50 protein-coding genes (1 of these 50 running past the window's edge) are annotated in these 57,671 nt (G+C 71.6%); 3 read left to right on the forward strand and 47 right to left on the reverse strand.

All coding sequences use genetic code 11. The features are described from left to right. Positions 1-47: 47 nt before the first annotated feature. The 16 genes from tyrS to AC3WRT_RS16245 form a co-directional block, all read right to left on the reverse strand. Positions 48-1,307 (reverse strand): tyrosine--tRNA ligase, encoded by a 1,260-nt coding sequence (tyrS, locus tag AC3WRT_RS16170; RefSeq protein WP_492723717.1) that lies wholly within the window; start codon positions 1,305-1,307, stop codon positions 48-50. Between the two features lie 110 nt (positions 1,308-1,417). After that, the gene (locus tag AC3WRT_RS16175; protein WP_492723719.1) at positions 1,418-2,053 is read right to left on the reverse strand and encodes a DNA-3-methyladenine glycosylase; all 636 of its coding nucleotides are present in this window, start codon (positions 2,051-2,053) and stop codon (positions 1,418-1,420) included. A gap of 22 nt (positions 2,054-2,075) precedes the next feature. After that, complete coding sequence (gene argH, locus AC3WRT_RS16180) at positions 2,076-3,527, reverse strand: argininosuccinate lyase (protein WP_492723721.1); 1,452 nt, start codon at positions 3,525-3,527, stop codon at positions 2,076-2,078. Positions 3,528-3,564: 37 nt separating this feature from the next. After that, complete coding sequence (argR, locus tag AC3WRT_RS16185; RefSeq protein WP_492723723.1) at positions 3,565-4,050, reverse strand: arginine repressor; 486 nt, start codon at positions 4,048-4,050, stop codon at positions 3,565-3,567. Next, a complete protein-coding gene (locus tag AC3WRT_RS16190; RefSeq protein ID WP_492723725.1) occupies positions 4,047-5,234 on the reverse strand; it encodes an acetylornithine transaminase in 1,188 nt (395 codons plus the stop codon). Before AC3WRT_RS16190 ends, argR begins: the two co-directional genes overlap by 4 nt. Continuing rightward, on the reverse strand, positions 5,231-6,238 hold the full coding sequence (argB, locus tag AC3WRT_RS16195; RefSeq protein ID WP_492723727.1) for an acetylglutamate kinase: 1,008 nt from the start codon (positions 6,236-6,238) through the stop codon (positions 5,231-5,233). The genes AC3WRT_RS16190 and argB overlap by 4 nt, the downstream gene beginning before the upstream one ends. Next, complete coding sequence (gene argJ, locus AC3WRT_RS16200) at positions 6,235-7,404, reverse strand: bifunctional glutamate N-acetyltransferase/amino-acid acetyltransferase ArgJ (protein ID WP_492723729.1); 1,170 nt, start codon at positions 7,402-7,404, stop codon at positions 6,235-6,237. Before argJ ends, argB begins: the two co-directional genes overlap by 4 nt. Beyond that, positions 7,401-8,444 carry an N-acetyl-gamma-glutamyl-phosphate reductase gene (gene argC, locus AC3WRT_RS16205; RefSeq protein ID WP_492723731.1) on the reverse strand — a complete coding sequence of 348 codons (1,044 nt, stop codon included), beginning with the start codon at positions 8,442-8,444 and terminating at the stop codon, positions 7,401-7,403. Before argC ends, argJ begins: the two co-directional genes overlap by 4 nt. 43 nt (positions 8,445-8,487) lie before the next feature. Then, complete coding sequence (pheT, locus tag AC3WRT_RS16210) at positions 8,488-11,046, reverse strand: phenylalanine--tRNA ligase subunit beta (RefSeq protein ID WP_492723733.1); 2,559 nt, start codon at positions 11,044-11,046, stop codon at positions 8,488-8,490. A 1-nt stretch (position 11,047) separates the two neighbouring features. Continuing rightward, positions 11,048-12,157 (reverse strand): phenylalanine--tRNA ligase subunit alpha, encoded by a 1,110-nt coding sequence (gene pheS / locus AC3WRT_RS16215; protein WP_492723735.1) that lies wholly within the window; start codon positions 12,155-12,157, stop codon positions 11,048-11,050. A gap of 186 nt (positions 12,158-12,343) precedes the next feature. After that, a complete protein-coding gene (locus tag AC3WRT_RS16220; RefSeq protein ID WP_492723736.1) occupies positions 12,344-13,444 on the reverse strand; it encodes a PAS domain-containing sensor histidine kinase in 1,101 nt (366 codons plus the stop codon). A 60-nt stretch (positions 13,445-13,504) separates the two neighbouring features. Then, positions 13,505-14,308, reverse strand: a complete 804-nt coding sequence (locus AC3WRT_RS16225; protein WP_492723738.1) for a TrmH family RNA methyltransferase — start codon at positions 14,306-14,308, stop codon at positions 13,505-13,507. Between the two features lie 47 nt (positions 14,309-14,355). Further along, positions 14,356-14,748 carry a 50S ribosomal protein L20 gene (gene rplT, locus AC3WRT_RS16230; protein ID WP_492723740.1) on the reverse strand — a complete coding sequence of 131 codons (393 nt, stop codon included), beginning with the start codon at positions 14,746-14,748 and terminating at the stop codon, positions 14,356-14,358. 96 nt (positions 14,749-14,844) lie between these two features. Continuing rightward, positions 14,845-15,039 carry a 50S ribosomal protein L35 gene (gene rpmI / locus AC3WRT_RS16235; protein ID WP_020144695.1) on the reverse strand — a complete coding sequence of 65 codons (195 nt, stop codon included), beginning with the start codon at positions 15,037-15,039 and terminating at the stop codon, positions 14,845-14,847. Positions 15,040-15,132: 93 nt separating this feature from the next. After that, positions 15,133-15,774: a translation initiation factor IF-3 gene (gene infC / locus AC3WRT_RS16240; protein ID WP_492723743.1), complete on the reverse strand. Its 642-nt coding sequence runs from the start codon at positions 15,772-15,774 to the stop codon at positions 15,133-15,135. A 326-nt stretch (positions 15,775-16,100) separates the two neighbouring features. Then, positions 16,101-17,411 carry an MFS transporter gene (locus AC3WRT_RS16245; RefSeq protein WP_492723745.1) on the reverse strand — a complete coding sequence of 437 codons (1,311 nt, stop codon included), beginning with the start codon at positions 17,409-17,411 and terminating at the stop codon, positions 16,101-16,103. Positions 17,412-17,527: 116 nt separating this feature from the next. On the opposite strand from AC3WRT_RS16245, the gene AC3WRT_RS16250 reads away from it, so the two are divergent. Beyond that, a complete protein-coding gene (locus AC3WRT_RS16250; protein WP_492723746.1) occupies positions 17,528-19,594 on the forward strand; it encodes an elongation factor G-like protein EF-G2 in 2,067 nt (688 codons plus the stop codon). Positions 19,595-19,679: 85 nt separating this feature from the next. Here AC3WRT_RS16250 and AC3WRT_RS16255 read toward each other — a convergent pair whose 3' ends face one another. Further along, complete coding sequence (locus tag AC3WRT_RS16255; RefSeq protein ID WP_492723748.1) at positions 19,680-20,681, reverse strand: NADP-dependent oxidoreductase; 1,002 nt, start codon at positions 20,679-20,681, stop codon at positions 19,680-19,682. A 65-nt stretch (positions 20,682-20,746) separates the two neighbouring features. Continuing rightward, on the reverse strand, positions 20,747-21,175 hold the full coding sequence (locus tag AC3WRT_RS16260; protein ID WP_492723750.1) for an organic hydroperoxide resistance protein: 429 nt from the start codon (positions 21,173-21,175) through the stop codon (positions 20,747-20,749). Positions 21,176-21,235: 60 nt separating this feature from the next. Here AC3WRT_RS16260 and AC3WRT_RS16265 point away from each other — a divergent pair, with 60 nt between their 5' ends. Continuing rightward, positions 21,236-21,688, forward strand: a complete 453-nt coding sequence (locus AC3WRT_RS16265) for a MarR family winged helix-turn-helix transcriptional regulator (RefSeq protein ID WP_492723752.1) — start codon at positions 21,236-21,238, stop codon at positions 21,686-21,688. A gap of 86 nt (positions 21,689-21,774) precedes the next feature. On the opposite strand, the gene AC3WRT_RS16270 is transcribed toward AC3WRT_RS16265, so the two are convergent. From AC3WRT_RS16270 to AC3WRT_RS16345, 16 genes are all read right to left on the reverse strand, one after another. After that, positions 21,775-23,175 (reverse strand): DUF445 domain-containing protein, encoded by a 1,401-nt coding sequence (locus AC3WRT_RS16270; RefSeq protein WP_492723753.1) that lies wholly within the window; start codon positions 23,173-23,175, stop codon positions 21,775-21,777. 27 nt (positions 23,176-23,202) lie between these two features. Beyond that, positions 23,203-23,994 carry an SseB family protein gene (locus tag AC3WRT_RS16275; protein WP_492723755.1) on the reverse strand — a complete coding sequence of 264 codons (792 nt, stop codon included), beginning with the start codon at positions 23,992-23,994 and terminating at the stop codon, positions 23,203-23,205. Next, on the reverse strand, positions 23,991-24,734 hold the full coding sequence (priA, locus tag AC3WRT_RS16280) for a bifunctional 1-(5-phosphoribosyl)-5-((5-phosphoribosylamino)methylideneamino)imidazole-4-carboxamide isomerase/phosphoribosylanthranilate isomerase PriA (RefSeq protein WP_492723757.1): 744 nt from the start codon (positions 24,732-24,734) through the stop codon (positions 23,991-23,993). The genes AC3WRT_RS16275 and priA overlap by 4 nt, the downstream gene beginning before the upstream one ends. A 136-nt stretch (positions 24,735-24,870) precedes the next feature. Further along, positions 24,871-25,251 carry a hypothetical protein gene (locus AC3WRT_RS16285; protein WP_492723759.1) on the reverse strand — a complete coding sequence of 127 codons (381 nt, stop codon included), beginning with the start codon at positions 25,249-25,251 and terminating at the stop codon, positions 24,871-24,873. Between the two features lie 58 nt (positions 25,252-25,309). Continuing rightward, positions 25,310-25,948: an imidazole glycerol phosphate synthase subunit HisH gene (gene hisH / locus AC3WRT_RS16290; protein ID WP_492723761.1), complete on the reverse strand. Its 639-nt coding sequence runs from the start codon at positions 25,946-25,948 to the stop codon at positions 25,310-25,312. A gap of 16 nt (positions 25,949-25,964) precedes the next feature. Then, entirely contained in the window at positions 25,965-26,573 is a 609-nt protein-coding gene (gene hisB / locus AC3WRT_RS16295) for an imidazoleglycerol-phosphate dehydratase HisB (protein WP_492723763.1), read from the reverse strand. Further along, positions 26,570-27,751, reverse strand: coding sequence for a histidinol-phosphate transaminase (locus AC3WRT_RS16300; protein ID WP_492723764.1), 1,182 nt, complete (start codon positions 27,749-27,751; stop codon positions 26,570-26,572). Before AC3WRT_RS16300 ends, hisB begins: the two co-directional genes overlap by 4 nt. Next, a complete protein-coding gene (hisD, locus tag AC3WRT_RS16305) occupies positions 27,748-29,115 on the reverse strand; it encodes a histidinol dehydrogenase (RefSeq protein WP_492723766.1) in 1,368 nt (455 codons plus the stop codon). Before hisD ends, AC3WRT_RS16300 begins: the two co-directional genes overlap by 4 nt. Before the next feature lie 566 nt (positions 29,116-29,681). Then, positions 29,682-31,781 carry a S9 family peptidase gene (locus AC3WRT_RS16310; RefSeq protein WP_492723767.1) on the reverse strand — a complete coding sequence of 700 codons (2,100 nt, stop codon included), beginning with the start codon at positions 31,779-31,781 and terminating at the stop codon, positions 29,682-29,684. An 86-nt stretch (positions 31,782-31,867) separates the two neighbouring features. Further along, positions 31,868-35,293: an ExeM/NucH family extracellular endonuclease gene (locus AC3WRT_RS16315; RefSeq protein ID WP_492723769.1), complete on the reverse strand. Its 3,426-nt coding sequence runs from the start codon at positions 35,291-35,293 to the stop codon at positions 31,868-31,870. 135 nt (positions 35,294-35,428) lie between these two features. Next, positions 35,429-36,403 carry a pseudouridine synthase gene (locus AC3WRT_RS16320; RefSeq protein WP_492723771.1) on the reverse strand — a complete coding sequence of 325 codons (975 nt, stop codon included), beginning with the start codon at positions 36,401-36,403 and terminating at the stop codon, positions 35,429-35,431. A 1-nt stretch (position 36,404) separates the two neighbouring features. Then, positions 36,405-37,523, reverse strand: a complete 1,119-nt coding sequence (locus AC3WRT_RS16325; protein WP_492723772.1) for a winged helix DNA-binding domain-containing protein — start codon at positions 37,521-37,523, stop codon at positions 36,405-36,407. Then, the gene (gene dnaE, locus AC3WRT_RS16330) at positions 37,523-41,116 is read right to left on the reverse strand and encodes a DNA polymerase III subunit alpha (RefSeq protein WP_492723774.1); all 3,594 of its coding nucleotides are present in this window, start codon (positions 41,114-41,116) and stop codon (positions 37,523-37,525) included. Before dnaE ends, AC3WRT_RS16325 begins: the two co-directional genes overlap by 1 nt. Before the next feature lie 149 nt (positions 41,117-41,265). Further along, positions 41,266-42,198 (reverse strand): RluA family pseudouridine synthase, encoded by a 933-nt coding sequence (locus tag AC3WRT_RS16335; protein WP_492723776.1) that lies wholly within the window; start codon positions 42,196-42,198, stop codon positions 41,266-41,268. Further along, positions 42,191-42,811 (reverse strand): signal peptidase II, encoded by a 621-nt coding sequence (lspA, locus tag AC3WRT_RS16340; RefSeq protein ID WP_492723778.1) that lies wholly within the window; start codon positions 42,809-42,811, stop codon positions 42,191-42,193. Before lspA ends, AC3WRT_RS16335 begins: the two co-directional genes overlap by 8 nt. Positions 42,812-42,891: 80 nt before the next feature. Further along, positions 42,892-43,386 (reverse strand): TraR/DksA family transcriptional regulator, encoded by a 495-nt coding sequence (locus AC3WRT_RS16345; RefSeq protein WP_492723782.1) that lies wholly within the window; start codon positions 43,384-43,386, stop codon positions 42,892-42,894. Positions 43,387-43,432: 46 nt separating this feature from the next. On the opposite strand from AC3WRT_RS16345, the gene AC3WRT_RS16350 reads away from it, so the two are divergent. After that, positions 43,433-43,903, forward strand: a complete 471-nt coding sequence (locus tag AC3WRT_RS16350; protein WP_492723784.1) for a hypothetical protein — start codon at positions 43,433-43,435, stop codon at positions 43,901-43,903. Positions 43,904-44,052: 149 nt separating this feature from the next. Here the strand turns inward: AC3WRT_RS16350 and AC3WRT_RS16355 are convergent, their stop codons facing one another. The 13 genes from AC3WRT_RS16355 to AC3WRT_RS16415 all read right to left on the reverse strand — a co-directional run. After that, entirely contained in the window at positions 44,053-45,312 is a 1,260-nt protein-coding gene (locus tag AC3WRT_RS16355; RefSeq protein WP_492723786.1) for a DivIVA domain-containing protein, read from the reverse strand. A 128-nt stretch (positions 45,313-45,440) separates the two neighbouring features. Continuing rightward, on the reverse strand, positions 45,441-45,725 hold the full coding sequence (locus AC3WRT_RS16360; protein ID WP_492723787.1) for a YggT family protein: 285 nt from the start codon (positions 45,723-45,725) through the stop codon (positions 45,441-45,443). Positions 45,726-45,826: 101 nt separating this feature from the next. Continuing rightward, positions 45,827-46,309 (reverse strand): cell division protein SepF, encoded by a 483-nt coding sequence (locus AC3WRT_RS16365; protein WP_492723789.1) that lies wholly within the window; start codon positions 46,307-46,309, stop codon positions 45,827-45,829. Positions 46,310-46,349: 40 nt separating this feature from the next. After that, positions 46,350-47,078 (reverse strand): YggS family pyridoxal phosphate-dependent enzyme, encoded by a 729-nt coding sequence (locus AC3WRT_RS16370; protein ID WP_492723791.1) that lies wholly within the window; start codon positions 47,076-47,078, stop codon positions 46,350-46,352. Then, positions 47,075-47,821: a purine nucleoside phosphorylase YfiH/LACC1 family protein gene (locus AC3WRT_RS16375; protein WP_492723793.1), complete on the reverse strand. Its 747-nt coding sequence runs from the start codon at positions 47,819-47,821 to the stop codon at positions 47,075-47,077. Before AC3WRT_RS16375 ends, AC3WRT_RS16370 begins: the two co-directional genes overlap by 4 nt. A 138-nt stretch (positions 47,822-47,959) precedes the next feature. Then, positions 47,960-49,258: a cell division protein FtsZ gene (gene ftsZ / locus AC3WRT_RS16380; RefSeq protein WP_492723794.1), complete on the reverse strand. Its 1,299-nt coding sequence runs from the start codon at positions 49,256-49,258 to the stop codon at positions 47,960-47,962. A gap of 427 nt (positions 49,259-49,685) precedes the next feature. Beyond that, complete coding sequence (locus AC3WRT_RS16385; RefSeq protein ID WP_492723796.1) at positions 49,686-50,462, reverse strand: cell division protein FtsQ/DivIB; 777 nt, start codon at positions 50,460-50,462, stop codon at positions 49,686-49,688. Further along, complete coding sequence (gene murC, locus AC3WRT_RS16390) at positions 50,459-51,934, reverse strand: UDP-N-acetylmuramate--L-alanine ligase (RefSeq protein WP_492723798.1); 1,476 nt, start codon at positions 51,932-51,934, stop codon at positions 50,459-50,461. The genes AC3WRT_RS16385 and murC overlap by 4 nt, the downstream gene beginning before the upstream one ends. After that, entirely contained in the window at positions 51,931-53,043 is a 1,113-nt protein-coding gene (gene murG / locus AC3WRT_RS16395) for an undecaprenyldiphospho-muramoylpentapeptide beta-N-acetylglucosaminyltransferase (protein WP_492723800.1), read from the reverse strand. Before murG ends, murC begins: the two co-directional genes overlap by 4 nt. Further along, a complete protein-coding gene (gene ftsW, locus AC3WRT_RS16400; RefSeq protein ID WP_492723802.1) occupies positions 53,040-54,341 on the reverse strand; it encodes a putative lipid II flippase FtsW in 1,302 nt (433 codons plus the stop codon). The genes murG and ftsW overlap by 4 nt, the downstream gene beginning before the upstream one ends. Then, positions 54,338-55,828, reverse strand: coding sequence for a UDP-N-acetylmuramoyl-L-alanine--D-glutamate ligase (gene murD, locus AC3WRT_RS16405; protein WP_492723804.1), 1,491 nt, complete (start codon positions 55,826-55,828; stop codon positions 54,338-54,340). Before murD ends, ftsW begins: the two co-directional genes overlap by 4 nt. Continuing rightward, positions 55,825-56,910 carry a phospho-N-acetylmuramoyl-pentapeptide-transferase gene (gene mraY / locus AC3WRT_RS16410; protein ID WP_492723806.1) on the reverse strand — a complete coding sequence of 362 codons (1,086 nt, stop codon included), beginning with the start codon at positions 56,908-56,910 and terminating at the stop codon, positions 55,825-55,827. Before mraY ends, murD begins: the two co-directional genes overlap by 4 nt. Next, positions 56,907-57,671 carry the 3' portion of a UDP-N-acetylmuramoyl-tripeptide--D-alanyl-D-alanine ligase gene (locus tag AC3WRT_RS16415; RefSeq protein ID WP_492723808.1) on the reverse strand. The gene runs 657 nt beyond the window's last position, so the window shows 765 of its 1,422 coding nt (coding positions 658-1,422); its start codon lies off the right edge, out of view — the gene reads right to left on this strand; it ends in the stop codon at positions 56,907-56,909. The genes mraY and AC3WRT_RS16415 overlap by 4 nt, the downstream gene beginning before the upstream one ends.

Raw genomic sequence — 57,671 nt, forward strand, 5'->3', positions numbered from 1 at the left:
TTGTCAGGCAACGGATCCGGTCCTTTCGGGTGGTCGCACCTTGCGACTCAGGCGCGCCGCGCCGCTGCCAGGTTGCGTCGCCCGCGCTTCACCACGGCCACCGCCCCGTGCAGGAAGTCGCGCTCCTCGAGCACGCGCTCCGGGTCGGTCAGCTTCACGTTGTTGAGGGACGCCCCACCCTCCCCGATCACGCGCCGCGCGCTGTTGCGGGAGTCGACGAGCCCGACCGCGACGAGCACGTCCACGACGGACGTCCCGACAGCCACCTCGGCGCCGGGCAGCTCCGAGGTCGCATCCCCCAGAGTCCACTGGTCCAGGGCGGCGAGGTCACCCTTGCCGAAGAGCGCCTCGGATGCCGCCTGGACCGCGGCCGTCGCGTGGGCGCCGTGCACCAACGTCGTCACCTCGGCCGCGAGCGTCTTCTGCGCCGTGCGCCGGAACGGCTCCTCGGCCACCTGCTTCTCGTGGTCGGCGATCTGCTCCGGCGCCAGGTCGGTGAACACCTTGAGCAGCTTGACCACCGACGCGTCCTCGACGTTGACCCAGTACTGGTAGAAGGCGTACGGGCTCGTCATGTCGGCGCCGAGCCACACGGCATTCCCCTCGGACTTGCCGAACTTGGTGCCGGCGGCGTCCGTGAGCAGGGGTGTCGTGAAGCAGTGCACCGAGGCGCCCTCGGCCCGGTGCACGAGGTCCACGCCGGCCGTGAGGTTGCCCCACTGGTCGGCGCCCCCGGTCTGCAGCGTGCATCCATGGCTGCGGTAGAGCTCGAGGAAGTCGAGCGCCTGCAGGATCTGGTAGCTGAACTCGGTGTACGAGATGCCTTGGTCGCTCTCGAGGCGGGCGGCGACCGCCTCCTTCCTGACCATCTGGTTGACGCGGAAGTGCTTGCCGATGTCGCGCAGGAAGTCGAGCGCGGAGATCGGCGCCGTCCAGTCCAGGTTGTTCACCAGGATCGCGGGGTTGTCCCCATCGAAGTCGAGGAAGGGGCGCACCTGCTCCTGGATCCGCGAGACCCAGTCGGCCGTCTGCTCCTTGGTCTTCAGCACCCGCTCCGACGTGGGCCGCGGGTCGCCGATGAGCCCCGTCGACCCGCCGACGAGGCAGATCACGCGGTGCCCCGCTCGCTGGAAGTGCCGAAGCACGACGAGCTGCACGAGGTTGCCGAAGTGCAGCGAGGGCGCTGTCGGGTCGAAGCCGCAATACAGCGTGAGGGGTCCCTCGGCGAGTGCCTCACGCAGCGCCGCCTCGTCGGTGGACTGTGCCACCAGGCCGCGCCACTGCAGCTCGTCGAAGATGTCCGTCACGGGTATCGGTGTCCTCTCGCTCCGGCGGGCTACCTGCCCACCGGCACACAGCCTGCCGTATGCCGTCCGGCGCGTGCCAGCGAGTACCCCCCGGTCCCGCATACCGGGCGTCAGCCCCGGCGCCGGACGACGCCCGGACGGTAGGCGGACACGTTGGGGTCGCCGTCGACCCAGAAGCGCCAGGGGTATGCCGTGCCGTCCCCGCCGGGCCCGCTGACGCCGACGCGGGGTCCGACGCGCACCCGGTCGGGTGGCGCCGGCTCCCCCGCCGACACGACGAGGTCGATGGGCTCGCCGACCAGTGGCCGGCAGAAGTCGCGGCCGGTGTGCTCCTTGCCCATCGCGAGAGCCTGGCCGAGGCGCCCCGGTCCCCTGGCCCAGTCGCGCTCCGTGGCCGCTCCGCGCCGGGCGCGGACCAGGTCGTGGCCCGCCACCACCTCTCCGGCGCGCAGCAGCACGGCGGAGGCGGACCCCTGCTCGCCGGCCACGAGGTTGACGCACCAGTGGTTGCCGTAGGTGAAGTAGACGTACGTGAAGCCGGCCGGGCCGAACATGGGCTGCGTGCGTGGCGTCATTCCCCGGTACGCGTGCGACCCCGGGTCGACCTCGCCGGCATACGCCTCGACCTCGGTCAGACGCAGCACCACGCCGCCGAACGACAGGTGGCGGCCGAGCAGGTCCGGCGCCAACTCGACGGACGGGCGGGCGAAGAACTCGCGTGGTAGGCGGGTGTGGTCGGTGCTCACCGACGACACGCTAACCGGCGGGTCAGACCCCGGCGGAGGTCCAGGTGCGGGCCTCGGCCAGGCGGTCCCGAGCGGCCGCGAGCTGCTCGCTGACGCGGGCGGGCGCGGTGCCGCCCACGGCGTCCCGGGAGGCGAGCGACCCCTCGACGGAGAGGACCGAGCGCACCTCCGGGGTCAGGTGCTCGCTGATGCGGGCGAAGTCCTCGTCGGTGAGGTCCCACAGCTCGATGCCGCGGGGCTCGCACTCGCGCACGCAGGCACCGGCGACCTCGTGGGCGACCCGGAAGGGCACACCCTGTCGCACGAGCCACTCGGCGATGTCCGTGGCGAGGGCGAAGCCCTGCGGCGCGAGCGCCTCGAGGCGCTCGGTGTGGAACGTCAACGTGTCGACCATCCCGGAGAAGGCGGGCAGGAGGACCTCGAGGGTGTCGACGGCGTCGAAGACCGGCTCCTTGTCCTCCTGGAGATCGCGGTTGTAGGCCAGCGGCAGCGCCTTGAGCGTCGTCAGCAGTCCGGCCAGGTCGCCCACGAGGCGGCCCGCCTTGCCGCGCGCGAGCTCGGCGACGTCGGGGTTCTTCTTCTGCGGCATGATGCTCGATCCCGTCGAGTAGGAGTCGTGCAGCGTGACGAAGGAGAACTCCTTGGTCGCCCAGAGCACCACCTCCTCGGCGATTCGGGAGATGTCGACGGCCGTCATGGCCGACACGAAGGAGAACTCCGCGACGAAGTCGCGTGACGCCGTGCCGTCGATCGAGTTCTGGACCGCGCGGGCGAAGCCGAGGTCGTGGGCGACGGCCTCCGGGTCGAGGCCGAGCGAGGATCCGGCGAGAGCGCCGGAGCCGTACGGCGAGGCGTTGGCCCGGACGTCCCAGTCGCGCAGCCGGTCGACGTCACGCAGCAGCGCCCACGCATGCGCCAGCAGGTGGTGCGAGAGGAGCACCGGTTGGGCGTGCTGCAGGTGCGTGCGGCCGGGCATCGCGACACCGAGGTGGCGATCAGCCTGTGCCACAAGGGCGTCGACGACGTCGAGCACGAGTCCGCCCACGACGCGGGCGTGCTCGCGCAGGTACATCCGGAAGAGCGTCGCGACCTGGTCGTTGCGCGACCGGCCGGCGCGAAGCCGACCGCCGAGGTCGGTTCCGACGCGCTCGAGGAGGCCGCGCTCGAGCGCAGTGTGCACGTCCTCGTCGTCCTCGGCAGGGGTGAAGGCTCCCGAGAGCACGTCGCCCTCGAGGCGGTCCAGTCCCTCGAGCATCCCGGAGAGGTGCTCCTCGGACAGCAGACCTGCCGAGTGGAGCACCCGGGCGTGGGCACGCGAGCCGGCGATGTCCTGCGGGGCGAGGCGCCAGTCGAAGTGGGTGCTCTTGGACAGGGCGGCGAGCGCCTGGTCGGGACCGCCGGCGAACCGCCCGCCCCACAGGCTGACGCGGCCCTCGGCAGTGCCATCGGTCGCGTGCGTGCCATCGGTCGTCATCGGTTGATCTCCTTGTGGGACATGGATGCTCGAAGTGTCAGTCGCGCGTGCCGGCGAGCGACTGCAGGCGCTCCGCCACCGCGGTGGCCTGGTCGGCGCCGCCGGTGATCAGCAGGATCGTGTCGTCACCGGCGATGGTGCCGACCACCTCGGGATCGCGGGTCTGGTCGATGGCGGACGCGAGATAGTTGGCGGCACCGGGAGGGGTGCGCAGGACGACGAGGTTGACCGCGGCGACGGCCGACACGAGCAGCTCCTCGCACGTCCGTCGCAGGCGGGCGGAGGCTGCGTCACCGATGGAGCCGACGGCGGCCACCTCACCGCCCTCCCCCGGGACGGCATACACCAGCGCGCGTCCGCGCCGGACCTTGACCGCGCCGAGCTCGACGAGGTCGCGCGACAGCGTCGCCTGGGTCACCTCGGTGCCCTCGGCGACGAGCAGGTCGGACAGCTCCCCCTGGCTGTGCACCGCGTGTGCTCCCAGGAGCTCGACGATGCGGCGCTGCCGCTGCGTCCGGCTCATGACTCCCCCGCGGCCCTGGCGGCCGCGAGGATCGCGGGAAGGGCGTCGAGGAAGGCTTGCAGCTCCTCCTCGGAGATCACGAGCGGCGGCGCCAGGCGCAGCGCCGTCGGCGTCACGGCGTTGACGATGAAGCCCGCGTCCCGGGCTGCCGCCATGACGGCGGGAGCAGGTATGCCGTCCAGCTCGATCGCGCGCAGCAGGCCGCGGCCTCGGGTGCCGGCGACGCCGTCGACCTCGACGTGGTCGAGCAGCGCCCCGACCTCGCGCACGTGCTGCAGCAGGTGGTCTCGCTCGATGGTGTCGAGCACGGCGAGCCCGGCCGCGCAGGCGAGCGGGTTGCCGCCGAAGGTCGTGCCGTGCTGCCCGGCCGTCAGCATCGCGGTTGCCTCGGGACCGAAGGTGACGAGGGCGCCGATGGGCACGCCGCCGCCGAGACCCTTGGCGAGCGTCATCGCGTCGGGCCTGATGCCCGAGGCCATGTGCGCGAACCAGTCGCCGGTGCGACCGATGCCGCTCTGGATCTCGTCGACGACGAGCAGCGCACCGTGGGCGGTGGTCACCTGGCGAGCCAGGCGCAGGTAGTCGGCGGGGAGCTCACGCACGCCGGCCTCGCCCTGGACGGGCTCGAGGAAGACGGCGGCGGTGGTGTCGTCGACTGCAGCCGTCAACGCTTGGTCGTCGCCCGGCGGGACGAAGACGACCTCCGGCAGGAGCGGCTCGAAGGGCTCGCGGTAGGCGGCCTTGTGGGTGAGGGCCAAGGCGCCGGTCGTCCGGCCGTGGAAGGAGCCCTCCAGCGCCACGATGCGGGTGCGACCGGTGCGGCGGGACAGCTTGATCGCCGCCTCGTTGGCCTCGGCGCCGGAGTTGGCGAAGAAGACCCCGGAGCCTGCCGGCGCGGCCGCGATGCCGAGGACCCGCTCGGCGAGCGCGATGGCCGGCTCGGACGTGAAGAAGTTGGAGACGTGGATCGCCGACTCCGCCTGCTTGGCGACGGCCTGCACGAGGGCCGGGTGGCCGTGCCCGAGCGTGTTGACGGCGATCCCGGACAGCAGGTCGAGGTAGCGCTTGCCGTCGACGTCGGTGACCCAGCAGCCGTGACCGGACGCGAGGACGAGCTGCGGCGTCCCGAAGACCTGGACCATCGCGCCGGCATAGCGGCCGAGCAGGTCGCTTCCCGTCGTCACGAGGTCTCCTCCTGGCCGCCGGGTTGGGTGGTCGCCGCCGGCCTCGAGCCGGTGATCTCGGGCAGGACCATGGTGCCGATCCCCTCGTCGGTGAAGATCTCGAGCAGGATCGAGTGCGGCGTGCGCCCGTCGACGACGTGCGTCTGGGGCACGCCCCCCTCGACGGCGCGGATGCAGGCCTCGAGCTTGGGCACCATGCCGTGGTCGACCCGTGAGAGCAGCTCACGAGCAGCGCTCACCGTGATCGTCGAGAGCAGCGAGCCGCGGTCCGGCCAGTCGGCGTAGATGCCCTCGACGTCGGTGAGGACGACGAGCTTCTCGGCGCCGAGCGCCACGGCGATCGCGGCCGCGGCGGTGTCGGCGTTGACGTTGAGCACCTGGCCCTCGACGTCGAGGTCGGGTGCGACCGTGGAGACGACCGGCACGCGACCGGCGTCGAGGATGTCGAGGATCGCCGAGGGGTTGACGCTCTCGACGTCGCCGACGAGCCCGAGGTCGACCTCCTCGCCGTCCACGACCGTGCCGCGACGGCGCGCACCGAGCAGTGCCGCGTCCTCGCCCGACAGCCCGACCGCGATGGGTCCGTGCTGGTTGAGCAGGCCGACGAGCTCGCGCCCGACCTGGCCGGTCAGCACCATCCGCACCACGTCCATCACCTCGGGCGTCGTGACCCGCAGACCGCCCTTGAACTCGCTCTCGAGGCCGACCCGCTCGAGCATCGCCTTGATCTGCGGGCCGCCGCCGTGCACGACGACCGGTCGCAACCCGGCATACCGCAGGAACGCGATGTCCTCGGCGAAGGCGGCCTTGAGGTCGTCGTCGACCATGGCGTTGCCGCCGTACTTGACGACGACCAGGGCGCCCCGGAACCGCTCGAGCCAGGGCAGGGCCTCGACGAGGGTCGCCGCCTTCCCCGCGGCGACGCGGACGGCGGCGGCGTCGATGAGGCCGCGCACGTGGGCCGGGGGTTCACGGCGAGAGGTCGCGGGAGTCGTGCTGCTCATGTGCTGTAGGCCGAGTTCTCGTGGACGTAGTCGTGGGTCAGGTCGTTGGTCCAGATCGTGGCCGCGTCGCCGCCGGCGTGCAGGTCGACGAGCACGTGCACCTCGCGCGCGCTGAGGTCGACGAGGGTGCGGTCCTCGCCGACGCCACCGGCCCGGCACACCTGGACGCCGTTCATCGTGACGTCGAGGGTCGCGGGGTCGAAGGGCGCCCGGGTCGTGCCTACGGCGGCGAGTACCCGTCCCCAGTTGGGGTCGTTGCCGAAGATCGCGCACTTGAAGAGGTTGTTGCGGGCGACCGCGCGGGCGACCTCCAACGCGTCGTCGATGCTCGCGGCACCGGTGACCTCGATGGCGATGTCGTGGGCGGCGCCCTCGGCGTCGGCGACGAGCTGTCGGGCCAGGTCGGAGCAGACAGCCGTCAGCGCGTCGGTGAGGGCGGCACCGTCGACGCGCACACCGGAGGCGCCGGAGGCGAGGACGACGACCGTGTCGTTGGTCGACATGCACGCGTCGGAGTCGATGCGGTCGAAGGAGACGGCCGTGGCGGCCCGCAGGGCAGCATCGAGGTCGGCTGCGTCGACGACCGCGTCGGTCGTGACCACGACGAGCATCGTGGCCAGCGCCGGGGCGAGCATGCCTGCACCCTTGGCCATGCCCGACACCGACCAGCCCACCCCAGCACGCGCAGCCACCTTGTGCACCGTGTCGGTGGTCTTGATCGCGACGGCCGCGGCCTCGTGGCCCTCCGGGGAGAGGGCGGCGGCCGCCGCATCGACCCCGGCCGTCACCTTGTCCATCGGCAGCAGCTCGCCGATGAGGCCGGTCGAGCAGACCACGACGTCGCCCGCCGAGACGCCGAGCACCTCGGCAACGTGCTCGGCCGTGCGGTGCGTGTCGAGGAAGCCCTGGAGGCCGGTGCAGGCGTTGGCGCCCCCGGAGTTGAGGACCACGGCATCGACCCGGCCGTCGGCGAGGACCTGCCGCGACCACGTCACCGGGGCCGCCTCGACACGGTTCGTCGTGAAGACCGCTGCCGCGTGGTGGTCAGGGCCGTCGTTGACGACGAGCGCGAGGTCGGTGCCGCCGCTCGCCTTGAGGCCGGCCGTGACCCCGGCCGCGCGGAAGCCCGCGGGAAGGTGCACCGGCGAACCCGAGGGGCCGCTCACGGCGCGACTCCTGCGATCGGGAGGCCGAGGGTCTCTTCGAGACCGAGGGCGAGGTTGGCGCACTGCACTGCCGCACCGGCGGTGCCCTTCGTGAGGTTGTCGATGGCCGACACGACGATGACCCGACCGAGCCGCTCGTCGACGGCGACCTGCAGCTGGACGTGGTTGCTGGCGACGACCGACGCCGTCGCGGGCCATGAGCCCTCGGGCAGCACGTGGACGAACGGCTCGTCGGCGTACGCCTTCTCCCAGGTGACGCGTACGTCCCCCGACTCCACGCCGGCACGCAGACGTGCCGTGCACGTGGCGAGGATGCCGCGGGGCATCGGGGCGAGCGTCGGGGTGAACGAGACCGTCACGGGCTCACCGGCCGCGCGGGAGAGGTTCTGCTCGATCTCGGGCGTGTGGCGGTGGCCGCCGCCGACGCCGTAGGGCGACATCGAGCCCATCACCTCGCTGCCGAGCAGGTGTGGCTTGAGGGACTTGCCGGCCCCCGACGTGCCGGAAGCGGCCACGACGACGACGTCCTGGGCCTCGAGCAGGCCCGCGGCGAAGCCCGGCGCGAGCGCGAGCGAGATGCCTGTCGGGTAGCAGCCGGGGACGGCGATCCGGGTCGCACCGGCCAACCGGTCGCGCTGCACCGAGCCGGCCGGCCCTGGGAGCTCAGGGAGACCGTAGGGCCACGAGCCGGCATACGCCGTGTCGTAGAAGGTGGTCCAGGCCGACTCGGACTCGAGGCGGAAGTCGGCGCCGCAGTCGATGACGACGACCGAGTCGGGCAGCTGGGCCGCTAGCGCCCCCGAGTGCCCGTGGGGCAGCGCGAGGAAGACGACGTCGTGGCCGGACAGCGTCTCGGGGGTGGTCGCCTCGAGCACGCGGTCCGCGAGGGGGATCAGGTGCGGGTGGACGCCCCCGAGCCGCCCACCCGCGCTGCTGGCCGCCGTCACGGCGCCGACCTCGAACTGCGGGTGGGCGAGCAGCAGCCGGAGGATCTCTCCTCCGGCGTAGCCGCTCGCCCCCGCCACTGCTGCCCTGATCACGTTGCATGACTATACACGGCCGTGCATACTCCTGCATCGAGGGTCAGCGCTGAACCGCCCCCGTGGCGTGCGCCGCGTCGGCGACCGCCGCGTCACGGAAGCCGTTGACCTCGTCGGTCGTCAGCGTGCGGTCGGGCGCGCGGAAGGTGAGGCGGTAGGCCAAGGACCGGTGACCCGCCTCGATGCGCGCCCCCTCGTAGACGTCGAAGAGCACCACCGACTCGAGGCACTCCCCCGCGCCCGAGCGCAGGGCGGCCTCGACGTCGGCGGCCGCGACGTCGGACGCCACGAGCAGGGCGATGTCGGTCATCGCCGGCGGGAACGTCGAGAACGCGCGGGCCTGCACCGGCTCGGCGCTCGCCGCGACGAGCACGTCGACGTCGAACTCGGCGGCCACGGTGCGGGCCGGCAGGTCGAGGGCCGCCAGGACCTTGGGGTGCAGCTCGCCGGCGTGCCCGACCAGGGTGCCGTCGGGCAGGGCGATCCGGGCGCAGCGGCCCGGGTGCCACGGGGCATGGCCCGGATCGTTGGCGACGACGACGGGCACGGCCAGGGCTGCGGCCACCGCCTGGACGGCGGCGACCATGTCGCTCCAGTCGGCGGCGCGGCCCGGACCCCACCAGCCCGCCTGCTCCGCGTGCCCCGTCGCCAGCAGGCCGGCGCGGCGCGGTTGGGCGGGGACGGCGGCATACAGCTGCTCGAGCGTCTCGGCGTCGGGACGTGCGGCGACGCCGGGGACGGGCGCCGTGCCGAGCGGACCGCCGGGACGGAAGACGAGGCCCAGCTCGTAGATCGCGACGTCCTTGTGCCCGCGGGCGACGTTGCGTCGCAGGGTGTCCACGAGGCTCGCGAGAATCGACGTGCGCAGCAGCGGCCGCTCCTCCGACAGCGGATTGGCCAGCCGGACGGCGGCGCGACGGTCGTCCTCGGCCGGAAGCATGAGCTGGTCGGCGAGCTCCTCGGAGACGAACGGGTAGCTGAGGACCTCGGTGAGTCCGGCCCCCGCGAGGGCGTCGGCTACCACGCGGCGCGCCTTCTGCGGATGCGTCAGCCCACGCCCCTCGCTGGGCGTCGGCGTGATGGACGGGATGTTGTTGTAGCCGTCGATCCTCGCGACCTCCTCCGCGTAGTCCGGAGCGTCGACGAGGTCCGGACGCCACGACGGCGGAGTCACGAGCACGTGGCTGTCGTCCGTGCCCTCGCCCGACTCGTCGACCCGGCAGCCGAGGTCGCGCACGATGCGCAGGACGCGCTCTCGCGGGTAGTCGACGCCCACGATGCGCGCCGGCTCCGTGACGTCGAGCAGGTATGCCGTGCGGTCCGTCGTGCGGTCGACGTCGGTGACGCCGTCGTCGACCGTGCCGCCGCCGTGCTCGACGAGCAGGTCGACGGCGAGCTGCGCCGCGGCGGCGGTCACCTTCGGGTCGACCCCGCGCTCGAAGCGCTTGGACGCCTCGGTGACGAGGCGGTGGCGTCGCGATGAGCGGGCCACCGTGGTCGGGTCGAAGTGGGCCGCCTCGATGAGGACGTCGGTCGTCGAGTCGGTCACCTCCGAGGACGCACCGCCCATGACGCCGGCGATCGCGAGCGGCTGCTCGCCGCCGTCGGTGATGAGCAGGTCGTCGGGGTGCAGGGTGCGTTCGACGTCGTCGAGGGTCGTCAGCGTCTCGCCGGCACGGGCTCGGCGCACGACGATCGAGCCGGAGAGGCGGTCGACGTCGAAGGCGTGCAGGGGCTGGCCGACCGCCAGCATGACGTAGTTCGTGACGTCCACAGCCAGCGAGATGGGGCGCATGCCCATCTGCGAGAGGCGCTTGCCCATCCACGGCGGCGACGGCCGGGTCGGGTCGATGCCGCGCACGATGCGGGCCACGTAGCGGTCGCAGCCGTCGTTGCCGTCGATGGGCGACTCGTCCTTGAGCTCCACCGGGTAGCCATCGCCGTTGGGCGCCGGCGTGGGGACGTCGGCCGGGTCGCGGTAGCCGCCCTCGGGGCTACCCTGGGCGTGCCAGTACTCGCGGGCCAGCCCGCGCACCGAGAAGCAGTAGCCCCGGTCGGGCGTCACGTTCGTCTCGACGGTCTCCTCGCCCAGGCCGAGCAGGGCGATGGCGTCGTCACCGGGCTGGAGGGTGGCGGCCTTCTCCTCGCCGAGGAGGCGGCTGAGCACGATGATGCCCTCGTGGTCCTCACCGAGCCCGATCTCGTCCTCGGCGCAGATCATGCCGTTGGACACGTGGCCGTACGTCCTGCGAGCGGAGATCGCGAAGCCCCCGGGCAGGACGGCGCCGGGCAGCACGCACACGACGAGGTCGCCGACCTCGAAGTTGTGGGCGCCGCAGACGATCTCCTGGTGCTTGCCCTCGGTCAGCATCTGGCCGTTCTGGCCGACGTCGACGGTGCACCAGCGGATCGTCTTGCCGTTCTTCTGCGGTTCGAGCGCGAAGTCGAGGACGCGGCCGACGACGAGTGGCCCCGTCAGGTCGCCACCGTGGAGGTCCTCCTCCTCGAGGCCCACGCGCACGAGGCTGGCGGCGACGTCGGCGCCCCGGGCCCCGGGCGCGAGGTCGGTGTACTCGGCGAGCCAGCTGAGCGGCATACGCATGTCAGACCCCCATCCCGAACTGCTGCGAGAAGCGGACGTCGCCCTCGACGATCTCGTGCATGCCCTGCACCCCGTGGCGCAGCTGCAGCGCCCGCTCGATGCCGAGCCCGAAGGCGAAGCCGGAGTAGATGTCCGGGTCGATGCCGCAGGTGCGCAGCACCTTGCGGTTGACCATGCCGGAGCCACCGAGCTCGATCCAGCCGGAGCCGCCGCACGTGCGGCACGGCTCGGCGGTGCCCCAGGTCTCCTCGCCGTGGCAGGTGAAGCAGAGGAAGTCGGTCTCCATGCTCGGCTCGGTGAACGGGAAGTAGTTGGCCCGGACGCGGGTGCGGGTCTCGGCGCCGAACATGATGCGGACGAAGGCGTCGAGCGCGCCGCGCAGGTGGGCCATGGTCAGGCCCTTGTCGATGGCGAGGCACTCGATCTGGTGGAAGACCGGCGTGTGCGTGGCGTCGAGGTCGTCGGTGCGGAAGACCTTGCCCGGGGCCACGACGTAGATCGGCGGCTCCTTCTCGAGCATGGTGCGGATCTGGACGGGGGACGTCTGGGTGCGCAGCACGAGTCCGGAGTCGACCGGGTCGAGGAAGAAGGTGTCCTGCATCTGCCGCGCCGGGTGGTCCGGCCCCAGGTTGAGGGCGTCGAAGTTCAGCCACTCGCTCTCGAGCTCGGGCCCCTCCGCAACCTCCCAACCCATCCCGACGAACGCGTCGGCCAGCCGCTGGGCGACGAGCTCGATGGGGTGGCGTGCTCCGAGCTGGCGGCGCAGGGCCGGCACCGTGACGTCGACGCGCTCCTCGACGAGGATGCGCTCGTCTCGCTCCGCCTCGAGCTGCGCCTGCCGGGCCGTGAGGGCCTGGCCGACGCGGCCCCGCGCCTGACCGACGCGCTTGCCGGCCTCGGCCTTGGCGCTCGGCGGGAGCGCACCGATCTCGCGGTTGGCAAGAGCCAGCGGGCTCTTCTCGCCCTGGTGCGCGATGCGCACCGCCTTGAGGTCCTCGAGCGAGCCCGCGGTCGCGATGGCGGACAGGGCCTCCTGCACCGCGGCATCGACGTTCGCGGGGTCGAGCGCAGATACCTCGACGGGGTCGTAGTTCGTGTTCGGTCCGGACATCGGCGTGCGTTCGCTGCTCTCGCTCGGGTTCACGGGGTGGCTCGGGTGGTGCTGGGCGCCGTCGGCGAGGGGACGTGCCTCACGCCGACCGCCCGCTCACGAGGGGCGAGCGGGTGCCCGACCAGTCTAGGGGCGGCGTCGAACGGGTTCTGCTGCCGGCCGCAGCGCCGGTCCGGGGCGCCCTGCTCAGCTGTCGACGACGGCCGGCAGCCCGGCCGGCAGGCAGACGACGAAGCGCGCACCACCCGCCTCGTTGTCGGCAACCGTCACCGAGCCACCGTGGGCCTCCACGAGACCGCGCACGACGTAGAGCCCCAGGCCGGTGCTCGCGTTGGAGGGTCCGTGCCAGAAACGCCCGAAGATCTTCTCGCGGTCGGACAGGGGTATGCCGTCCCCCTCGTCGTCGACGTGGACGACCACCGAGATGGGCCGCCCCCCGACCGGGCCGCCGCGGTCGAGCGTGACGGTCACCGTGCCGGCGCCGTGGCTCAGGGCGTTCTCGATGAGGTTGAAGAAGATCTGCTCGAGGCGGTCGGAGTCGGCCCACATCGGCGGCAGCCCGTGCGTCTCCGCCTCGGGGCCGAGACGCAGCTGCACGACACCGCTGGTGCGGCCCAGCTGGTAGCGCACGACGTGGGTCGTGAGCAGGGCATGGAGGTCGACCGGGCCGAGGCGGAGGTTGAGGCTGTCGGAGTCGAGCCGCGAGATGTCGAGCAGCTCGGTGATGAGGCGGGTCAGCCGCGTCGCGTCGGACTCGATGGTCTCGATCATGAGGCGCTTCTGCTCATCGGTGAAACGGTCCCACCGTCGCAGCAGGCTGCTGGTGAACCCCGTGACGGAGGTGAGCGGCGCACGCAGCTCGTGGGCGACGGTGGACAGGACCGTCGCCTGGTCGCGCTCGGCGCGCTGGCGCGACTCGGCATCACGCAGCCCGAGCAGCACGCGCGCGACCGGACCGCCGTCGCCCGTGCGGACGTAGCGCGCCGTCACGAGCACGTCGTGACCCCTCGGCGACACGAGCAGCTCCTCGCGTTGCTCCGTGCGGGTGCCCGAGTCGTTCCACGGGTCGTTGTGCGCCCACCAGTCGCGGCCGTACTTGTCGGTCAGTGGCAGGCCGTCGCTGAGCGGGCGACCGATCAGGTCCGAGTCGACGCATCCCAGGATGCTCAGCGCCTTGGCGTTGGCGAACTCGACGCGCTGGTGGCGGCCGACGACCACGAGCCCGTCGGGCAGCAGCTCGGCCGCCACCTCGGGAAGCCGGGCACCATCCCCGTCGACGGACGTCATGGCCCCGAGGATAGCCACCGGACGTGTGGAGAGCGGGCGGAGGGCGGCCGGAGGGCCCGGTCAGCGACCCTCGCGGCGCGCGTCCGCCGAGGCGTAGAGGCAGATCGTCGCCGCCATCGCGAGGTTGAGCGACTCGGCGTGGCCGTAGATCGGCACCCGCACGACGTCGTCGCAGCTGTCCCGCACCTCCTGCGGCAGCCCCCACGCCTCGTTGCCCATCACCCAGGCGTGCGCGCCGCCGAGGTCCACCTCGTGCAGCAGGGTGGTGCCCTCGCCATCGGCTGCCAGCAGCGTGACCCCGCGCTCGCGCAACGCGGTGAGGATCTCGGTGACCGAGGCGCCCAGGCTGACCGGCAGGTGCCACAGGGACCCGACGGTCGAGCGGACCACCTTGCTGTTGTAGACGTCGACGCTCGCGTCGCTGACGATCACGGCGTCGGCACCGGCTGCGTCGGCACCGCGGATCACCGTGCCGGCGTTGCCGGGGTCGCGGACGTTCGTCAGCACGCACACGAGCGCGTCGGGCGGCAGGTCCGCGAGGAGCTCGTGCAACGGGACGTCGAGCACCCGGCATACGGCGGCGATCCCCTGCGGCGACTCGGTGTCGCACATCGCGGCGAGCACCTCGGGTGTCACCTCGTGCACCCACAGCTCGGCGACCGCGGCCGCCTCGACGATGGCCGCGTGGCGCTGACCCGCCTCGGGGGTGACGTAGACGTCACGGACCAGGTCGGGCCGGAAGGCCACCGCCTCCCGGACCGCCTGGGGACCCTCGGCGAGGAACTCGCCGGTGCGGGAACGCACCGAACGCCGGGACAGCGCCCGCACTGCCTTCACCCGATCGGATCGGGCGTTGGTCAGCACGGGAGGTCCCGGCGTTCTTGGGTGCGTCGTGTGTCGGTCGACGTCGCTCAGGCGGCGTCGCCGGCGGCCTTCGCCTCTGCCTGCGCAGGGACGTTGGCACGGGAGAGCTCCACGAGCGTGGCGAAGGCCGGCGCGTCGTTGACGGCGAGGTCGGCGAGGATCTTGCGGTCGACCTCGACACCAGCGGCCTTGAGGCCCTGCATGAACCGGTTGTACGTCATGCCGTTGGCGCGGGCCGCGGCGTTGATGCGCTGGATCCAGAGGCGACGGAAGTCACCCTTCTTGGCGCGACGGTCACGGTAGGAATAGACCAGGGAGTGGGTGACCTGCTCCTTGGCCTTGCGGTACAGACGCGACCGCTGCCCGCGGTAACCGCTGGCGCGCTCGAGAACGACGCGACGCTTCTTGTGGGCGTTGACCGCCCGCTTCACGCGTGCCACGTGAATACTCCTTCTCTGCTTGACGCAGTGCTTGCTGCTGCTGGCCTACCGGGGACCCGGCTGCTCAGCGAAGTGCTGATGGGTGGGGGTCCCGGCTCACTTGCCGAGGAGCTTCTTGGCCTTCTTGGCGTCCGGCTTGGCCAGCTCGACGTCGTTCGCGATGGAACGCATCTTCTTGCTGGACTTGTGCTCGAGCAGGTGGCGACCGCCGGCCTGCTCGCGCATGACCTTGCCGGTGCCGGTGAGGCGGAAACGCTTCTTCGCACCGCTGTGCGTCTTCATCTTCGGCATGGGGGCCGATCTCCTTCGTGTTGCGTGCGTCAGTGGACGCACGTGGTGTGTCGTGCCGGAGGCTCGCGCCTCCGGCGGGTCACCGGCTGTCGGTCACTCGACGGCGGCGGTGGCCTGGTCGGTCTGCGGGGCCGGGGCCTGGGGCTGCGCGGCGGCGGGCCGCGGGGCCTGCGGCTGCGCGGCAGCGGGCTGCTCTGCGGCGGGCTGCTCTGCGGCCTGCTGCTCGTGCTCGTGCTGCTCGCGGGAGCGGCGTTGCTCGGCCTTGGCCTCGGCCTTCTTCTTGGTCGGGCCGATCACCATGATCATGTTGCGGCCGTCCTGCTTCGGAGCCGACTCGACGAAGCCGAGCTCGGCGATGTCCTCGGCGAGGCGCTCGAGCAGACGGCGACCGAGCTCGGGCCGCGACTGCTCGCGACCGCGGAACATGATCGTCACCTTGACCTTGTCGCCGGCCTTGAGGAACCGCTCGACGTGGCCCTTCTTGGTGCCGTAGTCGTGCGGGTCGATCTTCGGACGGAGCTTGATCTCCTTGATGACGGTGTTGACCTGGTTCTTGCGCGCTTCCCGTGCCTTCAAGGCGGCTTCGTACTTGAACTTGCCGAAGTCCATGAGCTTGGCGACCGGCGGCTTGGCCATGGGAGCCACCTCGACGAGGTCGAGGTTCGCCTCCTCGGCCAGACGCAGCGCGTCCTCGACGCGGACGATGCCGACCTGCTCGCCGTTGGGGCCAACCAAGCGCACTTCCGGGACCCGGATGCGCTCGTTGATGCGAGGCTCGCTGATGTGGTGCTCCTAAGTTAGAGAAATGGTGTGACCAGACGGGGTGTCTGTCCTGCTGCGACCACAACGAGAAAAGGGCTCCCCGTGTGTGCACGAGGAGCCCAAGGGTCGCGCGTGCCGGACGGTCGCCGTCGCGTCACACGGCTCGACGCGTGCGCCGCAAACGGCATCCGGTCGAGCAGACCTTGACCCGGCGGCCGTGAGGCCGACGCGGGTGGAAGCGAGCTTCTCTTGCACGTCGTCACCGGCTCCCGCCGAGGCGGAGGCGTGGTGACGGCTGGTCAGGTGTCCATGTTAGCAGCCGCGACGCCCTGCTCCGAATCGGTGACGGCCTCCCGCCCCCGCGACCGCCGGCCGGCGCGCGACCCGATCAGGCCCGCCGCAGCGATGAGCACGCCGAGGGCCGAGACCACGACGAAGCCCCACTGCCAGCCGCCCTGGTCGATCGCGAAGCCAGCGACCGGGGCCCCGACCGCCGACCCCGCAGTCATGGCCGAGCCGTGCCAGCCCATCATCTCGCCGCGGAAGCGCTCGGGCACGAGGCGGCTCAGCTGCTCGACGGTGGCGGTTATGGTCGGGGCGCAGAGGAACCCGGACACGGTGATGAGCACGGCGAAGCTCGGCACACCGAGGGCGAGGGCGACCGGGGCCGTGGTTGCCGCCAGCCCGCCGAGAAGCCAGAAGACCGAGAAGGAGCGGTGCCAGGCGCCGTAGAGCAGGCCACCCACGAGCGACCCGGCGCCCCAGAGCGCGAGCACCCACCCGATGGAGCCCGTGGCCTCGAAGGAGCGCAGTGCCGCCACGATCGAGACGTCCGTGCCGCTCAGGACCAGCGTCGAGCAGGCCGCGGCGAGATAGACCGCCGCCACGGGGAAGGTGATGAAGCCCCGGATCGTCCGCTCGGGCAAGGCCTCGTCCGGCACGGCGGGCGCCGCGATGGCCTCGGCCCGCGCCGCCTCGCCCTGCTCGTCGTGGCTGAGACCGTCACCGATGTCCTCGGCCGAGGGGCCCTCCGACCTCAGGGGCGGGTTGACCAGCCAGAGCACGAAGCCGGCTGCGACGGAGGTGAGCTCGCACACCAGCAGCGCCCAGCCGGTGTGCCAGGACGTCGCCAGCCACACGCCGATGGCCGGCCCCGCCATGAAGGACAGCTCGGTCGCGGACGAGTCGAGCGAGAGGGCGGTGCGGCGCTGGTCGCTCGGAACCGACCGGATGATGACCTGGCGCAGGATCGAGAAGGTGGGAACGACGAAGAGGCCCCCGAGGGCCGCGAACGCCACCAGGGGCGCGTAGCCCACCCACGGTGCGATCGACCAGCACGCAGCCTGCACCACGAGCGATGGCCCGACGGTGCGGCGCAGCCCGATGCGGTCGAGCAGCCGTCCGCGCCAGGGCCCCGAGACGGCGACCGCAACCGTCGCGGCGGCGGTGACGAGGCCGGCAGCGCCGTAGCTGCGGCCGAGGGTCGACACGACGTGCAGCGTCAGGATGACGCCGCCGGCCCACATGGGGACACGGATGAGGAAGCCGAGCAGCAGCGCGTGGCGCGTGTCCCGGTTGGCCAGCACCGGCCGGTAGGCCCCCAGATCCATGGCGCCAGCCTGTCATCCCCCACCGACGGCGTGCACGCGGGTTTGCGAGCGCGAGCAGGCGGGCGGCATACGCCCAAAACCTTGTGAGGGGTCGGCGACAGGAGAAGGGTGGGGCCATGGCAAAGACGCCCGGCAGATCAGACCTTCCTGCGGCCCCCAACCCCGCCTCGCCGCAGGACATCCGCAACGTCGTGCTGGTCGGACCCGGCGGGGCCGGGAAGACGGCACTCTTCGAGGCGCTCGTGGCGGCGCGGGTGCCCGGCCAGCGGGCCGGCACCCTCGACCACGTGCGCACGACGACCCTTGTCGCCGCCTCGTTCGACTCCGGACCAGTCGCCCTCAACCTCCTGGACACCCCCGGCTACCCGGACTTCGTGGGCGACCTGCGCGCCGGGCTGCGGGCCGCGGACGCCGCGGTCTTCGTCGTCTCCGGCGCCGACGACATCGACCGACCCGTCTCGCTGCTGTGGCGCGAGTGCGCCGCGGTGGGCATGCCGCGCGCCGTCGTCGTGACCCACCTGGACCAGCCGCGGGCGGACTTCGCCACGACGGTGGCCACCTGCCGCCGGACCTTCGGCGACGCCCAGGCCACCCACTGGCCCGTCTGCGAGGACGGTGCGGTGACCCATGTCGTCGGCCTGCTCACCGGCACGACGTCCGACGAGCACGAGGACGCGCGCTCCGCGCTCATCGAGTCGGTCATCGAGGAGTCCGAGGACGCGACGCTGCTCGACCGCTACCTCGAGGGTGAGGCGCTCGACACCGAGTCGCTGCTCACCGACCTGCGCGCCGCGATCTGCCAGGGCACGTTCTTCCCGATCGTGCCCGTCTCGCCCCAGACCGGCGCCGGCGTCGAGGAGCTGCTGGGCATCATCGAGCGGGCCTTCCCGGACCCAGCCGTCCACCCGATGCCTGCCGTCACCTCCCCCGCCGGCGGTGCCATCACGGGCGTCGCCTGCGACCCCTCTCAGCCGCTCGTCGCCGAGGTCGTGCGCACCACGACCGACCCCTACGTCGGACGGCTCTCGCTCGTGCGGGTCTTCTCCGGCACCCTGCGGGTCGACGAGACGGTCCACGTCTCCGGTCACCTCGGCGACTTCGTCGGCCACGAGGTGGCCGGCCACCCCTCCCACGACGACGACGAGCGGGTCGGGCCCTTGGCATCGCCCTTCATCGAGACGCACCGCCCGCGGGGCACCGCGATCGCCGGCGATGTCGTGCTCGTGTCCAAGCTGATGCGGGCCGAGACGTCTGACACGCTCTCGGCTCCCGACCGTCCCGCCGTCGTCGCGCCGTGGCTGCTGCCCGAGCCGCAGCTGCCGGTGGCGATCCGGGCGGCGTCCAAGTCCGATGAGGACAAGCTCGCCGGCGCGCTGCAGCGGCTCGTCGCCGAGGACGTGACCATGCGCATGGAGCACTCGACCGAGACCGACCAGGTCGTGCTCTGGACGATGGGCCAGGCGCACGTCGACCACCTCATCGGCCAGCTGGCCGAGCGCTACGGCGTCACGGTGACCGCTGAGCCCTACCGCACCTCGCTGCGCGAGACGTTCGTGCGCCGGTGCTCGGTGCAGGGCCGGCACGTCAAGCAGTCCGGCGGCCACGGGCAGTACGCCGTGTGCTCGCTCGAGATCGAGCCGCTCCCCCGGGGCGCCGGCTTCGAGTTCGTCGACAAGGTCGTCGGCGGCTCGGTGCCGCGGCAGTTCATCCCGTCGGTCGAGAAGGGGGCACGCCTCCAGCTCGAGAAGGGACTGCTGACCGGGCACCCCGTGGTCGACGTGCGGGTCACCCTGACGGACGGCAAGGCCCACTCGGTCGACTCCTCGGACGTCGCCTTCCAGACCGCCGCGGCGCAGGCGCTCAAGGAGGCCGCCAACGAGGCCACGATGGCGCTGCTCGAGCCGATCGACCGGGTCGACATCACGATCGCCGACGAGTACCTCGGAGCCGTCATGTCCGACCTGCGCGGCCGCCGGGGTCAGGTGGTCGGCACGGAGCCGGCTGACGGGTTGGGCCCCGAGGGCGGCTGGACCGTCGTGCACGCGGAGGTGCCGCAGGCCGAGCTGTCGCGCTACTCCATCGACCTGCGGTCGGTCTCACACGGCACCGGCTCGTTCGTGCGCGAGCCGCTGCGCCACGACCTGCTGCCCGCCGACAAGGCCAAGGAGCTGCTGGGCAGCTGAGCAGTCGAGAGAGCAGTTCGTCCGTTCGGACGAACTGCTCTCTCGACTGCTCAGCGCCAGGCCTGACGAGGTGATCGTGCGATCGTCAGAGGCGGACGACCATCTTGCCGACGTTCTCTCCGCGCAGGACGCCGAGGAAGGCGTCCACAGCGTGGTCGATCCCGTCGACGAAGGTCTCGCGTGAGGTCAGGGTGCCGTCGGCGATCCAGCCGGCGGCGCGCTGGGCGTACTCCCCCGCGAGGTCCCAGTGGTCACCGACCAGGAAGCCCTGGATCCTGCCGCGCGTCTGGATGAGGCGGGCGAGATTGCGCGGGCCGGGTGCCGGCTCGGTGGCGTTGTAGACCGAGATGGCGCCGCAGATCGCGATGCGCCCGCCGAGACGCAGCGAGCCGATGGCGGCCTCGAGGTGGTCGCCGCCGACGTTGTCGAAGTAGACGTCGATGCCGTCTGGTGCGGCCTCGCGCAGCAGGTCGGAGACGCGCCCTTCCTTGTAGTTGAACGCGGCGTCGAAGCCGAGGTCGTCCAGCAGGTGGTCGACCTTCTCCCGGGAGCCGGCGCTGCCGATGACGCGGCTGGCACCGAGCGCCTTCGCAACCTGGCCGACGACGCTGCCCACGGCGCCCGCGGCGCCCGACACGAAGACGACGTCGCCCTCCTCGAGGCCCGCGACGCGGGTCAGGCCTGCGTATGCCGTGAGGCCGGTCATGCCGAGCACCCCTAGGTAGGCGGAGGCGGGGGCGACGGAGGTGTCGACGACGCGGACGGTCGAGCCGTCGAGGACCGCCTCCTCGCGCCAGCCGAGCCCGTGCAGGACGTGGTCACCGACGGCGATGCCGTCGGCGCGCGACTCGGTGACGACGCCCACGGCGCCGCCCTGCATGACCTCGCCCAGCGCATACGGCTCGGCGTAGGACTTGGCGTCGCTCATGCGGCCGCGCATGTACGGGTCGACCGACATGACCTCGTTGCGGACGCGGACCTGGCCGTCGGCGAGCTCGACCGGTGCGCTCTCGACGAGGGCGAAGTCGTCGTGGGTGGGCCAGCCGACGGGACGGCTCCTGAGCTGGACCTCACGGGGGTTGGTCATCGGTTCTCCTTCGTGCAGAGGGGTTCGGGCAGGTGCTCGTGCTGCTGGACCGTCGTCGACGACGGTCAGTCGATGACGATCTCGACGGGGATGTTGCCGCGCGTCGCGTTGGAGTAGGGGCACACCTGGTGCGCCGTCTCGACGAGCTCGTGGCCGAGCTCGTCGTCGACGCCCTCGGGCAGCTCGACGTGCAGCACGACGCCCAGCCCGAAGCCCGTGCTCGAGGACCCGGACAGGCTCACGTCCGCGGTCACGGCAACGTCGAAGTCCTCGATCCGGCGCTTGCGCCCGACGAGCCCGAGCGCGCTCGCGAAGCACGCGGCATACCCGGCGGCGAAGAGCTGCTCGGGGTTGGTCCCCTCACCGCTGCCACCGAGCTCGCGCGGGGCGGCGAGCGTGACGTCGAGGCGGCCGTCGGAGGTGACGGCGCGACCCTCGCGCCCGGAGGCCGTGGCCGAGGCGACGTACTGGGCGGTCTGCGTGGTGGTGCTCATCGAAGGCTCCTCGTGTTGCTGGCAATTAGATTGTGCGCAATTTGATAGTACGCTGGGGCCATGAGCCCGTCCAATCCGGCCCCGAGCGATCTCAGCCTCGAGCAGCAGATCTGCTACGCCATGCACACGACGGTGCGCGCGTTCGACGCCGTCTACCGCGAGCTGCTCGCCGAGCACGGGCTCTCCTACCCGCAGTACATCGCCCTGATGACCGTCGGCGAGCAGGGGCCGCTCACGGTTGGACACCTGGGCGAGCTCATGCACCTTGACTCCGGCACCCTCTCCCCGCTGCTCAAGCGGATGGAGGCCGCCGGTCTCGTGCGCCGGGCACGCGACCCCCAGGACGAGCGTCGCGTCCTCGTGTCCGTCACCACGGCCGGCAGCGAGCGGCTCGGGGCGCTCGCCGACGTGCCGCACCAGGTCGCGGTTCGCAGCGGCCTGTCGCGGCAGGAGCTGCTCGACCTGCACCGGACCCTGCGCCAGGTCACCGAGCGCCTCGACTCCGGTCCCTGACCCCGCCCCCCTCCTCCCGTCGAAAGGCCATGAGCCGGGCACAGTTCATGGCCTTTCGACGGTTTGGGAGACGGGCGGAGGGGCGGTCAGCCAGGCAGGACGATCGAGACGGCGTGGATGAGCATGCCGATGAGGCCGCCGACGAGGGTGCCGTTGATCCGGATGAACTGCAGGTCCCGGCCGACCTGCAGCTCGACCCGCTCGGCCGTCTCCTTGCCGTCCCACCGGTCGACGGTGTCACTGATGATGCGGGTCAGCTCGGTGCCGTAGCGGTCGATCGCGTAGATGGTGGCGTCGCAGATGCGGAGGTCGATGCGCTCGCGCAGTGAGGCGTCCGCGAGCAGCCGCTCGGCGAGCGCCGTCACCTCGGCGACGGCGCGTGTGCGCACCGGGCCGCCCTCGTCCTCCAGCGCCGCGACGACGACGGCGCGCAGGGACCCCCACAGCGACATCGCGGTGTCGGCCACCTGCGGGTGCGACAGGACCCGCTCCTTGAGGCGCTCGGCCTTGGCCTGGGTCACCGGGTCGTGCTGCAGGTCGTCGGCGAGGTCGATGAGCAGCTTGTCGAGTGCGAGGCGGACGTCGTGCTGGGGGTCGTTGCGGATGTCGGCGAGCCACTTGAGGGCCTCGACGTGCACCTTGCGCGCCACGATGTCGTTGATCGCGGTCGGCACCCACGCGGGGGCACGCTGGGTGATCAGCGACTCGAAGACGTCCTCGTTGTCGACGAGCCAGACCCGGATCTCGTCGAGCGCGAGATCGACGAGCCCGACGTGGGCCTCGTCGCGCACGACCTGGTCGAGCAGGCCACCGGCCAGCGAGCTGACGGGCTCCTTGGCCAGCCGCGGCAGCAAGGCCTGCTCGATGACGGCACGGACGTCCTCGTCGGGGATGCGGTGCAGGGCGTGGACCGTGACGGTGGAGACCTCGTCGACGAGGCGCTTGGCGTGTCCCGGCGCCAGCGCCCACTCCGCGGCTCGTCGTGTCGGCTCCGCGTCGAGGACGCGCTCGCGGATGATGTCCTCGCGCATGAAGTTCTCGCTGACGAACTCCTCCAGGCTGCGCCCGATCATCTCCTTCTTGCGCGGGATGAGCGCCGTGTGCGGGATCGGGAGCCCGAGAGGGTGCCGGAACAGCGCCGTGACCGCGAACCAGTCGGCGCAGGCACCGACCATGGACGCCTCCGCACCGGCGTTGACGAAGCCGAGGATCCCTTCGTCGTGGCCGCGCGTCAGGACGTAGACGATGGCCGCGAGCACGAGCAGGCCAGTGGCGACGAGCCGCATCTGCCGCAGGTCGCGACGCCGCTGCGCGTCGAGGGCGGGGTCGACGATGAACCCGAGGGGTCCGCTCGTGCCGGCGCCCTTGCCCTTGGGCCCGGTCGACGAGGTGGTGGACGAGCCGGTCGGCGAGGCGGCCGGTCCTTCCGGGATGTCAGGGGGTCGCTCGGGGTTGCGTTCCCGAGTGGCCTGGGGTGTGGGGTCCACGTGCGGCACCTCCGCGGGGTGGTGTGCTCAGCGCGCCGTCTCGAGCGCGAAGGTCAGGGCATCGATCCTCGCACGGGTCTCGCCGTCCGTCGCGATCCGTTCGCCGATCCTGGTCGCGATGGCGCCCACGTGGTCGGCGTCGAGACCCGGCTGCAGGGCGAGCACCACCCGCAGGACACCGGCTCCGGCGGGCTCGCCGGCCTCGACCCGGTGTCCCGAGACGTCCGGTTCGGGTCGGACGGCCGCTTGCACGGCCGCCCTGACGTGCGCGTCGCGGTGGCTCGGCTCCCAGGCCCGCTCCTGGGCGAGGGCCCAGAGCATGCTGGGGCGAAGCACCGTCGCATGGGGCGAGGCGACGTCCACGACGAGCACGTGGCACTCCTCGCTGATCGCGGCCTGTGCGGCTGCCGACGCCCGCACCGGGACCGGCCGCGCACCCGGGTCCCACGCGGCCAGCGCCTCGAGGGAGGTGAACATCGGCAGGGCCCTCGAACCGTCGGGAGAGGTGAGCGTGACGGCCGCCATGTCACTGCGAGTGTCGACGGCCTGGTTGCCGGACCCGTCGACCTCGGCGGCCACCGCAACGACCGGCACGAGCCAGCGCGCCTCCGCAACGTGCGCCATGACGGCGGATTCGGCGTCGTCGCCCGGTGCCTGCTGCAGGGCGGTGAGCGCCCTGACAAGGGCGGGGTCGGCGAGCCCGGTGTCGCCGGAGAAACCGTGCGACGGTATCGACTTGCCCTCCCAGGCCTGGCCGGCGGAGTCGGCGGCCCTCCCCTGGTCGTCGTGGTGGCCGCGTCCTGCCGAGGATCCCGTCATGCGACCAGCCGCCCTGCGACCTCGAGCGCCTCGGGAAGCGTGAACGCCCCGCGGTAGAGCGCGGACCCGATGATGGCGCCCTCGACCCCGTCAGGCACGAGCTCGCGCATCGTCTCGATGTCCCCGAGGGCCGAGACGCCGCCGCTCGCGACAACCGGCCGGTCCGTGCGGGAGCACACCTCGCGCAGCAACCCCACGTTCGGCCCGGCGAGCATGCCGTCCTTGTTCACGTCGGTGACGACGTAGCGCGCACACCCCTCCGCGTCGAGACGTGCGAGCGTCTCCCACAGGTCCCCTCCGTCGCGGGTCCAGCCGCGGGCTGCGAGCGTCGTGCCGCGGACGTCGAGACCGATGGCCACCCGGTCCCCGTGCTCGGCGATCACCGAGGCCGTCCACTCAGGATCCTCGAGGGCGGCGGTGCCGATGTTGACCCGCCTGCAACCGGTCGCGAGCGCCGCGTCGAGCGAGTCGGTGTCACGGATGCCGCCGGAGAGCTCCACCTGCAGGTCGAGGCGACCGACGATCGTGGCGATGAGGTCGCGGTTGCTGCCGCGCCCGAAGGCCGCGTCGAGGTCGACGAGGTGAATCCACTCGGCGCCCTGCTCCTGCCAGCGCAGGGCCGCATCCCACGGGTCCCCGAACTCGCCGCCGCTGCCGGCGACACCCTGGACCAGCTGGACGGCGCGACCGCCGGCTATGTCGACGGCGGGCAACAGCTCGAGACGGTGCTGGTCGGTCATGGGGTGGTGCACTCCTCGGAGGTGGCGACACGGGCATCCCGAGTATGCCGTGAGGTCGGCGCCCAGGGCCAAGGCGCCCACCGGACGTCGCCCCCGGCAGTCGTGGCTGCCCGGCGGTCCCTTCGAGCCGGCGGCTTCACCCGGTGGGCGGCGTCACGGTCGCGTCCGGGCTTGGCGGCGCGTCATCGCCGTCGGCGCCGAGCGTCGCTGCAGCTGCGGCGATCTCGCTGCGATGCCGCCACAGGACGTAGAGCAGGCCGACGACGAGCACGACGAGCATGAGCGCGATCCTGACGGTCCACGAGAAGTCGAGCAACGTGGTCACGACCAGTGCGCCGAGAGCCGTCCCGACCGTCGTCGGCATCCCGGGGCGGCTGCGCCGACGTCGCGGGTAGAGGCGCCCTGTGGTGCCGGCGGCGGCGGTCCTGCCGCTCGCCGCACGGGCCGTACGGGCCGTACGGGTGGCCCGGGTCGTTCGCTTCGCGCTCGAGCTGCTCGCGGACTTCCTCGCCGCCATGGTCCCCTCCTCGTCGAGGCCGACGCCGACGCCGGTCAGGCGGAAGGAGTCGGCGCAGTCACAGGTTGCGGACCCAGTTCTCCAGCAGGTGCAGTCCGGCCTCGCCGGACTTCTCGGGGTGGAACTGGGTCGCGCTCAGGGGCCCATTCTCGACTGCCGCGACGAACTTGGCGCCATGACGCGCCCAGGTGACCCGTGGCGCGACGCGGGCGAAGGCGCCGGTGGGCTCGAGCGTCCACTGCTGGACGGCATACGAGTGGACGAAGTAGAAGCGCTCGGACTCGACCCCGGCGAACAGCGTCGACCGCTCCGGTGCCTGGACCTCGGACCAGCCCATGTGCGGGACGATGTCGGCCGGCAGCCGCTCGACGGTTCCGGGCCACTCGGCCATGCCCTCGAGCGGGTGGTCGGAGGGCTCGGTGGAGCCGTCGAAGAGAACCTGCATGCCGACGCAGATACCGAGCACCGCACGACCGCCGCTGATGCGCCGCCCGATGATGCGGGGGCCGTGCGCGGCGGCGAGGCCGGCCACGCACGCGTGGAAGTTGCCGACGCCTGGGACGAAGAGGCCGTCGCACTCCAGGGCCCGGTGCGGGTTGGACGTCAGGGTCACTGCGGCACCGACCCGCTCGAGGGCGCGCACGGCGGAGCGGACGTTGCCGCTGCCGTAGTCGAAGACGACGACGTCGGCGCTCACGGGACTCCGACCTTGCTCACAGGGCTCCCTTGGCACTGGGGATGCCGACCACGCGCGGGTCTGGGGCGACGGCCGCGCGCAGGGCACGGGCCACCGCCTTGAACTGCGCCTCGACGATGTGGTGGGGGTCGCGACCCGCGAGCACGCGCACGTGCAGGCACAGCCCGGCGTTGTAGGCGAACGACTCGAGCACGTGCCGGGTCATCGAGCCGGTGAAGTGCCCGCCGATGAGGGCGTACTGCTGCCCCTCCGGCTCACCCTCGTGCACGACGTAGGGACGTCCGGCGACGTCGACGACGGCGTGGCACAGGGCCTCGTCGAGCGGGACGGTCGCGTCTCCGAAGCGCGAGATGCCGGACTTGTCGCCGAGCGCCTCGCGCAGCGCCTGCCCGAGCACGATGGCGGTGTCCTCGACGGTGTGGTGCACGTCGACGTCGACGTCGCCGGTGGCCTTGACGGTCAGGTCGATGAGCGAGTGCTTGCTCAAGGATTGGAGCATGTGGTCGTAGAAGGGCACGCCGGTCGAGATGTCGGACGTGCCGGTGCCGTCGAGGTCGAGCCAGAGCTCTACGGACGACTCGGACGTCGTGCGCGTGATCTTCGCGGTGCGGCTGGTGGGGCTCATGCTGGCGGCTCCTGCCGGTCGGCGCTGCTGGGGACGACGTGGGTGGGCGCGAGGCGCGTCATGGCCTCGAGGAACGCGGTGGTCTCGTCCGGGTCACCCGCCGTGACGCGCAGGTGGTGGCGGATGCCCATGTCGCGCACGAGGACGCCGTCGTCGAGCAGCGACTGCCACGTGGCCTTCTCGTCACGGAGGCCACCGAAGAGCACGAAGTTGCTGTCGCTCGCGACGGGACGCGCGCCGAGCGCGGCGAGCCGTTCGACGATGCGGTCGCGCTGGGACTTGATGACCTCGACGGTCCCCAGCATGACGTCGGCGTGCTCGAGGGCGATCCGGGCGATCGTCTGGGTCGGGCTGCTCAGGTGGTAGGGCAGCCGGACGAGGCGAAGGGCGTCGACGAGCTCTGGCGCGGCGACGAGGTAGCCGAGTCGTCCGCCGGCGAAGGCGAACGCCTTGCTCATCGTCCGGGTCACGACGAGACGGGGGTGCTCGGCCAGCAACGTCAGGGCGGATCGTGTCCCGGGACGGGCAAACTCGGCATACGCCTCGTCCACGACGACGATCGCGTCGGGCGCCGCGTCGAGCACCGCTCCGATGACCTCGAACGGCAGCGCCGTGCCCGTGGGGTTGTTGGGCGAGCAGAGGAAGACGACTGCCGGCTCATGACGGCGCGCCTGGGCCGCAGCCGACTCCGGCGTGAGGTCGAAGGCGTCGGGATCCGTTGCCGCGGAACGCAACCCGTCGACCCACGTCATGCCGTTCGTCTCGCTGATGATCGGGTGCATGGAGTAGCTCGGGGTGAAGCCGAGCGCCACGCGGCCGTGGCCGCCGAACGCCTGGACGACGTGCGCGAGGACCTCGTTGGAGCCGTTGCCGGCCCAGACCTGCTCGGGCGTCACCGACACCCCCGACTGCTTCTCGAGGTATGCCGTCAGCGCCTTGCGCAGGTCGGTGAACTCACGGTCGGGGTAGCGGTTGAGGGCGGCCACGTCGTCGGCGAGCGCCGCGACGACGGCGTCGACGACGACCTGCGGCACCGGGTACGAGTTCTCGTTGGTGTTGAGCCGCACCGGCACGTCGAGCTGGGGAGCGCCGTAGGGCGTGCGCCCCCGCAGGTCGGGGCGGAGCAGCCGCTGGACCTCCTCGGCCGCGCTCGGACGCTCCCTCACTGATTCGGTCACCGGGGCACCTCGTCGCCGAAACGCGCCGTGACGGCCTCCCCGTGGGCCGGGAGGTCCTCGGCCTGGGCGAGGGTGACCACGTGGCGCGCGACCCCGCGAAGGGCGGGCTCGTCGTAGTCGACGACGTGGATGCCCCGCAGGAAGGACTGCACCGACAGGCCGCTCGAGTGGCAGGCGCAGCCGGCGGTGGGAAGCACGTGGTTGGAGCCGGCGGCATAGTCGCCGAGGCTGACCGGGCTGTGCGGACCGACGAAGACGGCACCGGCGTTGCGCACCCGGGCGGCGACGGCAGCGGCGTCACGGGTCTGGATCTCGAGGTGCTCGGCGGCGTAGGCGTTGACGACGTCGAGGCCGGCGTCGAGGTCGTCGACGAGGACGATGCGCGACTGAGTGCCCTCGAGGGCCTCGGTGACGCGCTGGGAGTGCTTGGTGGCGGGGACCCGACGGGCCAGGGCGCGCTGGGTCTGCCCGGCGAGCTCCTCGCTGTCGGTGACGAGCACCGACGCGGCGAGCGGGTCGTGCTCGGCCTGGCTCACGAGGTCGGCGGCCACGTGGTCGGGGTCAGCGGACTCGTCGGCGAGGATGGCGATCTCGGTGGGTCCCGCCTCGGCGTCGATGCCGATCAGGCCCTTGAGCAGGCGCTTCGCGGCGACGACCCAGATGTTGCCGGGACCGGTCACGAGCGAGACCGGGTCGCAGACGACCGGCTCGCCGTCGACCTCGCCCCACTCGGGGTCGTCGTCGACGAACCCGTGCGCGAACATCGCGACCGCCTGGGCGCCGCCCACGGCATACACCTCGTCGACCCCGAGCAGCGCGCACGCCGCGAGGATCGTCGGGTTGGGGTAGCCGGCGAACTCGCCGACGTTCTCACGCTGCGGCGGTGACGCGACGGCGAGCGAGCCGACCTCCGCGAGCTGGGCCGGGACGACGTTCATGATGACGCTGCTCGGGTAGACGGCCAGGCCGCCGGGGACGTAGAGGCCGACGCGGTCGACGGGCACCCATCGCTCGGTCACGGTGCCGCCGGGGACCACCTGGGTCGTCGTGTCGGTGCGGCGCTGGTCGGCGTGGACGATCCGCGCCCGTCGGATCGACTCCTCGAGGGCTGCCCGCAGGTCGGGGTCGAGGCTGTGGAGCGCCGACTGCACCACGGCGCGGGGCACGCGCAGGTGCTTCGGACGGACGCCGTCGAAGCGCTCCCCGAGGTCGCGCAGCGCCGCGGCTCCGCGATGCTCGACGTCCTCGCAGATCGGCCGCACCTGCTCGAGGGCGGTCGTGACGTCGAACTCGGCTCGTGGCAGTGCCCGGCGCAGGAAGCGCACGTCGAGCGTGCGGCCGCGCAGGTCGAGGGAGGACATCATGGGTCACAAGTCTAAGAGGCCTCGCGGGGACCCGGGACCACGGTCTCGGGTGCGGCTGGCGCGGAGCCGGGAGTGCGGAATCTCGGCGCATTCCTGACGAAGGCCAGACCAGCGGCTGACCCCCGCCGACACTGGGTTCCGGGACGCTCGTGGAGCCCCCTCCCCCGCCGGCCGATCCGACCACCCTCGCCTCCATCCACGGTCCGCGGCTACGTCGTGGGCCAGCCCACCGCGACGAACACCGTCGTCTGCCCGGCCTTCCCCAACGACTACGCCCTCGACATCGCAGACTCCGCGTCCGAGACCTCGACGTGCCGGATGCTCCAGCACCGCCTTCGCCTTCAGCGGGACGGCGGTGCCCCAGTGCACCGGCTGCCTCAGCGACGGCGACTCCTTCGAGCCCGCGCAACGCCGTCAAGGCTGACGTCGCCCGAACGATCCTGTCCATGGCGGTGCGGTGCAACCAGGTCATCTTCGACACCCGGCAGCACAACCGGAACCCGTTCATCGGCCACCCGGAGTGGGTCAGCGCGATCTACGGCTCCTGAGCCCCGCTGCGGCCGTGCTCACGACGTCTGGTCGATGAGCACGGCCGTCTCCCAGGCCCACTGCCGCCACAGGTCGTAGCGTCCCGACCGGCCGCCGTGGCCGGCCGCCATCTCGGTGCGGAAGAGGATCTGCGCCGGCTCGTCGACCTCGAGGTCGGCGTGCCGCAGGGCCGCCACCCACTTGGCCGGCTCGGTGACGAAGACGCGGGTGTCGTCGAGACCTGCCGTCACGAGCAGGCTCGGGTGGCGCGCCGGCAGGACGTTCTCGTACGGCGTGTACGACTTCATCAGGGCGTATGCCGCAGGGTCCTCGAGCGGGTTGCCCCACTCCTCCCACTCGACGACGGTGAGCGGCAGGCTCGGGTCGAGCACGGTCGTCAGGGCGTCGACGAACGGAACCTGCGCGTGCACGAAGCGGAACCGTTCCGGCGCGAGGTTGACGACCGCGCCCATCAGCAGGCCTCCAGCCGAGCCGCCCTCTGCCGCAAGGCGGGCCGCGGCAACGATCCCCGCGTCGACGAGGTGGTCGGCGCACGCGATGAAGTCGGTGAAGGTGTTGGGCTTGGCCTCGAGCTTGCCGTCGTCGTACCACGACCGGCCCATCTCCGAGCCGCCGCGCACGTGCGCGATGGCGAAGACCCAGCCGCGGTCGAGGAGCGAGAGCCGCAGGACCGAGAACCATGGGTCGCTGGAGATGCCGTAGGCGCCGTACGCGTTGAGCAGTCCGGGCGCGGAGCCGTCGGCGGTGACGTCGTGATGGTGCACGATCGAGATCGGGATGCGGGTGCCGTCCGGCGCGGTCGCCCACTCGCGCCGCTCGCGGTACTGCGCGAGGTCGACGTCGCCGCGCACGTGCTGCTGCTTGAGCAGGGTGAAGGTGCGTGTGCGCACGTCGTAGTCCTCGACGGTGCGCGGCGTGACGAGCGACTCGTGCACGACCTGCAGCGTGGGTGTGGACGCCTCGGGGTTGACGCCGACGTGCAGCGTGCCGATGGGCTCGCCGACCGCGATGTCGTGGGCCTCTCCCAAGCCGTTCGGTGCGGTCGGGTCGCGCAGTACGACGCGCACTCCCGTGCCGCCCTCACGACGCAGCGACACTGCGATGAAGTCGTCGAATCCCTCTGCGCCCGTGACGTACTCGTCCTCCGTCGTGACGTCCAACGGCACCCAGTCCTCGGCCGACGTGCACGTGACGGGCGCGACGGCGAGCTCGAAATTCACGCGGCTGGCGTTGTGGGTGACGAGCAGCTGCTCTCCGAAGGGCTCGATGTCGTACTCGACGCCCTGGCGGCGCTCGGCGACGACGCGCGGTGTGCCCAGCGGGTCGTCGGCATCGAGCAGCCGGAACTCGCTCGTGGTCTTGGACCCGATCGCGATGATGACCAGCCGGTCGTCACGCGAGGTGCCGACACCGACGAAGAAGCGCTCGTCGGCCTCGTCGTGGACCAGCACGTCGTCCTCGGCGGGCGTGCCGACCTCGTGGCGCCACACCTGGTGGGGCCGCCACGCCTCGTCGACCCGCGTGTAGAAGAGGTGGCGGGCATCGAGCGACCAGGCGAGGGGGCCACCGGTGCGGCGCACCACGTCGTCGAGGACGGCGCCGTCCTCGATCCGGCGCACCCGCACGTCGTAGCGTTCGTCGCCGACGACGTCCACGGCATACGCAATCAGGTCGCCCGTCGGCGACACCTCACTCGCGCCCACGGCGAAGAACTCGTGGTCCCGGCCCTCCGCGTTGTGGTCGAGCAGGACCTGCTCGCCGACCGGTGGGCGGCCTGCGTCGAGGGTCGGGCGAGACGGGTGGTCGGCGGCGAGCACCCGCGCCTCGACGGCGTACTGCTCCCCCTCGACGGTGCGCGAGTAGTACCACCAACGGTCGTGGCGGACCGGGACCGACAGGTCGGTCTCCTCGATGCGCGAGCGGAACTCCTCGAAGATCTGATCGGCGAGCGGCTTGAGGTGCTCGGTGCGCTCGGTGGCGTAGGCGTTCTCGGCAGCCAGCACCTCTCGCAGCTGCGCGGAGTCGCGGTCGGCCATCCACGTGTAGGGGTCGTCGAAGCGGTCGCCGTGGTGCTCGCGGGCGACAGGGTCGCGGCGCGCGGTCGGGGGGTGCTGCATCCGGGAAGTCTAGGTCGCCGGCGCGGGCGAGGAGGACGCCGAACGGCCCGGGATCGACAGATCCCGGGCCGTCCAGTGTGCGTGGGTCAGTGGATGACGATCTGACCCTTCACGACCTGCGCACCGGAGTCGTAGGCGGTCGCCCCTGCGCCGGACGTCACGACGAGTCGGAACGTGTCGGTCCTGCCACCGTCGGTGACGGTGACGCGAGCGCGGTAGCCCGCCTGGCCGTTCACCGTGACCGGACCCGAGAACGTCGCCGTCGCACCGCTCACCACGAGCCAGTCGAAGCTCGAGGCGGCCGCCGCGAACGTCGTGCCCGCGAGGCTGTAGCTGAACGAGCCCGTCGGCGTGGTGGCGTCGGGTGCGTACGCGACGGCGAGCTCGAGGTTGCCCTTGCCGCTGTGCGACGGGTCGGAGGCCAAGGCGCCGGCCGGGGACTGGATCGTGCCGCCGCCCGTGACGAAGCCGGCCGCGCGGTCGTAGACGACCACGGTGGTGGTGCCGGTGTCGGCGTTGCCCCACTGGTCGGTGACCGTGACGGTCACCGGATAGATGCCGGCGGCAGAGTAGACGTGGCTGCCGCTGACGCTCGTGCCGCTCACCGTGCCGGCCGAGCTCTGGCCGTCACCCCAGGCGATGCTCGCCGTGTGGTCGTCGAGCGGGTCCGCGTCGGCGAAGGAGGCGGTGATGCCCACCGGCGCACCGACCGAGGTCGCTGCACCGGGGCCCGTGACCGTGCCGACGAGGGGCGCCGCGTTGGTCAGGTGGAGCCCGACGACGACCGGGTCGTGGTCGGAGATCCGGAACTCGTCAGGCGCGTAGAGGCCGGTGCGCTGCGCGGCCGTCTTGAACTCGGTGTTGTAGTCGAGGATCGAGGGCTCGTCGGCGTTGACGTGCCAGTCGCCGACTCCCGTCACCTGGCTGTCGATGGACGCCGACCCGAGCGCGTGGTCGAGGTAGCCCCACTGCCCATCGAAGGCGTACGAGTACGCCTCGCGGCCGTTGCGCTGCTCGATGAGGTTGGCGAAGCCGGCCTTCCCGAGCGTCGTGATCGGATCCTCCTTGGCGTAGGAGTTCATGTCGCCGAGGATGAGCACGTCGGGGTCGCCCGTCCCCGTCGGGTCGCCGGCCAGCCACGAGGCCAGCAGCTGCGCCGAGCGGACTCGCACCGCGTTGCAGTTCCCCTGGCCGTCTCCGGCGTCGGGGACGTCGCACGCGCTGCCCTTGCTCTTGAGGTGGTCCGCGACGGCGACGAACGTGCCGCCCGTCGAGTTGTCACGGAACGCCTGGGCGAGTGAGGGGCGGTTGCGCGGGCCGGAGTCGCCGCCGTTGACGAAGTCGACCGAGTTGAGTGCCGCGGTCGTGCCGACCGGCGTCACCTCGTCGGGCTTGTAGAGCATGCCGACCTTGATCGCGTCGTTGCCGAGGGCGTCCTGCCGACCCGTGCGGGCGTCGGCGTCGATGAAGGCCCATGTGCCGGCGCCGTCCTTGGCGTTGAGCTTGTCGACGAGGAACTGCTCGGCGCTGTCGGCGCCGTAGCCGTTGTTCTGCATCTCCATGAAGGCGACGACGTCGGCCTGCGTGCCGGAGACGGCCGCGACCGTCTTCTGCCACTGGCGGTCGAGCTCGATCGCGGTGTTGGCACCGCGGCAGTCCATGGCCGGACCGGTGACGCCGCCACGGCAGTTGTTGCCCGTGGTGTCGAGCGTGGTGAAGAAGTTGAGCAGGTTCATCCCCACGACGCGGGTGTCGCCACCGACGCTGGGCGGGCCGGACGGCCGCGGGTTGGTCGGCTGGAAGTCCACCGTGGCGGACGGGTCGACCGGACGGATGCGGTACGCGTTGCCGCTCGCCGCGTTGCCGCCCCACGTGTAGGTGAGCACACCGCTCAGGCCGGTGACGGTGTCGCCGCCACGGAGGGTGTTGGCGGCCGTGAGGGGCTGGCCACCGCGACCGAAGACGATCGGGTCGACGTTCTGGGCCTGGGTCGTGTCGTCGAGGATGATCTTGCGCAGGTCGTTGGCGGCCTGAACCGCTGCGGCGTCGGCGCCGGGGGCGGCCACGTTGGTCGGCTGCTCGAGGCGGCCACCCTGCGACAGAGTCACCTGGCCGAAACGACCGAGCTGGAAGTGCTCGGTCACGGACAGCTCCTGCGGAACCGTCACCAGCATTCCCTCGTAGCGCTCGAGGTCGGTGGCGGAGGCCGCAGGCAAGCGGACCTCGGTCGGGGCGACCGTGCCGGTGCCGCAGACCGTGACCGTGCCGGCACTGACCTGGGTCTGGCCCTGGTTCTCACCAGCGTTGCCGGTCACCGTGACGAGGTCACCGAGCTTGACGGAGTCTGCGTTGCTGCCCTCGAAGACGAAGATGGCGTCCGAGGTCGCGGGGTCGCCGTCGCCCTTCGGGTCCTGGATGTAGAAGCCGCGCAGTGCCGGTGAGGCGCCCTCGTAGTCACCGACGACGACGCCGCGGGTCGTGACGGAGCCCGTGATGGCGGCAGTGGCACCGCTGCCCTGGATGGCCTGGATCTGTGTCGGGGCCACCTCACAGGGGTTGGCGGCCGGGACCGAGAAGCGCACGACGACGTCGGTGGCCGGGGAGTCCGGCGGGTCGATGGCGTCCTCGTCGGTGACAGCCGCGGCCGAGACGGTCAGGGTGCAGGCGTCACCGAGCGCGAAGTCGGCGGAGGGGTCGAGCGTGAAGGTCGTCGGGCCGCCGGAGACGGCGAGCGTCTTGGCGCCGGAGATGGAGCACGAGAGCGTGAAGGCCCCGGTGGCGGCCTTCACCGGCTCCGAAAAGGTCACCGTCGGGCTGGCGTCCACGGCGACGCTCGAGGAGCCGTCGGCCGGCGACGTCGACGTGACGCTCGGGGCGACGTCCGTCGCGGCCCCGCCATCGACCGTGTGACTGCCGAGCCCGTCGAAGGTGTCGTTGGCGTAGCCGTCCCACTGGACCGAGGGGTCGAAGGCGTCGGAGCCGATGGCGTCTCCGACGGTGACGGACGACTTGCGACGGAGCGTGCTGTCGAGGGTCGATGTGGGCGCCGTGCCCCACCTGGTGCCGGGATCGACGCCGATCTGACCCAGCACGTCGATGACGGTCGTGCCCTTGCGCAGCACGACGGCGTCGTCGCCGTTCCAGTTGGCGCTGCCACTCAGCAGGTCCGCCTGGCCGGCGAGAGCGGCGACGGCGGAGCTGTTCGCAAGGACGAAGACGTCGCCGGAGGTGACGGTTCCGCTCAGGGCGATGGTGCTCGTCGCCGCCGTCGCGCCGTTGGCGAAGACCTGGACGTTGTAGCCGCCGGCCGCGAGGTCTGCACTAGCGCCGGTGCCGTTGTAGATCTCGAGCGCCTTGTTGTTGCTCGAGCCCTCGACGTACTCGCTGATGAACAGCTGCGTCGGGGCCGCCGCCGAGGCCGGTGCGGCCATGACGAACGGGGTGATGCCCACGGCGAGGGCAGCGGTGGTGACCGCGGCGACCCGGCGCAGGGCAGGACGAGATTGATGCATGAGTTCCTCCCTGGGACCGGCTCTTCCGCTCGGTCTGCGGGTCACCCTAGAGGGGAGCCCGCGGGTGCGCTCGTCGAGACGGCCACGGGTTGCTGAACGGCCGGTGACGACGAGTCGCCGGTGCCCCCGTCGACCTCAGCTCTCCGGGGTGGCGTCCGGCGACGTTCCGGCCCAGGCGGCCAGCCGGCGGCGCGTCACGAAACGCCGTGGCGTGCCGTCGACCGGGTCGTCGAAGGCGAGTACTGCCGCCAGCAGCTGGAGCGGCCGGGTGAAGTCGTCGAGGGGCACGTCGCGTTCGACGGGGTAGAGGGGGTCGTCGACGATGGGGATCCCCAGCGCGCTCAGCTGGCACCGCAGCTGGTGCGTGCGACCGGTGCGCGGCGTCAGGCGGTAGAGCCCGAGCGGCTCCCCTGCCGGGCCCGCGCCGGCCGCCGTGTCGAGCAGCTCGACGAGGGTCTCGGCGTTGGGCTCAGCCCCGGCCACCTCGCGGGCCTGGCGCGTGCCGTGCTCCTTGACGAGATGGGTGCGACGGAGCAGCGGCAGGTCGAGGCCCTCGCGCACCGGTGCCACCGCGAGGTACTCCTTGTGCGCCAGCCCGTCGGCGAAGACCCGCTGGTAGGCGCCGCGCCACCGCTGCTGAGTCGTGAACATCAGCACCCCCGCCGTCGGGCGGTCGAGCCGGTGGGCCGGGGTGAGGCGTCCCTCGCCCGTCAGGACCCGGGTTCGCGCGAGGGCGCTCTGCACGACGTGCCGGCCCCGCGGCATCGTCGCCATGTCGTGGGGCTTGTCGATGACGACGACCCGTTCGTCGCGGTGCAGGACGACCGGCTCCTCCGGGTGTGGCGCCTCGATCGGCAGGTCGCGGTGCGCCCACACGGCCGACTGCGGCACGAACGGGGCGTCGGCAGGGACCGGGCGGCCGGATGCGTCGACGAACTCTCCGGTCCCGAGCATTCGGTCGACCTCGGCCGCGGTGAGCCCCGGCGCGAGCCGGTCGACGAGGTGGTCGCGGAGCGAGCCCCACGGGCCGTCCTGCGGCATCCGGAAGCGCTGGGCGTCGACACCGTGGCGCGGCGGCAGGGGCGACGCCGGAATGGGTCCCCGTGCCAACTCAGGGCGCCCTGTCTGCCGGCTCGACGCGTACGACCTCGGTCTCCGCATCCAGGAAGGATCCGTAGCCAGCGGCCGCCGACTCGACCTCACGCCACCGCCGGGTCGAGAGCTGTGCGAACGGCTGGACCTCGACGAGCACGCGCCCCCGCCGCTGGCCCCGTCGCCACGTGCCCGCGACCTCGCCGTCGATGACGAGCGTCGGCTTGAACACCATGTTGCGGCCCGGCACGACCTTGACGAAGTGCTCGGACGGAAGGGCTACGTCACGCGACTTGTAGCCGAGGAGGAATTCGTCCCACTGGGGCAGCAGCAGAACGCCGCCGGGCCCGTCCGGGACGGGGCGCGCTTCGACGTGCGTGATCCACGTTTGGCCGTCGAGGTCCTCGCGCACGAGCCGCTGCTCGACGAGGGCGAGGGCCTCGCGGGTCAGGCCGAGCGGCTTGAGCAGCCAGCCGGCGAGGTCCTTCTCGGTGATGGGCCCGTGGCTGCGGACGTAGCGCTCGGCCACGGTCGCCAGGGCCTCCTCGCGAGGAGGCTTGCGCGACTGGGGAACCCACGTGTCGATGAGGACGAAGCTCGGCTGCCGCCCGATCAACGGGCCCTGGCAGATAAGGCCGGACATGCAGTGGTGGCCGATGAGGTGGTAGTTGCGCTGACCGGTCGGGTCGATGCCGTGCTCGACCAGCATCGCTGCCACGTCCGGACGGCTCATCGGCTCGCGCAGATGCTCCTCGAAGAGCGAACCGGAGAGATCGACATCGGCCTCGGTGAGCCCCAGCTGGGCGAACCGGCTGGCGAGCGTCGTGCTCCGGGGGGCGGCGAGCAGCTCGCACATCCAGCGGGCGTCCTCGGCCGGCACCCAGTGGATCGTGCCGCGCATCGGCCAGGTGCGTACGACCTCGCGGTCGCGCACCGCCTGCTCGACCTGCTCGAGGGTCAGGCCCGACCGGACGCCGAGGGACCACGCACCGCTGCCATAGTCCTGGGCCTGCAGGGCCCCGAGCTCGCGGGCGACCTCGAGGGCCGAGCACGGTGCGGCGCCGCCACCGGGCGATCGAGCCAGCCCGAGCGCAGCCACCCGGGCCCGGCGCAGCCGGCGACGGTCCGCCTCGTGCATCAGCTGAGGCAGGCCGGACCGAGCAGGGCCTTGAGGTCGCCGAAGAGCGCGGACGTGGCAGTGACGCGCAGCGAGTCGTCGAGCGACATGAGCACGGAACGCCCGGGCTGGGTCAGCTTGACCTGGACCTCCGTGGCCCCGGGGTGCTCCCCGAGGACGCGCTTGAGGCTCTCTGCGACCGCCGGCGTCGCCCGCCCGAGCGGCAGCGTCAGCACGACCGGGCCCCGCGGCCCCTCCTTGATGTCCGGGATCGTCAGCTCCTGCGCGAAGATCGAGATCGAGTCGTCACGGGCGCTGATGCGACCCTTGACCGCGCACACGGTGTCCTGGGCGAGCATCGTGGAGTACGTCATGTAGGCGGACGGGAAGAAGAGGCACTCGACAGCGCCGTCGAGGTCCTCGACGGTCGCGATGGCCCACAGGTCGCCCTTCTTCGTGCGCTTGAGCTGCAGGCTCGTGATGAGCCCGGCGACGGTGACCGGGGTGCCGTCGGCCTTGGGCTCGTCGCCCATCAGGGCCGCGATCGAGGTGTCGGCATGCGTGGCCAGGATGTGCTCGATGCCGAAGAGCGGGTGATCGCTGACGTAGAGCCCGAGCATCTCCCGCTCGAACGACAGCAGGGTCGCCTTGTCCCACTCCAGCGGCGGGACCGGGGGCAGCCCGTCGAACGCGCCCGGGCCCTGCTGCCCACTGTCGGCGGCGTCGTCACCGAAGCTGCCGAAGAGGCTGTCCTGGCCGATCGCCTCCTGCTTCTTGACCTCGATGAGCGCGTCGATGTAGCGCTCGTGGACCTCGACCATGCCGCGCCGGCTCTCGCCGAGAGAGTCGAACGCGCCACCCTTGATGAGCGACTCGATCGTGCGCTTGTTGCAGACGACGGCCGGCACCTTCGAGAGGAAGTCCTTGAACGAGGCGAAGGCCCCCTTGTCGTCACGAGCCTTGATGATCGCCTGGACGACCGGGAGCCCCACGTTGCGGATGGCTGCCAGGCCGAAGCGGATGTCGGTGCCGACGGCCGCGAAGTTGGCGATCGACGCGTTGACGTCGGGCGGCAGCACCTTGATGCCCATGTGCCGGCACTCGTTGAGGTAGAGCGCTGACTTGTCCTTGTCGTCGCGCACGCTCGTCAGCAGCGCCGCCATGTACTCGGCCGGGTAGTTGGCCTTGAGGTAGGCCGTCCAGTAGGAGACGAGGCCGTAGGCCGCCGTGTGCGCCTTGTTGAAGGCGTAGTCGGAGAAGGGGACCAGGACGTCCCACAGCGCCTTGACCGAGGCCTCGTTGAAGCCCTGGGCCTTCATGCCGGTCGAGAAGGGGACGTACTCGGCGTCGAGCACCTCCTTCTTCTTCTTGCCCATGGCCCGGCGCAGCAGGTCGGCGTTGCCGAGGGTGTAGCCCGCCAGCTTCTGGGCGATCTCCATGACCTGCTCCTGGTAAATGACCAGGCCGTAGGTCATCCCGAGGATCGGGTCGAGCGCCTGCACCATCTCCGGCTGGAGCTTGCCCTCCAGCTTCGGGTCGAGCGGGGTGAGCGCCTGCTTGCCGTTCTTGCGCAGCGCGAAGTTGGTGTGCGCGTTGACGCCCATCGGGCCGGGTCGGTAGAGCGCGAGGGCGGCCGAGATGTCCTCGAAGTTGTCCGGCTGCATCAGGCGCAACAGTGCGCGCATGCCGCCACCGTCGAGCTGGAAGACGCCGAGCGTGTCGCCGCGCCCCAGCAGCTCGTACGTCGCCCGGTCGGTCATGTCCTTGGAGAGGGCGTCGAGGTCGATGTCCTCGTCGCGGTTGAGCTTGATGTTCTCGATGGCGTCGTCGAGGATTGTCAGGTTGCGCAGCCCGAGGAAGTCCATCTTGACGAGGCCGAGGTTCTCGCAGCTGGGGTAGTCGAACTGCGTGATGATCTGGCCGTCCTGCAGGCGGCGCATGATCGGGATGACGTCGACGAGCGGCTCGCTGCTCATGATGACGCCCGCTGCGTGCACCCCCCACTGGCGCTTGAGGCCCTCGAGGCCGAGCGCGGTGGCGACGACCTCCTGGGCCTGAGGGTCCTCGTCGTGCACGGCCCGGAAGTCGACGGCCTCGTTGTAGCGCTTGGAGTCGGGCTTGAAGACGTCGGCGAGCGGCATGCCCTTGCCCATGACGTCGGGCGGCATCGCCTTGGTGAGCTTCTCGCCCATCGCGAAGGGGTGGCCCAGCACCCGGCTGGCGTCCTTGAGGGCCTGCTTGGCCTTGATCGTGCCGTAGGTGACGATCTGCGCGACCCGCTCCTCGCCGTACTTCTCGGTGACGTAGCGGATCACCTCGCCGCGGCGGCGCTCGTCGAAGTCGACGTCGAAGTCGGGCATCGACATGCGCTCCGGGTTGAGGAAGCGCTCGAAGATCAGGCCGTGCGGGATCGGGTCGAGGTCGGTGATGCCCATGGCGTAGGCGCACATGGAGCCGGCACCCGAGCCACGGCCCGGCCCGACGCGGATGCCGTTGCGCTTGGCCCAGTTGATGAAGTCGGCGACGACGAGGAAGTAGCCCGGGTAGCCCTTGGAGACGATGACCTCCTCCTCGAAGGCCGCCTGCTTGCGGGCGTAGTCGGGCACCCCCTCCGGGAAGCGTCGCTGCAGCCCGGTCTCGACCTCCTTGATGAACCAGGACGTCTCGTTCTCGCCCTCGGGGCAGGGGAAGCGCGGCATGTAGCGCCCCTCGCCCTCGGTGAAGGAGACCTCGCAGCGCTCGGCGATGAGCAGCGTGTTGTCGCAGGCCTCGGGCAGCTCGCGCCAGAGGTGGCGCATCTCCTGGGCAGACTTCAGGTAGAAGTCGTCGGCGTCGAACTTGAAGCGGTTGGGGTCCATCAGGGTGGAGCCGGACTGCACGCACAGCAGGGCCGCGTGGGCCTTGGCGTCCTCGGCCCGCGTGTAGTGCAGGTCGTTGGTGGCCACGAGCGGGAGCTTGAGGTCCCGGGCGAGCCGGATGAGGTCCTTCTGGGTGCGGCGCTCGATGTCGAGGCCGTGGTCCATCAGCTCCACGTAGACGTTCTCGTTGCCGAAGATGTCGCGCAGCTCGCCGGCGACCTCGCGCGCCTCGTCGTACATCCCGAAGCGCAGCTTGGTCTGGATCTCGCTCGAGGGGCAGCCGGTCGTGACGATCAGGCCCTTGCCGTAGGTCGACAGCAGCTCGCGGTCGATGCGGGGCCACTTCGTGTAGACCTGGTCGAGGCTCGCGATGGAGCTCATCCGGAAGAGGTTGTGCATGCCCTCGTTGTCGCGGGCCAGCATCGTCATGTGCGTGTAGGCGCCGCTGCCCGACACGTCGTCGCGGCCGCCGTCGCCGTAGCTGACCTTGGTGCGGTCGCTGCGGTGGGTGCCGGGCGTGATGTACGCCTCGACGCCGATGATCGGCTTGACCCCGGTGCCCTGCGCCTTCTTCCAGAACTCGTAGGCGCCGAAGACGTAGCCGTGGTCGGTCGTCGCGAGGGCCGGCATGCCCATCCGCGCCGCCTCGCTGAAGAGGTCCCCGATGCGGGCGGCCCCGTCCAGCATGGAGTACTCCGTGTGCACGTGGAGGTGCACGAAGTTCTGGTCGTTTCTCGGGGCGGCTTCGGTCGACATCGTGGACGAGTCTAAGCCTCGCCGACGACACTCCTGCGCGTGTCGTCACGGGGTGTCGTGGGGGCCGCCCGGACGGTGGGCCGCGGACGCACCGAGGGGCCCGGACGGCATACGTCCTCGGGCCCCTCGGGGTGGTCGGGCAGGTGTTCTCAGAAGGTCGCGACGATGTCGAGGGCCCGCTGCAGGTCCTGCGGGTAGGGACTCTCGAAATGGACGTAGTCGCCCGTCCCGGGGTGCTCGAAGCCCAGCCCGACGGCGTGCAGCCACTGGCGCTCGAGCTTCAGGCGCGCGGCCAGCTTCGGGTCGGCGCCGTAGGTGAGATCGCCGCAGCACGGGTGGTGCAGCGCCGCGAAGTGCACCCGGATCTGGTGCGTGCGCCCCGTCTCGAGGTGGATGTCGAGCAGGCTGGCGTGACGGAACGCCTCGATCACCTCGTAGTGGGTGACCGACGGCTTGCCGGACTTCATGACCGCGAACTTGTAGTCGTGACCCGGGTGTCGCCCGATGGGCGCGTCGACGGTGCCCACGACGGGGTCCGGCAGCCCCTGCACGAGGGCGTGGTAGGTCTTGTCCACGGTGCGGCTGCGGAAGGCCTGCTTGAGGCGGGAGTATGCGTACTCGCTCTTCGCGACCACCATGAGTCCCGACGTGCCGACGTCGAGGCGGCTCACGACGCCCTGGCGCTCCGGTGCGCCCGACGTGGAGATCCGGTAGCCGGCCGCGGCCAGCCCCGAGACGACGTCCGGGCCCGTCCAGCCGACGCTCGGGTGGGCGGCGACGCCGACCGGCTTGTCGACCACGACGATGTCGTCGTCGTCGTGCACGATCGACATGCCGGGCACCGGCTGGGCGACGACCTGCAGGCTCGGGTGCTCCTCGGGCCGCGGCAGCGACACCTCGAGCATCGCGCCGGCCGAGAGCCGCTCCGACTTCGCGACCGCCTTGCCGTCGAGAACGACGTGGCCGTCGGCCGCGAGGTCGGCCGCCTTCGTGCGGGAGAGCCCGAAGAGCCGGGCGACGCCGGCGTCGACGCGCTCTCCCTCCAGGCCGTCCGGGACGAGCACAGTGCGCACGTCAGGCATCGTCGTCCTCTCCCTGCTGCGCCGGCTCACCGTCGCGGTGGCGGTCACGGCGGTCGCCGAGGTCGCGGCGGTCGCGGGCCCGGTCACGTCGGCCGTCGACCCCGATGCCGAGCAACGCCAGGACGATGATGAGGGCGGCAGCCGAGACGATCCAGATGTCGGCGACGTTGCCGATGAACCAGCGGTTGTAGTCGATGAAGTCGACGACGTGGCCCTGACCCCCGCCGGGCGGCCGGACGAACCGGTCGGTGAGGTTGCCGATCGCCGCTCCGAGCAGCAGGCCGAGGGCGATGGCCCACGCCCGCGACCCCAGCTGTCGGGCGACGACGACGATGGCGACGAGCACCGCCAGCGCGATCGCGGTCATCACCCACGTGTTTCCGGCCCCGAGCGACAGGGCTGCCCCGGGGTTGCCGATGAGCTTGAACCGGATGGTGTCCCCGATGAAGGGGCGTGGCTCGCCGTCGCCGAGCACGTCGAGGGCGACGATCTTGCTGAGCTGGTCGGTGACGTATGCCGTGACGGCGACCACACCGAGGACGACGAACAACCGCTTGCGCCGGCGGGGCGTGGGGCGGGTCGGCTCGGGTGGATCAGTGGTCGTCGAACTCACGGTCTCGGTGCTTGTGGTGGTCTCGGTGGCGGACACGCCGTCGACCCCCGCGCGGGGGGTCGACGTGGCGTGCGTGGGGGTCAGTGGCGGTCCTGCTTCTCCTGGCATGTCATGCACAGGGTCGCACGGGGACGGGCCTGAAGTCGAAGCTTGCCGATCGGGTTGCCGCAGTTCTCGCAGATGCCGTAGGTGCCGGCCTCGAGCTGTTCGAGCGCGTGCTCGGCCTGGCGCAGGCTCGCCCGGGCGTTGGCCGCCACGGAGATCTCGTGCTCACGCTCGGCGGTCTTGGCGCCTGCGTCGGCCTGGTCGTCGCCGGCGCCGTCGCCCGTGGCCCGAAGCAGGTCCTCGAGCTCGTCCTCGGCCAGCTTGAGCTCGACACGGTGCTGCTCGATCTCCTCGAGCAGCACGCCGCGGACCTCGCCGATCTCCTCCTCGCTCCACGGGCTCTCGTCGTCCTTGACCCTGAGCTTCTGGGCGATCTTGCTTGCGCTGGTGGGTCTGGTGGTCTTCTTCGCGGCGCTCTTGGTTGCGGCCTTCTTGGCCGTCGCGCGCGGTGCGGTGGAGCTGGTCGTCACTGCTGCCTTCTTCGTCGGAGTGGCGTGCGCCCCCGCGGCGGATCTGGTGCCGTTGGCACCCGCCGTGGTGGGCGTCGTGGCGGCCGGCTTCTTCGCCGCCGGGGACCGGGTCGTGGTCGACCTGGTTGTCGAGGGGGTTGCCGTGGCGGCCTTCTTGCCAGGGGCGGCCTTTTTCACGGGTGCGGCCTTCTTCGCGGATGCGGCCTTCTTGGCGGGCGTGGCCTTCTTGGCGGGCGGGCCCTTCTTGGCCGGCGGGGCCTTCTTGGCCGGCGGGGCCTTCTTGGCCGGCGGGGCCTTCTTGGCCGACGCGGCCGTCGCGGCGGGGGTCGCCTTCGCCGTCTTCGTGGCCGCCGTCTTCGTGGTCACCTTTGCCGCCGTGGACGTTGCGGTCGTCTTCGTGGGCTTCACCGCCGTCGTGGCCGAACCGGTGGTGCTGCTCGCGCCGGACCGTTTGGCTGCGGTCTTCGCCGCTGCCGTCTTCTTCGTCGCCATCACACCCTCCGTCGTCACGCGCTGACGCTGACAAGTGGGGCTGACAATAAGCCCCGCACCGGCCCCGCACAAACGCGAAACGCAGATCCGTCCGAAGTGTTCGCCCCTCGGATGCACCACAGGCCGCCCGGGAGGATCCCGGACGGCCTGCAGGCGTCTGCGTGAGGTGGGCGCTCAGCCCTGGTTGCCCTCTGCCGCACCGGCGTGGGCCGGCTCCTGGACGTCGCCGTCCAGGTCGTGCAGCTGGCTCTCGATGTAGGACTTGAGGTTGGACCGGTAGTTCTTCTCGAAGCCACGAAGCTCGGCGATCTTGCGGTCGAGCAGGCCCTTCTGCTTGTCCAGGTCCTCGAGTACGGCGGCCCTCTTCTGCTGGGCCTCGGCGACCATGCCGGTGGCCCGTTCGCGAGCCTCGGTCAGCATCTCGTCGCGCTTGGAACCTGCCTCGGCGATCATCTGGTCGCGCTGGGAGGTCGCCTCGGCGATCATCTGGTCGCGCTGCGAGGTGGCTTCGTTGATCATCTGCTCCCGCTGGGCGGCAGCGGCGGCCGCCAGCTCCTCGGCCTCCCTGGTGACCTGGTCGTGCCGGTCCTGGCCGGTGTTGATCAGCTCGTCGTGACGTGCCTGGGCGGAGGCGATCAGCTCGCGGTGGCGGTTCTCTGCCTCGGAGATCAGCTCGTCGCGGCGAGCCTCACCGGCGGCGACGTGCTCGTCGTGCAGGCGCTGGGCGAGAGCGATGACCCCAGCGGCATCGAGGGTGCCCTCGGACGCGTGGGTCGGCGCCGGTGCGGCTGCTGCGGCGGCCGGAGCGGCAGCGGGGGCCTTCGCGGCCTCCTCGCGCAGGCGGGCAGCCTCGGCGGCGGCGGCCTCGGCGTCGGACTGCGCCTGGGCGGCACGCTCCTCGGCGGCACGGGCGTTCTCCTGGGCCTTGGCCAGCTTGGCCTCGGCGTCGGCGACCTCGGAGTTGAGGCTGTTGAGCTTGGCCTGCGCGTCGTCGAGCGCCTGGGAGTCGACTGCCGACTTTGCGGCGGCCTCGGCGCGCTCGACCTCGGCCTTGGCCCTCTCGATGCGCTCCTTGGCGAGGCGCTCGGCGTTGTCGGCGTCCGCCTTGGCCTTGGCGGCGCGGTCGCTGGCGGCCTTGAAGGCCCGCTCGGCGTCCTGGATCTTGGCAGTGAGCCCGCCCAGCTTGGCCTCGTCGCCGGGGCGGCCCACGGCCGGCATGGCCGCCGTCGCCGCTTCGGCTCGGACGGCCGACTGGTTCTTGCTCGCGCGGCAGTCGTTGAGCTGCTTCAGGTAGTCGTCACGCTGCTCGATGAGCGAACGCATCTCGGCCACGATCTCGTCGAGGAAGTCGTCGACGTCCCGCTCCTCGTAGCCACGACGGAACTGCGTGGTCTGAAAGTGCTTGTTGAGCACCTGTTCCGGCGTAAGCGCCATGTGTCACCTCGATGCAGACGTAATGGTTCGGGTCAACGGTATCTAACGTTCCGGTCACGAACCAAAGCCCTGCTTGCCCGTCGGTGCGACGCCTGTCCCGCGGTCACGGGTGAGGCTGTCGCGATCGGTCAGAAGAAGCTCGGCACGTTCAGAGCGAGAGAGGTCAGCAACATCAGGACGAGGAAGCTGAGGTCCAAGCGGACGCCGCCGAGGTTCGGCGACGGGATCACTTTGCGCAGGGCGCGAAGCGGCGGGTCGGTCACGGTGTAGACGGCTTCGGCCAGGACGAGGACGACCCCCGAGGGCCGCCAGGACCGGGCCAGCACCTGGACCCAGTCGATCACGAAGCGGCCGATGAGTGCGATGAAGAAGGTGAAGACCACCACCCCGTAGACCGTCCAGAACGCATCCATGTCGGCCAGTGTCCCTGATCCGGGCCGAGAGTGTGAACGGGGGTCCGTTCTTGGCCTCGCGGTGGACCCGGGTCCCGCTCGTCGCCTCGGCCGGTGCAGGGTCAGCTCTGGTTGAAGAAGCCGCGGGTGGAGACGGTGGGAGCCTCCGGCTCGTCCGCCGAGATCTCGACGTGGGCGGGCGAGAGCAGGAACACCTTGGAGGTGACGCGCTCGATCGTGCCGTGGAGCCCGAAGACCAGGCCGGCGGCGAAGTCGACAAGGCGCTTGGCGTCCGCATCGTCCATGTCGCTGAGGTTCATGATGACCGGCACCTGGTCGCGGAACCACTCGCCGATGTTCTTGGCCTCGTTGTAGGTGCGCGGGTGGATCGTCGTGATGCGGTTGAGCGAGCCGACCTCGACGTCGCGCACGACGGCCGCGACGGGGCGCTTGGTGGGCAGCTGGGTCACGGCGGCAGTGTGCTCCGTCTCGTCGTCGTAGCGGTCGGACTCGTCGTAGGAGTCGTAGTCGTCGTAACGGTCATGACGCTGGTCCTCCTCGCTGAGTCCGAGGTACACCATCGTCTTGCGCAGTGCCCCTGCCATGGCCAACTCCCAGAACGTCGGATCGTGATCGTTGACGACGTTACAGAAGTGACGGGCGTGAACCGAGGATTGCCGTACCGACACGCAGGTGTGTCGCCCCGTGCCGCAGTCCAGCCTCCAGGTCGCCGCTCATGCCGGCCGAGATCCACGCTGCCTCGGGATGCTGCGCACGTATGCCGTCCGCCACTTCGCGCAGGTGCGCGAAGGCCTCGTCGGGGTCGGCCCCGAAGGGTGCGACGGCCATGACACCGCGAAGCTGCAGCAGAGCCTGTGCCGCAACGGCATCCGCCAAGGCGACTGCGTCCCGGGCCAGCACACCACCGCGGGAGGTGTCCCCGTCGAGGCTCACCTGGAGCAGCACCTGCAGACGGCGCCCCCCGGCGTGCGCACCCCTGGCCAGGGCGCCGACCAGCTTCGCCCGGTCGACGGACTCCACCACGTCGGCGTAGCCCGCAACGTGGGCCGCCTTGTTGCTCTGGAGCTGCCCGATGAAGTGGAGGGCGAGGTCCGGCTCCCCCGCCTGCGAGAGCGCGTCGCGCGCTTCACGGAACTTCTCCGCCGCCTCCTGGTCGCGGTTCTCGCCGAAGTGCCGGACACCGAGGCGGTGGAGGAGCAGCACGTCGGATGCCGGGAAGAACTTGGTGACCACGACGAGGGTCACGGCGTCTGGGTCCCGGTCGGCCTGCGCGCAGCCTCTGTGGATGCGCTCACGGACGGCCTCGAGGTTGTCACGCAGCTGAACGAGCCGACCCTGCGCGTCGGCTGTCACGACGGCACGTCCCGGAGGGCGACGAGGCCGGCGAACCGGCCGGTGCGCCCGTCCCGACGATAGGAGTAGAGGTCGCCGCTCTCCCGGGTGCAGCCAGGCACCCACTGCACCGCGACGTCGGCGGCGGCGAGCTGCTCGACGACTCCTGCGGCGACGTCGACCGAGGACGTGCCCGTCCACGAGCGGCCGGCGCTTGCGGGCGCCACGTCCGCGGCTGCGCGGGCCATGGCGGCGGGGACCTCATAACAGCGGCCGCAGACGGACGGTCCGACCGTGGCCTGCAGCGCGGTCGCACCCAGGTCGCGCATGGCCGTCACGGCGCGGTGGACGATGCCGCCGACCATTCCCGGGCGACCGGCGTGGACGGCGCCGACGACACCGGCGCCGGCGTCGTGCAGCAGCACGGGGACGCAGTCCGCGACGAGGACGGCGAGGGCGAGCCCCGTTGCGCGCGTGACAATCCCGTCCACCGGCGGAGGGTCACCCTCCCACGGCCCGTCGACCTCGAGGACCTCGCAGCCGTGCACCTGGTTCATGAAGATCAGGCGCTCCCGCGGGACGGCGACCTCACGGGCCAGCGCCTCGCGGTTCGCCTCGACCTCGGCGACGGAGTCGCCGACGTGTCCACCCAGGTTGAGGCCGGCATACGGCCCGCTCCCCCGCCCGGCGGACCGGCCGGTGAAGGCGAGCTGAACGGCGTCGCCGTCATGGCCGGGATGAGGGGAGGTGCGCCAGTAGAACACGGTGACAACCTATCCCGCTGTCGCGGAGGCGCCCCGCCAGCGGGCACAGAGGGCGCCGGCCGACACGCACGGACGGGCGGGAGGCGCATGACGTCTCCCGCCCGTCGGCGGTGTGCTGATGGGCCCTCGGCCGATGACCTACTTCAGGAAGTCGGGGACGTCGAGGTCGTCACCCTCGTCGAAGGTCACCTGGCGCGGCGGCTGCTGCGCAGCCTGCGTCGGCTGGTGCTGCGTCGGCTGGTGCTGGGCCTGCTGGTGCTGGGCCGGCTGGTGCTGGGCCGGTTGCTGGGTCGGCTGCTGCTGCTGCACCGGGGCAGGAGCCACCTGCTGGGGCGCCTGCTGGAAGGCCTGCTGCGGTGCGGCCTGCTGCGCCACGCCGTTGGAGTGCTGCGGCTGCGACTGCTGCTGGGCCGGCGCAGCCGGGCGCTGCTGCTGCGAACGGCCCATCACCTGGCCGAGAGCGCGGTCGTCGTGGCGCTGGCTCGGGCCACCGGCGTCGAAGCCGGCTGCGATGACGGTGACGCGCACCTCGTCGCCCAGCGCGTCGTCGATGACGGCACCGAAGATGATGTTGGCCTCTGGGTGCGCGGCCTCCTGCACGAGCCGGGCAGCCTCGTTGATCTCGAACAGGCCGAGGTCCGAACCGCCCTGCACCGAGAGCAGCACGCCGTGGGCCCCGTCGATGGAGGCCTCCAGCAGCGGGCTGCTGATGGCGAGCTCGGCCGCCTGGACGGCCCGGTCCTCGCCGCGCGCGGAGCCGATGCCCATGAGGGCCGAGCCGGCGCCCTGCATGACCGACTTGACGTCGGCGAAGTCGAGGTTGATCAGGCCTGGCGTCGTGATGAGGTCGGTGATGCCCTGGACACCGGAGAGCAGGACCTGGTCGGCCGAGCGGAAGGCGTCCATCATCGAGACGTTGCGGTCGCTGATCGAGAGCAGGCGGTCGTTGGGGATGACGATCAGCGTGTCGACCTCCTCGCGGAGGCTGCCGATGCCGGACTCGGCCTGGTTGGCGCGGCGGCGACCCTCGAAGGTGAACGGGCGCGTGACGACACCGATCGTCAGGGCACCGAGCTCCCGGGCGATGCGGGCCACGACAGGTGCGCCGCCGGTGCCCGTGCCACCGCCCTCTCCGGCGGTGACGAAGACCATGTCGGCCCCCTTGAGGACCTCCTCGATCTCCTCGGCGTGGTCCTCGGCCGCCTTCTTGCCGACCTCGGGGTCGGCGCCGGCCCCGAGCCCGCGGGTGAGCTCACGGCCCACGTCGAGCTTGACGTCGGCGTCGCTCATGAGCAGCGCCTGGGCGTCGGTGTTGATGGCGATGAACTCGACGCCCTTGAGGCCGACCTCGATCATGCGATTGATGGCGTTGACGCCGCCGCCGCCGATGCCGACGACCTTGATGACGGCCAAGTAGTTCTGCGGTGCTGCTGCCACGAGAGTGGGCCTTCCTGACTGGTGGTGCCGGTGCTGCGGTGGTCTGGGAACGAGCGGTGCGCTGCGCCCCTGGCGCACCACGAGGGTGCGGTCGGTGCGATCTGTGCGATGTGGCTGGTGCGGGCTCGTTCCGCGCCTGTAAGCCCTCAAACCTTAAACGTAGACGTAAAGGTTACAGTTTGGTCACGAACCAGTGCCCCGACGGTATGACGACCCGGAAGGTCGATCAACCCACGTCGCGGCGTGTCGCCAGCGGGATTGCCCCGATCCCGGGGGCCTGGCCCCAGCGGCCACACCAGCACCAGAAGGCACAGCCGCCCCAGATGCTGGCACCAGCCTCCCACGTCGTTGCGCGCGACCCGCCGCCGGGGCCGGTTCGGCACGCCCGCTCACCGTCAAGGCGACCGTCAGGGTGACGGCACCACCGTCAGCGCGTGACCGGGGAGGACGGGACGCTCACGTCGATCGTCGACCCCGGCTCGGGAAGCAGGATCGTGACCAGCGCAGCCTTGCGTTCCCCGTCACCGGCGCCGCCCCAGACGACGGTCTTGCGCTTGTCCCCCTTGGCCTTGACGGTGAAGGAGACCTGGTCGGCCGCAGACACGGAGACGCCCGAGACGACAGAGCGCAGTGAGGGGTCGAGGGAGCCGAGCGCCTGCAGCGCAGCATCCACGCCCGCCTTGGTGACCTGCGCCGCGCCGGAGCTGACGAGCGGCACCCCCTTGGGAGCCTCGCCCACGGTGCGGAAGGCGACGCCCTCGCGGTCCACGACCTCCACCTCACCTCGAGGGTTGCGCACCGCCAGCACGGCGACGCGGGGCGTGACGTGGATGACCACGGTGTCGGGCAGGCTCCGGCTCACCGAGACGGTGCTCCAGGCCATGTTGGCGAGGAGCCGCTGCGTGACGGCCTCGGTGTCCACCTGCATGAGCGGGCCGCCGAGAGGCACCCGCGCGACGGAGCGCACCTGGGCCACGGCCTGCTGCCCCACCCCGGTGACCTCGACCCGAGAGGCCCGGAGGACCCCGCTGAACCAGCCGAGCCAGGCCACAAGGCCGGCGACCACGAGCACGGTCACGGCGACCGCGGCGAGCAGACGAGGTCGTCGACGAGCAGCAGCCGCACGGCGCTGGAAGCGGCTGCGTGACGAGGCGAGCCCGGTGCCCGCCACACGCCGCCGGGCCGTGCCCTTCTCGAGCGTCACGACCGGTCACCACCCAGGATGCGCAGGACCTCGGGGCCGACCATCGTCACGTCTCCGGCGCCCACCGTCAGCACGAGGTCCCCGGGTCGCGAGAGGTCGGCCACCCGCGAGGCGACGTGGGCCCATGACGGGACGAAGTGCACCTCGGCCGCAGGCCGGGCAGCCGTGACGGCGTCGGCGACCAGGCGCCCGGAGACGCCGGGCATCGGGTCCTCGCGGGCCGCGTACACGTCCATGACGACGACGACGTCGGCCGGCGCGAGACCGGCCCCCAGCTCGGCGGCGAAGTCGCGCGTGCGGCTGTAGAGATGCGGCTGGAAGACGACGACCAGCCGGCCGCTGTCACCGACGAGCTGCTTGGCGGTCTCGACGACGGCCGCCACCTTGCCGGCGTTGTGCGCGTAGTCGTCGACCACCACCACTCCGCCCGCCTCCCCCTTGGGCTCGAACCGGCGACGCGTGCCGGTGAACGAGGCGAGGCCGGCGAGGACACGCTCGGGGTCCTGGTCCAGGCCCCGCACGGCTGCGGCGTACGCGGCAGCGGCGTTGAGGGCGTTGTGCCGCCCCGGCACCCCCAGGGTCATGCGGCGGGTCGTGCCTGCGTCGCGGACCGTCGCCGACGAGGTGACGCCGTCCTGGTGGTGGTCGCCGAGCAGGACGTCCGATGCCGGGTCGAAGCCATAGGTGACGACGCGTACGCCGGCGCTGCGGGCGCGGTCGACGAGTGCGACGGCGCCTGGGTCGTCGGCGCACGTCACGAGCAGGCCTCCGGGCCGGATCGTGCCGACGAAGGCGTCGTAGGCCGCCTGCACAACCTTGAAGTTCGAGTAGAAGTCGAGGTGGTCGGGCTGCACGTTCGTCACGATTGCCACCTCGGGGTGGTAGACGACGAAGGAGCCGTCGCTCTCGTCGGCCTCGACGACGAACACGTCGTCGGCCCCGTCGTGCGCGTTGGTCCCGTGCTTGGCCAGCTCCCCACCGACGGCGAAGGACGGGTCGAGGCCGCAGCCCTGCAGGGCGACGGTCAGCATGGAGGTCGTCGTCGTCTTGCCGTTGGCCCCCGCGACGGCCACCGGCCTACGGCCCCGCATGAGCGCGGCCAGGCCCTGCGCACGGTGCAGCACCGGGATCCCGCGCTCGCGCGCCGCCACCAGCTCGACGTTGTCGTCCCGGATCGAGGAGCTCATCACGATCGCGTCCGCTCGCTCCTGGTGGGCCTCGTGGAATCCCACCCAGACTCCCGCGCCCTCGCTCTCCAGGGCCTTGAGAACCGGCACGTCCTTGGCATCGCTGCCGGTCACCCGGACGCCCCGGGCAAGCATGATGCGGGCGACGCCGGACATGCCGGCACCCCCGATGGCGAGGAAGTGGACGCGGCCCAGGTCGTCGGCATCGGGCACCGGCGCCCGGAAGTCGAACCGGGCTGCGGCGAACGGGTCGTCGACCGAAGGGGTGTGTGGAGTCTGCGTCACGTGCGGGTCCTGCCTGCTGCGGCCTGGTCGACCAGGTCGGCGAGCGTCTCGTCGGCGGCCGGCTCGCCCAGACGGCGGGCGGCCTCCGCCATCCGCGACACACGCTCGGAATCGGTGGCAAGCGGCAGCAGCTCCGCGTCGATCCACTCCGGGGTGAAGGCGGAGTCGTCCACCAGCACGCCACCGCCCGCTGCCACGACGTCCGCTGCGTTGAGGCGCTGCTCGCCGTTGCCCACCGGGAGCGGCACGTAGACCGCCGGGAGGCCGACGGCCGTCAGCTCGCACACCGTGTTGGCACCGGCGCGGGCGACGACGAGGTCGGCGGCGGCATACGCCAGCTCCATCCGGTCGGCGTACGGCACCACGACGTAGGGGGCACCGTCCGCGGGCGCATCGGGCGCGAAGTCCTTGCCGAGGCCGGTGACGTGCAGCACCTGGACCCCGGCTCGGCTGAGCTCGGCCACCCGGGACCGGAAGGCGTCGTTGAGCCGCTGCGCGCCGAGGGACCCGCCGGTCACGAGCACGGTCGGCCACTGCGGACCGAGGCCGAAGTGCTCCAGTGCCTGGAGCCGCGAGGCCGGGCGGTCGAGCGTCGCGACCTCCCGGCGCAGCGGCATGCCCACGCGCTGGGCACGAGCCAGCGACGTGCTGGAGAAGGTTGTCGCGACAGCGCTTGCCCAGCGGGCGCCGAGGCGGTTGGCCAGGCCCGGACGGGCGTTCTGCTCGTGGACGACGATGGGGACGCGGCGGCGCCGGGCCGCGAGGTAGGCCGGCGTGCTGACGTAGCCGCCGAAGCCGACGACCACCTCGGCGCCGGTCTCGTCGATGGCGGCACCGGCCGCATCGACCGCGGCCTTGAGCCGGGCGGGCAGGCGAAGCAGGTCGCCGCTGGGTCGACGCGGCAGCGGCACCTTGGGCACGAACCTGAGATCGTAGCCACGGGCCGGGACGAGGCGTGCCTCGAGCCCTTCACGGGTGCCGAGCGCGGTGACCCGCAGGTCGGGGTGGCGGCGCCTGAGCGCGTCGGCGAGGGCCAGCAGCGGCGACACATGGCCGGCGCTGCCTCCCCCTGCGAGCAGGACGGAGGTGGGCGAGGACACGGGGATCACCGGTTTCTGCGACGTTGCGGGACGGAGCGGACGCGCGACGGCAGCACGGACAGCGACCGGCGCACGAGGCTCGGGCGGGCGTCGAGCAGGGCCTTGCAGCCGGGCTCGTTGCGCGCGAAGGAGAGCAGGATGCCCAGGGCGACCAGGGTCGTGACCAGCGACGACCCTCCGGCCGAGACGAGCGGCAGCGGGACACCGATCACGGGGAAGAGACCGATGACCGCACCGATGTTGATGATGGCCTGGCCGAGCAGCCACGCCATGATGCCGAAGCCCGCGATGCGCACGAAGCGGTCCTGCGTGCGGGTGACGAGGCGAAAGCAGGCCCAGGCGAGGATGCCGAAGAGGAGCAGGATCAGGAGGGTCCCGGGCAGCCCGAGCTCCTCGCCGATGATCGCGAAGATGAAGTCGTTGTGCGCCTCGGAGAGCCACTCCCACTTCTCCTTCGAGGCACCGAGCCCCACCCCCCACCAGCCACCGTCGGCCAGCGCGTAGAGGCCGTGCACCGACTGGCCGCACCAGCCGTCCGGATCGGCGTTGCAGGCGGGGCTGAGCCAGTTGGCGATGCGGCTCGTGCGGTTGCTGCTGCCGGTCACCATGAGGGCGACGCCGAGGACGGCGAACCCTCCGGCGATGCCGAACACCCGCTTCGGCGCGCCGGCGACGAGAAGGACCGCGGCGACGATGACGAGCACGACCATCGCCGTGCCGAGGTCGTGCCCTGCGAGGATCAGGCCGATGACGACAGTCGCGATGGGGACGAGGTAGGGCAGCGCGACGTGCAGCATGCTCGCCATGCGCGTGGACTTGTTGGCGAAGATCACGGCGCCGACGAGCACGAGCCCCACCTTGGCGAACTCGGCCGGCTGGAACTGGACCGGCCCGATCGCGAGCCAGTTGCGGTTGCCGTTGACGCTCCTGCCGAAGGGGATCACGGCCGCGAGCAGCAGCACGGACACGACCATGGTCGGGAAGGCGAGACGCTTCCACGACGCCACCGCGACGCGGCTTGCGATGCCGGCAGCGACGGCGCCGACGACCGCGAAGAGCAGCTGGCGCAGGAAGATGGTGTAGGACGCCTCGTCGGCGAGCAGCTGCTCGACGCTGGAGGCCGAGAAGACCATGATCAGCCCGAAGACGACGAGCGTCGAGGTGGCGCCGAGGATCAGGTAGTAGGTCGTCAGCGGCGACTCGAGCTTGCCGATGACGGGCAGCGACCGGTGCCCGGACGCCGCATCGGCCGTGCCCTTGGTGCCGGCGGCGCCTGCCTTGCCGCCGTCAGCGGTGGTCGTGCTCACTCCAGCCCTCCGTGCGCCTCCCGGTGCCGCCGGACCGCCTCCTCGAAGGCGTCGCCCCGGGCCCCGTAGTTGGTGAACATGTCCATGGAGGCGGCCGCGGGCGCGAGCAGCACGACATCGCCCGGCTGGGCCAGGCGGGCGGCCTCGCTGACGACGCGGTCCATGACTCCAGTGTCGGTCTCGGGCAGGTCGACGACCGGGACATCGGGGGCGTGTCGGGAAAGGGCCTGCGCGATCTGGTCACGGTCGGCGCCGAGGAGCACGACGCCTCGCAGCCGCGAGGCCATCTCCTCCACGAGGCCGTCGACGTCCGCGCCCTTGAGCAGGCCGCCCGCGACCCAGACGACCGAGTCGAAGGAGCGGATCGCCGCTGCTGCCGCGTGAGGGTTGGTCGCCTTGGAGTCGTTGACGAACCGGACGCCCTTGACGGTCGCGATCTCGGCGATGCGATGCCGATCGGGACGGAACGCCCGCAGACCGTCGCGGACCGCGAGGGGACCGACGCCGTAGGCCCGGGCCAGCGCCGCGGCCGCCAGGGCGTTCGCGACGTAGTGCGGAGCGACCGAGGGCGCGTCGCCCTGCAGGTCGGCAATGGTGCACAGCTCGGCGGCGGAGCGCTGGCGCTGCTCCACGAAGGCGCGGTCGGCCAGGACGTCCTCGACGACGCCGACCATGGACGGCGCAGGGATGCCGGTGGTAAAGCCGATGGCGCGACAGCCCTCCACGACGTTGGCCTCCATGACCAGCTGCTCGGTCTGGAGGTCGGCGACGTTGTAGATGCACGCCAGGTGGGTGTTCTCGTAGATCTTGCCCTTGGCCCGGAGGTACTCGGCGTAGCTGCCGTGCCAGTCGAGGTGGTCTGGAGCGACGTTGAGCACGGCCGACGCGACGGCGGACACCGACCGCTGCCAGTGCAGCTGGAAGCTGGACAGCTCGACCGCGAGGACGTCGTAGGGCTCGGGATGCAGCACGGCCTCGAGCAGCGGCGTGCCGACGTTGCCGGCCGACGTGGCCCGCAGGCCGGCGTGGCGAAGGATCGAGGCGAGCATGTTGACGGTGGTCGTCTTGCCGTTCGTGCCCGTCACGGTGAGCCAGGGGGCGGCGCCCTCCTTCGCGCGCATCCGCCACGCGAGCTCCACCTCACCCCAGACGGGTATGCCGGCGGTCGCCGCCGCGAGCATCAGGGGGTCGTGCGGCGGGACCCCCGGCGAGGTGACGACCAGCTCGGTGCCGGCGGGCGGCTCCGAGACGTGCTCCGGGCCGAGGCGCACGTCGACGTCGAGGATCTCGAGGATCGTGGCGCGCTCGCGGATCGCGTCGGTCTCGTCACGGGAGACGGCCGTGACCCGTGCCCCGCGGTCGGCGAGCGCGTCAGCGGCTGCGAAGCCGGACACCCCGAGGCCGACGACGAGCACGTTGATGCCCGACCAGTCGGCGTCGCGGTGGGTCAACCCTTCCCGCGGCTCGTAGAGCGGGTCGTAGCTCACTGGGACCCCACCACCCACTCAGCGTAGAAGACACCGAGGCCGAAGGCGGCGAAGAGTCCAGCGATGATCCAGAACCGGACGACGACGGTCACCTCGTTCCATCCGACCATCTCGAAGTGGTGGTGGAGCGGTGCCATTCTCAGCACCCGTTTACCGGTGGTCTTGAAGGAGGCCACCTGGGCGACGACCGACAGTGTCTCGAGGACGAACATGCCACCGAGGATGATGAGCAGCATCTCCGTGTGGGTCGTGATGGCAAGACCGGCGAGGGCGCCGCCGAGGGCCAGCGAGCCGGTGTCGCCCATGAAGATCTTCGCGGGGGTGGCGTTCCACCAGAGGAACCCGAAGCAGGCGCCCATGCCGGCGGCGGCGACGAGGGCGAGGTCGTGCGAGTCGCGCACCTCGTAGCACTTGATGCCGGGGTTGGTCTGGCAGTTCTGGTTGTAGGTCCAGATGCTGATCAGCACGTAGGCGCCGAAGACCATCGTCGAGACGCCGGTGGCCAGGCCGTCGAGGCCGTCGGTGAGGTTCACGCCGTTGGACGCGCCGGCGATCATGACGTTGGCGAAGATGACGAAGAGGATGACCCCGACGACGGTGCTCCCGCCGAGGGCGAGGCTGATGTTGGTGTCCCGCACGAACGAGACGAGCAGCGAGGCGGGCGTGCGGTACTGCTCGTTGGGGAACTGCAGGGCCAGGCCGGCGAAGGTGATGCCGACGAGGGCCTGCCCCAGCAGCTTCTGCTTCGAGCGCAGGCCGAGGCTGCGCTGCTTGCTGATCTTGATGAAGTCGTCGAGGAACCCGACGAAGCCGAGTCCTGCGGCGAGGAAGAGCACGAGCAGCCCGCTCGCCGTCGGCGGGTTGAGCGTCAGCAGGTGGGCGAGGAAGTACGAGCCGACCATCGCCGCCAGGATGACCGCGCCACCCATGGTCGGCGTGCCGCGCTTCGTGTGGTGCGAGGTCGGCCCGTCGTCGCGGATGAACTGGCCGTAGCCGCGCTTGACGAGGAACTTGATGAACAGGGGGGTGCCGAACAGCGAGATGAGCAGCGAGATCGAGGCCGCGAGCAGGACACCCTTCACCGGCGGGCCGCCTCTCCCGAGGTGGGCGGGACCGGTGTGTTGGTGTCGGTGCCACCCTCGCGGGCGAGCCGGTCACCGAGCCAGCGCAGGCCGCTGTCGCGGCTGGACTTGAGCAGCACCACGTCGCCCGGGCGCACGCGAGCGGTGAGCAGCTCGTGCGCGGCGTCGGGGTCGCGCACCCACTCCGAGCCCTCGACCGCGTCGGCGATCGGTCGCGCGCCCTCGCCGACGGCCACGACGTGGTCGAACCCCAGCGACGCGGCATACGCCCCGACGCCGGCGTGCTCGGTGTCGCTCTCGAGGCCGAGCTCGAGCATGCCGCCGAGCACGGCCCACCGCTCCCCCGTCACGTGCATCGCGGCAACGGCGTCGAGGGCGGCCCGCATCGACTCCGGGTTGGCGTTGTAGGCGTCGTTGACGACGACGACCCCGTCGGGCCGGTCGGTGATCTCCATCCGCCAGCGGCTCACGGCCTCAGCGGCGGTGAGGCCGGCCACGACCTGGTCGAGCGACAGCCCGAGCTCGAGGGCGGCCGCGGCGACGGCGAGGGAGTTGCCCACGTGGTGGGCGCCGCTCTGGCGCAAGGAGACCGGCTCGCTGCCTTGCGGACAGACGAGGGTGTATGCGGCCCTGCCGCGCTCGTCGAGCGTGACGTCCTCCGCGCGGACGTCCGCCTCGGGCGCGAGCCCGAAGAGCTGCACCCGGGACGCGAGGCCGGCCGCCATGCCCGCGACGGTCGCGTCGTCGGCGTTGAGGACTGA

The organism is Terrabacter sp. FW104-15G4B, from assembly GCF_058790095.1.

Coding starts and splice junctions, on each gene's coding strand:
- argH (WP_492723721.1), bottom strand. CDS start 3,527: ATGACGACCGATGGCACGCACGCGACCGATGGCACTGCCGAGGGCCGC.
- argR (WP_492723723.1), bottom strand. CDS start 4,050: ATGAGCCGGACGCAGCGGCAGCGCCGCATCGTCGAGCTCCTGGGAGCA.
- argB (WP_492723727.1), bottom strand. CDS start 6,238: ATGAGCAGCACGACTCCCGCGACCTCTCGCCGTGAACCCCCGGCCCAC.
- pheT (WP_492723733.1), bottom strand. CDS start 11,046: ATGCGTATGCCGCTCAGCTGGCTCGCCGAGTACACCGACCTCGCGCCC.
- pheS (WP_492723735.1), bottom strand. CDS start 12,157: ATGTCCGGACCGAACACGAACTACGACCCCGTCGAGGTATCTGCGCTC.
- AC3WRT_RS16220 (WP_492723736.1), bottom strand. CDS start 13,444: ATGACGTCCGTCGACGGGGATGGTGCCCGGCTTCCCGAGGTGGCGGCC.
- rpmI (WP_020144695.1), bottom strand. CDS start 15,039: ATGCCGAAGATGAAGACGCACAGCGGTGCGAAGAAGCGTTTCCGCCTC.
- AC3WRT_RS16245 (WP_492723745.1), bottom strand. CDS start 17,411: ATGGATCTGGGGGCCTACCGGCCGGTGCTGGCCAACCGGGACACGCGC.
- AC3WRT_RS16250 (WP_492723746.1), top strand. CDS start 17,528: ATGGCAAAGACGCCCGGCAGATCAGACCTTCCTGCGGCCCCCAACCCC.
- AC3WRT_RS16255 (WP_492723748.1), bottom strand. CDS start 20,681: ATGACCAACCCCCGTGAGGTCCAGCTCAGGAGCCGTCCCGTCGGCTGG.
- AC3WRT_RS16260 (WP_492723750.1), bottom strand. CDS start 21,175: ATGAGCACCACCACGCAGACCGCCCAGTACGTCGCCTCGGCCACGGCC.
- AC3WRT_RS16265 (WP_492723752.1), top strand. CDS start 21,236: ATGAGCCCGTCCAATCCGGCCCCGAGCGATCTCAGCCTCGAGCAGCAG.
- AC3WRT_RS16275 (WP_492723755.1), bottom strand. CDS start 23,994: ATGACGGGATCCTCGGCAGGACGCGGCCACCACGACGACCAGGGGAGG.
- priA (WP_492723757.1), bottom strand. CDS start 24,734: ATGACCGACCAGCACCGTCTCGAGCTGTTGCCCGCCGTCGACATAGCC.
- AC3WRT_RS16285 (WP_492723759.1), bottom strand. CDS start 25,251: ATGGCGGCGAGGAAGTCCGCGAGCAGCTCGAGCGCGAAGCGAACGACC.
- hisB (WP_492723763.1), bottom strand. CDS start 26,573: ATGAGCCCCACCAGCCGCACCGCGAAGATCACGCGCACGACGTCCGAG.
- hisD (WP_492723766.1), bottom strand. CDS start 29,115: ATGATGTCCTCCCTCGACCTGCGCGGCCGCACGCTCGACGTGCGCTTC.
- AC3WRT_RS16310 (WP_492723767.1), bottom strand. CDS start 31,781: ATGCAGCACCCCCCGACCGCGCGCCGCGACCCTGTCGCCCGCGAGCAC.
- AC3WRT_RS16315 (WP_492723769.1), bottom strand. CDS start 35,293: ATGCATCAATCTCGTCCTGCCCTGCGCCGGGTCGCCGCGGTCACCACC.
- AC3WRT_RS16325 (WP_492723772.1), bottom strand. CDS start 37,523: ATGCACGAGGCGGACCGTCGCCGGCTGCGCCGGGCCCGGGTGGCTGCG.
- dnaE (WP_492723774.1), bottom strand. CDS start 41,116: ATGTCGACCGAAGCCGCCCCGAGAAACGACCAGAACTTCGTGCACCTC.
- AC3WRT_RS16335 (WP_492723776.1), bottom strand. CDS start 42,198: ATGCCTGACGTGCGCACTGTGCTCGTCCCGGACGGCCTGGAGGGAGAG.
- AC3WRT_RS16355 (WP_492723786.1), bottom strand. CDS start 45,312: ATGGCGCTTACGCCGGAACAGGTGCTCAACAAGCACTTTCAGACCACG.
- AC3WRT_RS16360 (WP_492723787.1), bottom strand. CDS start 45,725: ATGGATGCGTTCTGGACGGTCTACGGGGTGGTGGTCTTCACCTTCTTC.
- AC3WRT_RS16365 (WP_492723789.1), bottom strand. CDS start 46,309: ATGGCAGGGGCACTGCGCAAGACGATGGTGTACCTCGGACTCAGCGAG.